Annotated in this window: 57 protein-coding genes, 1 pseudogene and 1 riboswitch (2 of these 59 running past the window's edge); of the genes and pseudogenes, 19 read left to right on the top strand and 39 right to left on the bottom strand. The window is 35.8% G+C overall.

All coding sequences use genetic code 11. The features are described from left to right. From trpB to DVJ99_RS05035, 4 genes are all read left to right on the top strand, one after another. Positions 1-352, top strand: the end of a protein-coding gene (gene trpB / locus DVJ99_RS05050) for a tryptophan synthase subunit beta (RefSeq protein ID WP_114603397.1). Its footprint begins 878 nt before the window's first position; the window shows 352 of its 1,230 coding nt (coding positions 879-1,230); its start codon lies off the left edge, out of view; the stop codon is at positions 350-352. Beyond that, positions 345-1,100, top strand: coding sequence for a tryptophan synthase subunit alpha (trpA, locus tag DVJ99_RS05045; protein WP_114603396.1), 756 nt, complete (start codon positions 345-347; stop codon positions 1,098-1,100). Before trpB ends, trpA begins: the two co-directional genes overlap by 8 nt. 298 nt (positions 1,101-1,398) lie before the next feature. Continuing rightward, positions 1,399-2,655, top strand: a complete 1,257-nt coding sequence (locus DVJ99_RS05040) for an aminoacyltransferase (protein ID WP_114603395.1) — start codon at positions 1,399-1,401, stop codon at positions 2,653-2,655. A gap of 26 nt (positions 2,656-2,681) precedes the next feature. After that, complete coding sequence (locus tag DVJ99_RS05035) at positions 2,682-3,941, top strand: aminoacyltransferase (RefSeq protein WP_105992839.1); 1,260 nt, start codon at positions 2,682-2,684, stop codon at positions 3,939-3,941. Positions 3,942-4,029: 88 nt separating this feature from the next. On the opposite strand, the gene DVJ99_RS05030 is transcribed toward DVJ99_RS05035, so the two are convergent. From DVJ99_RS05030 to DVJ99_RS04980, 11 genes are all read right to left on the bottom strand, one after another. Beyond that, the gene (locus tag DVJ99_RS05030) at positions 4,030-4,551 is read right to left on the bottom strand and encodes an HdeD family acid-resistance protein (RefSeq protein WP_114603394.1); all 522 of its coding nucleotides are present in this window, start codon (positions 4,549-4,551) and stop codon (positions 4,030-4,032) included. 157 nt (positions 4,552-4,708) lie between these two features. After that, positions 4,709-5,194, bottom strand: a complete 486-nt coding sequence (locus tag DVJ99_RS05025; protein WP_114603393.1) for a hypothetical protein — start codon at positions 5,192-5,194, stop codon at positions 4,709-4,711. A gap of 122 nt (positions 5,195-5,316) precedes the next feature. Further along, positions 5,317-5,727, bottom strand: a complete 411-nt coding sequence (locus DVJ99_RS05020; protein WP_114603392.1) for a hypothetical protein — start codon at positions 5,725-5,727, stop codon at positions 5,317-5,319. Between the two features lie 108 nt (positions 5,728-5,835). Then, complete coding sequence (locus DVJ99_RS05015) at positions 5,836-6,297, bottom strand: hypothetical protein (RefSeq protein ID WP_162912137.1); 462 nt, start codon at positions 6,295-6,297, stop codon at positions 5,836-5,838. Between the two features lie 127 nt (positions 6,298-6,424). Beyond that, complete coding sequence (locus DVJ99_RS05010; RefSeq protein WP_114603390.1) at positions 6,425-6,787, bottom strand: helix-turn-helix domain-containing protein; 363 nt, start codon at positions 6,785-6,787, stop codon at positions 6,425-6,427. Positions 6,788-7,996: 1,209 nt separating this feature from the next. Beyond that, positions 7,997-8,692 carry an ABC transporter ATP-binding protein gene (locus DVJ99_RS05005; RefSeq protein WP_114603389.1) on the bottom strand — a complete coding sequence of 232 codons (696 nt, stop codon included), beginning with the start codon at positions 8,690-8,692 and terminating at the stop codon, positions 7,997-7,999. After that, complete coding sequence (locus tag DVJ99_RS05000) at positions 8,679-9,470, bottom strand: ATP-binding cassette domain-containing protein (RefSeq protein WP_114603388.1); 792 nt, start codon at positions 9,468-9,470, stop codon at positions 8,679-8,681. The genes DVJ99_RS05005 and DVJ99_RS05000 overlap by 14 nt, the downstream gene beginning before the upstream one ends. Next, on the bottom strand, positions 9,463-10,278 hold the full coding sequence (nikC, locus tag DVJ99_RS04995; RefSeq protein ID WP_114603387.1) for a nickel transporter permease: 816 nt from the start codon (positions 10,276-10,278) through the stop codon (positions 9,463-9,465). Before nikC ends, DVJ99_RS05000 begins: the two co-directional genes overlap by 8 nt. After that, on the bottom strand, positions 10,275-11,261 hold the full coding sequence (gene nikB, locus DVJ99_RS04990) for a nickel ABC transporter permease (protein WP_481900532.1): 987 nt from the start codon (positions 11,259-11,261) through the stop codon (positions 10,275-10,277). Before nikB ends, nikC begins: the two co-directional genes overlap by 4 nt. Further along, entirely contained in the window at positions 11,261-12,745 is a 1,485-nt protein-coding gene (nikA, locus tag DVJ99_RS04985) for a nickel ABC transporter substrate-binding protein (protein ID WP_114603385.1), read from the bottom strand. The genes nikB and nikA overlap by 1 nt, the downstream gene beginning before the upstream one ends. 206 nt (positions 12,746-12,951) lie before the next feature. Beyond that, positions 12,952-13,299: a hypothetical protein gene (locus DVJ99_RS04980; RefSeq protein ID WP_105992828.1), complete on the bottom strand. Its 348-nt coding sequence runs from the start codon at positions 13,297-13,299 to the stop codon at positions 12,952-12,954. A gap of 181 nt (positions 13,300-13,480) precedes the next feature. On the opposite strand from DVJ99_RS04980, the gene pepF reads away from it, so the two are divergent. Next, the gene (pepF, locus tag DVJ99_RS04975; protein ID WP_114603384.1) at positions 13,481-15,289 is read left to right on the top strand and encodes an oligoendopeptidase F; all 1,809 of its coding nucleotides are present in this window, start codon (positions 13,481-13,483) and stop codon (positions 15,287-15,289) included. Positions 15,290-15,378: 89 nt separating this feature from the next. Here the strand turns inward: pepF and phoU are convergent, their stop codons facing one another. The 6 genes from phoU to DVJ99_RS04945 form a co-directional block, all read right to left on the bottom strand. After that, the gene (phoU, locus tag DVJ99_RS04970; RefSeq protein WP_114603383.1) at positions 15,379-16,026 is read right to left on the bottom strand and encodes a phosphate signaling complex protein PhoU; all 648 of its coding nucleotides are present in this window, start codon (positions 16,024-16,026) and stop codon (positions 15,379-15,381) included. Then, complete coding sequence (gene pstB / locus DVJ99_RS04965; RefSeq protein ID WP_240430810.1) at positions 16,026-16,919, bottom strand: phosphate ABC transporter ATP-binding protein PstB; 894 nt, start codon at positions 16,917-16,919, stop codon at positions 16,026-16,028. The genes phoU and pstB overlap by 1 nt, the downstream gene beginning before the upstream one ends. 50 nt (positions 16,920-16,969) lie before the next feature. Continuing rightward, positions 16,970-17,902 carry a phosphate ABC transporter permease PstA gene (gene pstA, locus DVJ99_RS04960; protein WP_114603382.1) on the bottom strand — a complete coding sequence of 311 codons (933 nt, stop codon included), beginning with the start codon at positions 17,900-17,902 and terminating at the stop codon, positions 16,970-16,972. A 1-nt stretch (position 17,903) separates the two neighbouring features. Then, positions 17,904-18,830 (bottom strand): phosphate ABC transporter permease subunit PstC, encoded by a 927-nt coding sequence (pstC, locus tag DVJ99_RS04955; RefSeq protein WP_105992824.1) that lies wholly within the window; start codon positions 18,828-18,830, stop codon positions 17,904-17,906. A 170-nt stretch (positions 18,831-19,000) separates the two neighbouring features. After that, entirely contained in the window at positions 19,001-19,948 is a 948-nt protein-coding gene (locus DVJ99_RS04950; protein WP_114603381.1) for a phosphate ABC transporter substrate-binding protein PstS family protein, read from the bottom strand. A 419-nt stretch (positions 19,949-20,367) separates the two neighbouring features. After that, on the bottom strand, positions 20,368-21,276 hold the full coding sequence (locus tag DVJ99_RS04945) for a CvfB family protein (RefSeq protein ID WP_105992822.1): 909 nt from the start codon (positions 21,274-21,276) through the stop codon (positions 20,368-20,370). A gap of 182 nt (positions 21,277-21,458) precedes the next feature. On the opposite strand from DVJ99_RS04945, the gene DVJ99_RS04940 reads away from it, so the two are divergent. From DVJ99_RS04940 to lysA, 9 genes are all read left to right on the top strand, one after another. Then, on the top strand, positions 21,459-23,060 hold the full coding sequence (locus DVJ99_RS04940) for an ABC-F family ATP-binding cassette domain-containing protein (RefSeq protein WP_114603380.1): 1,602 nt from the start codon (positions 21,459-21,461) through the stop codon (positions 23,058-23,060). 264 nt (positions 23,061-23,324) lie between these two features. Next, positions 23,325-23,501, top strand: a riboswitch (Lysine riboswitch). Between the two features lie 87 nt (positions 23,502-23,588). Then, the gene (locus tag DVJ99_RS04935; protein WP_105992821.1) at positions 23,589-24,791 is read left to right on the top strand and encodes an aspartate kinase; all 1,203 of its coding nucleotides are present in this window, start codon (positions 23,589-23,591) and stop codon (positions 24,789-24,791) included. A gap of 82 nt (positions 24,792-24,873) precedes the next feature. Further along, positions 24,874-25,863 carry an aspartate-semialdehyde dehydrogenase gene (locus DVJ99_RS04930; RefSeq protein ID WP_114603379.1) on the top strand — a complete coding sequence of 330 codons (990 nt, stop codon included), beginning with the start codon at positions 24,874-24,876 and terminating at the stop codon, positions 25,861-25,863. 1 nt (position 25,864) lies between these two features. Then, complete coding sequence (gene dapA, locus DVJ99_RS04925) at positions 25,865-26,749, top strand: 4-hydroxy-tetrahydrodipicolinate synthase (protein WP_114603378.1); 885 nt, start codon at positions 25,865-25,867, stop codon at positions 26,747-26,749. Then, the gene (dapB, locus tag DVJ99_RS04920; RefSeq protein ID WP_114603377.1) at positions 26,749-27,477 is read left to right on the top strand and encodes a 4-hydroxy-tetrahydrodipicolinate reductase; all 729 of its coding nucleotides are present in this window, start codon (positions 26,749-26,751) and stop codon (positions 27,475-27,477) included. Before dapA ends, dapB begins: the two co-directional genes overlap by 1 nt. Positions 27,478-27,501: 24 nt before the next feature. Beyond that, complete coding sequence (dapD, locus tag DVJ99_RS04915; protein WP_105992817.1) at positions 27,502-28,221, top strand: 2,3,4,5-tetrahydropyridine-2,6-dicarboxylate N-acetyltransferase; 720 nt, start codon at positions 27,502-27,504, stop codon at positions 28,219-28,221. Between the two features lie 117 nt (positions 28,222-28,338). Next, positions 28,339-29,502, top strand: coding sequence for a M20 metallopeptidase family protein (locus tag DVJ99_RS04910; RefSeq protein WP_114603376.1), 1,164 nt, complete (start codon positions 28,339-28,341; stop codon positions 29,500-29,502). Next, positions 29,499-30,575 carry an alanine racemase gene (locus DVJ99_RS04905; protein ID WP_114603375.1) on the top strand — a complete coding sequence of 359 codons (1,077 nt, stop codon included), beginning with the start codon at positions 29,499-29,501 and terminating at the stop codon, positions 30,573-30,575. Before DVJ99_RS04910 ends, DVJ99_RS04905 begins: the two co-directional genes overlap by 4 nt. A gap of 1 nt (position 30,576) precedes the next feature. Beyond that, positions 30,577-31,845 (top strand): diaminopimelate decarboxylase, encoded by a 1,269-nt coding sequence (lysA, locus tag DVJ99_RS04900; RefSeq protein WP_114603374.1) that lies wholly within the window; start codon positions 30,577-30,579, stop codon positions 31,843-31,845. Positions 31,846-31,925: 80 nt separating this feature from the next. Here lysA and DVJ99_RS04895 read toward each other — a convergent pair whose 3' ends face one another. The 3 genes from DVJ99_RS04895 to msaA form a co-directional block, all read right to left on the bottom strand. Further along, positions 31,926-34,622, bottom strand: a complete 2,697-nt coding sequence (locus DVJ99_RS04895; protein WP_114603373.1) for an SdrD B-like domain-containing protein — start codon at positions 34,620-34,622, stop codon at positions 31,926-31,928. 209 nt (positions 34,623-34,831) lie between these two features. Next, a complete protein-coding gene (cspA, locus tag DVJ99_RS04890; protein WP_001831260.1) occupies positions 34,832-35,032 on the bottom strand; it encodes a cold shock protein CspA in 201 nt (66 codons plus the stop codon). 360 nt (positions 35,033-35,392) lie between these two features. Then, positions 35,393-35,701 carry a regulatory protein MsaA gene (gene msaA, locus DVJ99_RS04885; RefSeq protein WP_114603372.1) on the bottom strand — a complete coding sequence of 103 codons (309 nt, stop codon included), beginning with the start codon at positions 35,699-35,701 and terminating at the stop codon, positions 35,393-35,395. Positions 35,702-35,858: 157 nt separating this feature from the next. Between msaA and DVJ99_RS04880 the strand changes: the two genes are divergently transcribed. The 4 genes from DVJ99_RS04880 to DVJ99_RS04865 all read left to right on the top strand — a co-directional run bounded on the left by DVJ99_RS04880 (position 35,859) and on the right by DVJ99_RS04865 (position 38,985). Beyond that, positions 35,859-36,128: an acylphosphatase gene (locus DVJ99_RS04880; protein ID WP_114603371.1), complete on the top strand. Its 270-nt coding sequence runs from the start codon at positions 35,859-35,861 to the stop codon at positions 36,126-36,128. Between the two features lie 15 nt (positions 36,129-36,143). After that, positions 36,144-36,782 carry a 5-bromo-4-chloroindolyl phosphate hydrolysis family protein gene (locus tag DVJ99_RS04875; protein ID WP_114603370.1) on the top strand — a complete coding sequence of 213 codons (639 nt, stop codon included), beginning with the start codon at positions 36,144-36,146 and terminating at the stop codon, positions 36,780-36,782. Continuing rightward, positions 36,782-37,903: a toxic anion resistance protein gene (locus tag DVJ99_RS04870; protein WP_114603369.1), complete on the top strand. Its 1,122-nt coding sequence runs from the start codon at positions 36,782-36,784 to the stop codon at positions 37,901-37,903. The genes DVJ99_RS04875 and DVJ99_RS04870 overlap by 1 nt, the downstream gene beginning before the upstream one ends. A 155-nt stretch (positions 37,904-38,058) precedes the next feature. Further along, complete coding sequence (locus DVJ99_RS04865; RefSeq protein ID WP_114603368.1) at positions 38,059-38,985, top strand: diacylglycerol/lipid kinase family protein; 927 nt, start codon at positions 38,059-38,061, stop codon at positions 38,983-38,985. A 99-nt stretch (positions 38,986-39,084) separates the two neighbouring features. Here the strand turns inward: DVJ99_RS04865 and brnQ3 are convergent, their stop codons facing one another. The 5 genes from brnQ3 to DVJ99_RS04840 all read right to left on the bottom strand — a co-directional run bounded on the left by brnQ3 (position 39,085) and on the right by DVJ99_RS04840 (position 44,474). Continuing rightward, positions 39,085-40,428, bottom strand: coding sequence for a branched-chain amino acid-like transporter carrier protein BrnQ3 (gene brnQ3 / locus DVJ99_RS04860; protein ID WP_105992807.1), 1,344 nt, complete (start codon positions 40,426-40,428; stop codon positions 39,085-39,087). A gap of 216 nt (positions 40,429-40,644) precedes the next feature. Further along, positions 40,645-42,537 (bottom strand): vWA domain-containing protein, encoded by a 1,893-nt coding sequence (locus DVJ99_RS04855; protein ID WP_114603367.1) that lies wholly within the window; start codon positions 42,535-42,537, stop codon positions 40,645-40,647. 12 nt (positions 42,538-42,549) lie between these two features. Continuing rightward, the gene (locus tag DVJ99_RS04850) at positions 42,550-43,341 is read right to left on the bottom strand and encodes an ATP-binding protein (protein WP_105992805.1); all 792 of its coding nucleotides are present in this window, start codon (positions 43,339-43,341) and stop codon (positions 42,550-42,552) included. 89 nt (positions 43,342-43,430) lie between these two features. After that, positions 43,431-43,634 carry a DUF6501 family protein gene (locus tag DVJ99_RS04845; RefSeq protein WP_105992804.1) on the bottom strand — a complete coding sequence of 68 codons (204 nt, stop codon included), beginning with the start codon at positions 43,632-43,634 and terminating at the stop codon, positions 43,431-43,433. A 24-nt stretch (positions 43,635-43,658) separates the two neighbouring features. Further along, the gene (locus tag DVJ99_RS04840; protein WP_105992803.1) at positions 43,659-44,474 is read right to left on the bottom strand and encodes a VOC family protein; all 816 of its coding nucleotides are present in this window, start codon (positions 44,472-44,474) and stop codon (positions 43,659-43,661) included. 174 nt (positions 44,475-44,648) lie between these two features. Between DVJ99_RS04840 and DVJ99_RS04835 the strand changes: the two genes are divergently transcribed. Continuing rightward, positions 44,649-44,828, top strand: a complete 180-nt coding sequence (locus DVJ99_RS04835) for a Mid2-like cell wall stress sensor domain protein (protein ID WP_105992802.1) — start codon at positions 44,649-44,651, stop codon at positions 44,826-44,828. Positions 44,829-45,021: 193 nt separating this feature from the next. Here DVJ99_RS04835 and sucB read toward each other — a convergent pair whose 3' ends face one another. The 14 genes and pseudogenes from sucB to DVJ99_RS04770 all read right to left on the bottom strand — a co-directional run. Next, positions 45,022-46,287, bottom strand: a complete 1,266-nt coding sequence (sucB, locus tag DVJ99_RS04830) for a dihydrolipoyllysine-residue succinyltransferase (protein ID WP_114603366.1) — start codon at positions 46,285-46,287, stop codon at positions 45,022-45,024. A 12-nt stretch (positions 46,288-46,299) separates the two neighbouring features. Beyond that, the gene (locus DVJ99_RS04825) at positions 46,300-49,095 is read right to left on the bottom strand and encodes a 2-oxoglutarate dehydrogenase E1 component (protein WP_114603365.1); all 2,796 of its coding nucleotides are present in this window, start codon (positions 49,093-49,095) and stop codon (positions 46,300-46,302) included. Between the two features lie 183 nt (positions 49,096-49,278). After that, positions 49,279-50,643, bottom strand: a complete 1,365-nt coding sequence (locus DVJ99_RS04820) for a HAMP domain-containing histidine kinase (RefSeq protein WP_114603364.1) — start codon at positions 50,641-50,643, stop codon at positions 49,279-49,281. Continuing rightward, complete coding sequence (locus DVJ99_RS04815; protein WP_114603363.1) at positions 50,640-51,302, bottom strand: response regulator transcription factor; 663 nt, start codon at positions 51,300-51,302, stop codon at positions 50,640-50,642. The genes DVJ99_RS04820 and DVJ99_RS04815 overlap by 4 nt, the downstream gene beginning before the upstream one ends. Positions 51,303-51,415: 113 nt before the next feature. Continuing rightward, positions 51,416-51,536 (bottom strand): annotated as a pseudogene (locus tag DVJ99_RS13280) (hypothetical protein); the annotation flags it as partial. Between the two features lie 171 nt (positions 51,537-51,707). Then, the gene (locus DVJ99_RS04810) at positions 51,708-52,325 is read right to left on the bottom strand and encodes a phosphatase PAP2 family protein (protein WP_114603362.1); all 618 of its coding nucleotides are present in this window, start codon (positions 52,323-52,325) and stop codon (positions 51,708-51,710) included. Position 52,326: 1 nt separating this feature from the next. Further along, entirely contained in the window at positions 52,327-53,415 is a 1,089-nt protein-coding gene (locus tag DVJ99_RS04805) for an undecaprenyldiphospho-muramoylpentapeptide beta-N-acetylglucosaminyltransferase (RefSeq protein ID WP_114603361.1), read from the bottom strand. A gap of 13 nt (positions 53,416-53,428) precedes the next feature. Beyond that, positions 53,429-53,941: a GNAT family N-acetyltransferase gene (locus tag DVJ99_RS04800; protein WP_105992795.1), complete on the bottom strand. Its 513-nt coding sequence runs from the start codon at positions 53,939-53,941 to the stop codon at positions 53,429-53,431. Positions 53,942-53,954: 13 nt separating this feature from the next. Continuing rightward, on the bottom strand, positions 53,955-55,469 hold the full coding sequence (locus DVJ99_RS04795) for a S41 family peptidase (protein ID WP_114603360.1): 1,515 nt from the start codon (positions 55,467-55,469) through the stop codon (positions 53,955-53,957). A 122-nt stretch (positions 55,470-55,591) separates the two neighbouring features. Continuing rightward, the gene (locus DVJ99_RS04790; RefSeq protein WP_105992793.1) at positions 55,592-55,813 is read right to left on the bottom strand and encodes a YozE family protein; all 222 of its coding nucleotides are present in this window, start codon (positions 55,811-55,813) and stop codon (positions 55,592-55,594) included. Next, on the bottom strand, positions 55,813-56,313 hold the full coding sequence (locus DVJ99_RS04785; RefSeq protein WP_114603359.1) for a PTS sugar transporter subunit IIA: 501 nt from the start codon (positions 56,311-56,313) through the stop codon (positions 55,813-55,815). Before DVJ99_RS04785 ends, DVJ99_RS04790 begins: the two co-directional genes overlap by 1 nt. Before the next feature lie 3 nt (positions 56,314-56,316). Next, positions 56,317-56,757 carry a peptide-methionine (R)-S-oxide reductase MsrB gene (msrB, locus tag DVJ99_RS04780; RefSeq protein WP_114603358.1) on the bottom strand — a complete coding sequence of 147 codons (441 nt, stop codon included), beginning with the start codon at positions 56,755-56,757 and terminating at the stop codon, positions 56,317-56,319. A gap of 1 nt (position 56,758) precedes the next feature. Next, positions 56,759-57,277 carry a peptide-methionine (S)-S-oxide reductase MsrA gene (gene msrA / locus DVJ99_RS04775; protein WP_114603357.1) on the bottom strand — a complete coding sequence of 173 codons (519 nt, stop codon included), beginning with the start codon at positions 57,275-57,277 and terminating at the stop codon, positions 56,759-56,761. Positions 57,278-57,380: 103 nt separating this feature from the next. Continuing rightward, on the bottom strand, positions 57,381-57,671 hold the end of the coding sequence (locus tag DVJ99_RS04770; RefSeq protein WP_114603356.1) for a DegV family protein. Its footprint extends 549 nt past the window's final position; only the last 291 of its 840 coding nucleotides appear in the window; its start codon lies beyond the right edge, outside the window; the stop codon is at positions 57,381-57,383.

The following is a 57,671-nucleotide window of genomic DNA, read 5'->3' as shown; positions in this document are numbered from 1 at the left end:
AAAAATGTATCTGCTTCAAGATGAAGAAGGGCAAATCGGCTTAGCACACTCTATTTCTGCAGGTTTGGATTATCCGGGTATCGGACCTGAACATTGCTACTATCATGATATTGGACGTGCAGAATATCCGAATGCTTCTGATGAAGAAGCGATGGAAGCTTTAATCCGCTTTACAAAAGCAGAAGGGATTATCCCAGCGATTGAAAGTGCACATGCCTTGAGTTATGTAGAAAAATTAGCACCTAAAATGGATAAAGACGAGATAATCGTTGTAACAATTTCAGGCCGCGGAGACAAAGATATGGATACAATCCGCACTTATATGCAAGAAAGAGGTGGAGACCATGAGTAAATTATTTATCCCCTATATTATGGGAAACAAAGATTTCATAGCTAACTTAAAAGTTCTGCAAGCAGAAGGTGCGGATATTGTAGAAATCGGTCTGCCATTCTCTGATCCGGTCGCAGATGGTCCGACTATCATGGAAGCTGGGCAACAGGCAATCAAAGAAGGTATGAGTGCGCGTAAAATATTAAAAGCATTAACAGCACATAAAGAGGAATTGACTGATTCTCGTTATGTTTTGATGACATATTATAATGTTATTCTTCATTATGGAGAGGCACAATTTCTTCAAGACTGCGAAGCAGCAGGGGTTTATGGTTTAATCATACCGGATTTGCCTTTTGAATTAGCTGAACAGTTTAAACAACGTTTTGAAAATCGAAAAGTAAAAATCATTTCACTTATAGCGATGACCGCTTCAAACGACCGTATTCAACACATCGCAGAACACGCAGAAGGATTCATTTACACTGTAACGATGAATGCGACAACAGGAGATAATGGCGGTTTCCATCCTGAGTTGAAAAATAAAATCGCATTAATTAAAGAACAAGCGGATGTCCCAGTAGTCGCAGGGTTCGGCATCAGAACCAAAGCACAGGTTGCTGAAGTTGCCGGATTTGCTGATGGTGTGGTCATCGGCAGTGAAATTGTGAAACGATTTGCCGAAGATGATATTGCATCGATTAGACAATATCTTCAAGGAATCAGAGCTGCACTTAATGAAAGTGAAGAGAAAGCCGAATTAAAATAAATGCAAACGTATCAGAGTCAGAAATGACTCTGATTTGCTTTGTGTACAGGGGTTTTGATAACTATCTAAGGGGAGAGCATGTTATGATAGTAAAGCAAGGGGATTTAGGGACGCTATTTTAAACTAACCAGAATAGTTGTAAGAAAGTACTATCTTACTTAACATACATAATAAAGAAACAGATACAGAGGTTTCAATTTTAGTTTTCGTTTTGGGTATTGTATAATAATGAAGATTGAAATTAGAAATTAGAAGCAAAATAAAAGATAGAGAATACAAATTAGGAGTTATTGAAATTATGAAGTTTACCAATCTAACTACAGCTGAATTTGGAGAATTTACAGATAAAATGCCTTATAGCCATTTTACACAAATGGTCGGCAATTATGAGTTAAAAGTTGCAGAAGGTACTGAAACACACTTAGTAGGTGTTAAAGATAATGATGACAATGTTATCGCAGCATGTTTACTCACAGCTGTGCCAGTGATGAAGTTCTTTAAATATTTCTATTCAAACCGCGGCCCGGTCATTGATTATGAAAATAAAGAATTAGTTCATTACTTCTTTAGAGAACTTAAAAAATATGTGAAACAATATAATGCGCTGTATTTGCGTGTCGATCCATATTTACCTTATCAATACCGCAATCATGATGGGGAAATTACAGGGAATGCAGGAAATGATTGGATTTTCGATAAAATGGCGCAACTCGGTTACGAACACCAAGGCTTTACAACAGGATTCGATCCGATCATTCAAATTCGTTTCCACTCAGTATTAGATTTAAAAGACAAAACACCGCAAGACGTATTAAAAGGCATGGACAGCTTGCGTAAGCGTAATACTAAAAAAGTAAAACGCAACGGTGTCAAAGTACGTTTCTTAGGGGAAGATGAAATGCATATTTTTCGTAAGTTTATGGAAGATACTGCAGAAGCGAAAGATTTTGATGATCGTGAAGATGACTTCTATTACCATCGTTTAAAACATTATAAAGACCGTGTGCTTGTACCGCTAGCTTATATTGATTTCGAGGAATATATCAATGAGTTGAATTCTGAAGAGAAGAATTTAGAAAAAGAAATCAATAAAGCGGAGAAAGATTTAAATAAAAATCCTGATAATCAAAAAGCAGCACGTAAAAAAGAAAACTTGGAACAACAGTTGAAAGCACATCACCAAAAAGTTGCTGAAGCGCGCGACTTGCAGCAGAAACATGGTAATGAATTACCGATTTCAGCAGGCTTCTTTATTATCAATCCATTTGAAGTAGTGTATTACGCAGGCGGAACATCTAATGAATACCGTCATTTTGCAGGCAGCTATGCAGTGCAATGGGAAATGATTAATTATGCGATTAAACACAGTATCAACCGCTATAATTTCTACGGTATCAGCGGTCATTTCACAGAAGATGCTGAAGATGCAGGAGTAGTTAAGTTCAAAAAAGGATTTAACGCAGATGTGATTGAGTATGTAGGAGACTTTATTGCACCTATTAATAAGCCAATGTACAAACTCTATACAACATTGAAGAAAATCAAAGATAGATAAACATAAGGTAGAAGGGAAATAAAGAAATGAAATTTACAGAGTTGACAGTTAAAGAATATGACAATTTTGTGCAGAATCCATCACTCGAAAGTCATTATTTCCAAACAAAGGAAAACATCGGAACTAGAGAGGCAGATGGTTTCGAAGTTGTGTTACTTGGAATTAAAGACACTGACAATCGTGTCGTAGCAGCAAGTTTATTTTCTAAAATTCCAACAATGGGCAGTTACGTATATTATTCCAACCGCGGACCTGTGATGGATTACAGTGATTTAGGTTTGGTTGAGTTTTACTTGCGCGAGTTAGAGAAGTACTTGCGCCAGCATCAATGTTTATACGTTAAAATAGACCCTTATTGGATTTATCAAATCTATGATAAAGATGTTAATCCGCTGCCGGATAGTACTAAAAATGATGCAATTGTGAACTTGTTCAAATCACATGGTTATCACCACCATGGCTTTACAACAAAATATGATACATCAAGCCAAGTACGTTGGATGGGTGTTTTAGACTTAAAAGATGAAACACCGGCATCGCTTAAGAAACAATTCGATAGCCAACGTAAACGTAACATTAATAAAGCAATTAATTATGGTGTTAAAGTGAGATTCTTAGGTGAAGACGAATTAGATAAATTCTTTAAACTTTACCGTGAAACAGAAGAGCGTGCAGGCTTTGTTTCTAAAACAGACGAGTACTTTAAAAACTTCATTGAACATTACGGTGATAAAGTACTTATTCCATTAGCTTATATTGATTTAGATGAGTATATTACATCATTACAAGAATCACTCAATGACAAAGAAGGTCGTCGTGATCAAATGATGGCGAAAGAAAATAAATCAGATAAGCAATTGAAGAAAATCTCTGAGTTAGACAAACAAATCGAACATGACCAAAAAGAATTGCTTAAAGCAAGCGAATTACGTCAAACAGACGGCTCTGTATTAGACTTAGCTGCTGGGGTATACTTTGCGAATGCTTATGAAGTGAACTACTTCTCAGGCGGTTCTTCAGAGAAATATAACCAATACATGGGACCTTATATGATGCATTGGTATATGATTAATTACTGCTTCGAACATGGTTATGATCGTTATAACTTCTATGGTTTATCAGGAGACTTCACTGAAGATAGTGAAGACTATGGTGTATATCGCTTCAAACGCGGTTTCAATGTTCAAATTGAAGAATTAATCGGAGATTTCTATAAACCAATCCAAAAAGTAAAATACTGGATTTTCAATACGTTGAATAATATTCGCCAAAAAGTAAAAAAATAGTTATAAGGATTAGAGAACTAACTAAAGTTAATTAAAAAGCGTGCTTTCTTCAAAATTATGAGGAAAGCACGCTTTTATTATGATTAAATTAGTGTGCAAATGCATCGAAGATATAGTTCAGTCCGATTAAGAGGAATGTAATACCCACAAAGAATGCGATTATATAAGCACCTATGAATGGGTTGAACAGCAAGATGATACCTGCGATAATACCAATGATATTAACAAGTACTGAGAAAAAGTGATATACGTTATTCGTACGCTCTGCTGGTGTCACAGTGAAGATACCTAATATAGAAGCAAAGATAAACCAGAATGCAAGCATATACACGATCGCGACTTGGCCGACATTAGTAAAGACAATGAACAAAATACCGAAAATAATATTTAGAATACCAAGTATCATTAACCATCCGCTAGAAACCCCAACAAAGGATTTTGTTAAACGTCTGAAGAATAATTCCGCAATCCCATTAAAAATGAAGAAAATACCAAATAACCAAGTGATGACTGCTAAGTTTTTCATAGGGAAGCTTACGCTTAAAATACCAATTAATGAGAATAATAAGCCGATGATTACACTTGACCATCTAATGTGATTTGTAGACAAATTCTAACACCTCTTTCATGAAATATATACAATAGTATATAACCTTTAGTGAAAAATTGTGTGTTTAACGCTTATAAATAGATATAAAAAGGTGATAATCAACAAAATAAATGAATTGTATAATAGAAGGGTGTCTATAGTAAATATAAGGGGTAGTTTAAACAGGTGTTTCAACTGCAATTTGTGCGACATAGTTTGTTCCTTTTCGGGTGATACGTAACGTTCCTAATTTACTGGCTTTTTCAATTATATTTCTTTCGTAGTCCGAAATGTGAGCTATAATTTCAATTATTTGAGACTTGCCCTTTACAATAAATGGAACGCTTATACTTGTATGATTAATTGTATAGTTTTGGGTATTCCATACAATAATAGGTCTTTTTAAAACAGGTATCTTTTGATATTGCGTTTTCTTAGCTTGTTTAAAAACTGACTTAGCATCTCTAATTGTTTGATTCTTGACACTGTTGTTTAAAGGCACATGAATATGCTTGGCGGTTTTTATTGTTTGTGTCTGTACTTCAACCATTTCAGCAACGAGTGTATTAACGGTATCAATATATAATCGTGATGATTGTTTGATTAATTTTAGTTGTTTTTTGTTAGGATCTAAAATGATTTTAACTATCAATGCTTGGCTCAAAGTTGTCACCTTTTTCTTTAGTTTTATATAAAATGTTTGATTGTTTCGCTAGAAACATTTCCTGCCGTTAATAATGGAAGAGAAAATATGCGACTTTAAATAAGTATATAATGGAGAAAAAATTATATGAAATAAGTCAACACACCGAGAACGACCAAAATCATGCTGAGCATTGTTGTGATAAGCCATTTGAATTGAGTATTCGAATTTTTTTGGAAATCATCAAATTTAGTTTCAAGCTTAGTCATTCTACCGTCTAATGTATTAAATTTATAGTCAAACTTTCTATCAAGTGTGTTAAAACGTTCATCAATCTTAGCATCAAGTGTGTTAAAGCGTTCATCTATTTTAGTATCCAATGATTGATGAATATCATTTACTTTTGCGTCTAATGCATCAATTTTTTCATTTAAATTCATAAATTGACTATCAATACGCTTTTCAAATTGAATAAATTCATTGCGGGTTACAAATATCGCAAATAGTTCTTTATAGTTTTGAGGAAGTGGTAAGAGGGCGTGTTGTGAATTCATGTTGGTTCATCCTTTCAATCCAATAAGAGTGGGATTTGTATATTTTAAAGTATCTTTAATCTACTTATATATCATAGTCTTACGTTTTTTAGTTATATATTCGTTAATTTATTTGATGAATATATTAACAAGACCTATGATGATGGGAATAGTTGGTATTGCTGCTAAAATAGTAGTGATCAACCATCGAAATTGTGTTTGTGTTTCCTTTTGAAAATCATCAAGGGTTGTCTCAATTCTTCCAAATCTTTTTTCGTGATTATTTAAGACTGCTTCAATTTTTTCAAAATGGGTATCAACGACATCGAAACGTGAATCAATAGCATCAAAACATGCATCAATGTAGTCAAAGCGTTTGTCAATAGCATCGAAACGTGAATCAATAGCATCAAATCGAGTATTAATGGAAACAAAGCATGTATCAACAGCATTAAATCGTGGATCAATAGCATTAAATCTGCGATTCATTTCACTACGCAGTGAATCAAACTTGATATTAAACTCTTTATGCAAACTTTCGAATTTATAATCAATGCGCTTTTCAAATTGGATAAATTCTCTTCTTGTCATAAAAATTGAGAAGTAGTCCCAATAATTTGGAGGAACAGGGGGCATGAATGCATTTTGTGAGGTCATAGATGTTCAATCCTTTCAGTTGTTATAAAAGTGTATGAGGAGTAAGACAAAAAGAAATGAGTTAGTTAGCAATATCATTCATAGAATGCTTATTTAGTTTTTTCTCTATTAAGAATTCAGCATATTCAGTCAAATTACGCTTGATTTTTTCTTGAATGTTTTGATTTAAATGATGCCAATCGTCACTATTATCTATATCTAATTGTATGAATGAATTAGAAGCACTGCTGCTGGATCTTCCTATTAGTTCATCTAAACTGACATGGTACCAATCCGCAATTTTAATAAGCGTACGCAAATCAGGCGTTCTATGATTTTGCTCATAACCTGCATAGGTCGTATTAGCAATATGCAAAGCGTTTGCTACGTCTTGTTGCGTTAATTTATGATTCATGCGCAGTTTTTTTAAAGTGTCTGCTAACATAGTATCAGCTCCTTAAATATAATATATACTCATGACGCGTAAATAGCAAGCTGTATTTATGCAGTTTGTAGTGATACAAGCGTATGTATGATGGTTTATGTACGCATATAGCGTAATTAATTGCTATTGATAAAAGCATTATGCATCATAAGTTTAGAAAGTATGAAAAACAGTGCTTAATATGTTTAGTCAGCAAAAGATGTCAATAAGTATATCATTAGTAAGTGAATTTAAATTCCAATAGATATATTATGTAAACTAAAGTGGGTTATAGTTATAGATCTTTGCAGTTAAGGATATTTAGAATTCAATAATTATGATACAATCATGCTGATTTCTCAAATATTCTAGAAATTAGTATGCTGAGAGAGCGTCTGTATTGCATTGAGAAATTATTTTACAGACAATCATACAGTTAACGTTAGTGGAAATTTGCAGGATCTTAGCAGTTTTATAGTATAGTGATGTTCGGGCTTTATAAGGAATGATCACATGGCTTAATGATAATAACTAATGCTGAGAGAGCTGCTGTGATGCAGCGAGCATTACATATAATGGATAATTACCAATGACGTATAGCTGTGATTGGTAAATGAAGCTGATGATACAGACTTAGGATTATGATTTTTAATTACTAGCTCAGATTAAGTATTAGCATGTTTATAACGATTGAGGTTGCTGAGATAATTGTGAATCAGATTTGAGAATTCAAGTGAATATATAAATGAATCGCTAATGGTAACTAAAACATTACAAGTCAGTAATGTATATCAGATGTCGAAAATAGACTTAAAACCGAGGTAGCTATATGTAATTGTTATTTTCGTTCTTTTAGTTTACATAATATATATTATAGGAAGTTATGTATTGAGCAGAAGAAGTGCCTTTTACCTATACTCTCTTATATATGTTTGTACAAATCTTGCTGCGGTTTGTAATTCATATACTGCAGCTTTGTTACGTGACTTAGTTTTAGGAATTAAAGTTCTGACTTCTGAACCAAAATACGTATTTATGTATTTCATTTCGGACATATCGGACATATTTACAATTATGAAGTTTAAAGATACTAATTACAGGCATAATTTGAGTTGAATATTAGAAGCTGTATATAGAGATTAGTATCTGAGATTTTAGTTTACATAATCCAAGATATTAAAATAAAATATCCGGATGGCCTTTTGCCACCGGATATATGTGATCTATGACTTAGTTTTCATCATAAGCTTGGATAAGTTCTTTTGTATATGCATGACGTGTTGACGCAAATAAATCTTGTGTATTGAAATCATCTACGATGTGACCGTTTTGCAATACAATCATGCGATCGGCAATCTGATTCAGCATGGCGATATCATGTGAAATAATCACCATTGTAGTTTGCTGCTGCTGGTGAATGGCTTTTAATTGTGAAATGAGTTTTTGTTCAGCAACTACATCTAAGCTCGATGTAATTTCATCGCAAATCAATACGTCTGGCTGCAACATAACTGTTCTAAGGACGTTAAAACGTTGTAATTGTCCCCCGCTGACTTGATCTGGATAACGCTCTAACAGTCTTTGTTCGAGATTTAATTGTTTCATCAACGGCAATACAATCGCATCAAAGGAGGATTCAGCGTGTGCATAGTATTTTAAAGGTTCTTTCAATGACGCTCCGAGTGTTAACTTTGGGTTAAAGCTTTGTGTAGCTTGCTGGAAAATCGGTAAAACACGGTCAGTATTCACATCAATGACGCCTTGATCAGGCCGCAAATCGCCAAGGATTAAATTCATTAATGTGGATTTTCCTGAACCTGATTCACCGATTACTCCGATCAGTTCGCCCTTTTGAATATTTAAACTGATATTGTGCAAGACATTTTGTTTATCATACGCAAAACTTAGATGCTTAATTTTTATCATGCACATCATCCTTTCTGACTAAGCGGCTTCTCGCATTTAATAGTTGCTGTGTATAAGGATGTGTCTGCCCTTCTTTGAAATGCTTCAAAGCACCGCTTTCAATAATCGTACCATTTCTTATTACATTAATAGTATCCGCATACTGTATGACATGGGTTAGGTTATGTGTAATCAGCAGTAACGTGGTATCGTGTTCCTCTGCCAGATGTTTAATCAACTTCATAATACGTTGTCCATTCAGCACATCTAGTGATGCCACAGGTTCATCAGCGATAATCAAATCTGGTTCTAACATTAAGACACTGGCAATATATAGACGTTCCAGCTGTCCGCCAGATAACATAAAACGGTATTTTGACAGTATTTCTGTATGCTCTAAATTCACCCAGCTCAGCGCTTTTTTGATTTGACTGAGTGCTTCTTGTTTAGAAACTTTATAATGCGTGCGATAAATTGCGACGAGTTGTTTACCGAGTAATGTATGTTGTGTAAAGCTGTGTGCGTAATCTTGTGAGATATAACCGATTTTATGGCCTAATAAATGCTTAAATGCAGTGACAGGTTCGCCTTTAAATAGAAACTGATCATAACTGACATGCAGATTCGGTGGAGTTTGACCGATTAATGTACTTGCGGTCAAACTTTTACCCGAACCGCTTTCTCCAATCAACACATTCACTTGCCCTTCATTGACAGTAAGATTTAAATGATTAATCAATGTGTGTTGTGAATGATCGGTGATATTCAAATTTTTAATTTCCATTAATGGTTCAGCCATGAATATCCCTTCTTTCTGCTATTCTGTCACGTAATGCATCACCTGCCAAATTGAATAATAAGATAGTAATTGAAATCAGTGCAGCAGGTGCTAATAACATAATCGGGTGTTCCGTAAAGAAATCTCTGCCTGCAGCTAACATAGCACCCCATTCTGGTGAAGGCGGTTGTGCACCTAAACCTAAGAATGATAAAGATGAAATATAGAGAATGATTTTACCGATATCTACTATCATTAAGACAATTAATGAAGGCACAACTTGCGGTAACAAGTGTTTGAAAATAATGATATAACCAGGCGTATGGAAATAACGCGCCAATTTGATATAGTTCTTATTCATCTCAGTATTGACAATTGCACGTGTAACACGTGTATAAGTCATCCAATTAATCATAGTGATTGCTATAACCAAATTCCAAATACTTGGTTTAAAGAAACTGGCAAATGCGATCATTAATACAAAGTCAGGTATACCTAATCCAATATCGATGATGCGCATAATAATCGTATCTATCCAGCCTTTGCGATAGCCGGCAATCAAACCTAATGGGACACCGATAAGTACAATCATGCAAATTGTAAGTAACGTAATAGCCAATGTATAGCGCGCACCGATTACAAGACGTGCGAATAAATCTCTGCCATAATCATCTGTACCTAAGAGGTGCTTCAAACTTGGTCCTTCTAACGCTTCATTTAAATGTACAGTCAATGCTTGGGATGTTGAAACAGTAAACTGCAAGATGATAAGCAATATTAAATAGGCGCCAAAAACATAAAAGATGCTGTTCTTTTTCGTTAATTTCATAATTGCTTCACGCGCCCTTCTGCTTTCTTCTTCCATAACGGCTTGTGTTTTAAATGCTGATATCGTTGTGTCGGATCTAAGAATAAAATAATGATGTCTGCTATCGTATTACCGATGACAACAAAAGCACCTATCATCAATACAGCACCTTGTACAACTGGATAGTCTCTAGAACGAATACTTTCTACTAAAAAGTAACCAATGCCGGGAATATCAAAAAGGTTTTCAATAAGAACCGAACTGCCGATCAATCCGCCAATCGACATCCCTATAATAGAAATAACAGGGATTAAAGCAGGTTTGAAAATATCTTTAAATAAAATATAGCTTTCAGACATTCCCCTGGCACGAGAAGCTTTTACTTCTCTGCTTCTATATAAATCAATCAGTGTCGAACGCATCAATCTTATGTGATAAGCACTCATTCCTATGCTTAATGCAATAATTGGCATGATATAACCTGCAGGTGTATCAATACCGGCCGCAGGAAGGATTTCAAGTTTCTGTGCGAATACATAAATGAACAACATCCCTAAGAAAAATGATGGGATACTGACAAACGCTGAAGTTACAACTCGAATCACACGATCAATCCATGAACGGTAATATACTGCAGCGAGTGTCCCTAACGTTAATGACAGTACGAGTGTAATAAATAACGTCCCAAATGCGATTACCAATGTCGGCGGTGTAAAGTAAATCAATTCACTCAGTACAGGTTCTTGTGTCTGTATACTTGTGCCGAAGTCTAGATGCAGGATATGTGAAAACCATGTCCACCATTGCACAAGTAAAGGCTGATTCAATCCGAGTTGTGCTTTAGTTTGTTCGATTTGCTCAGATGAGACATTCGCAACATCTAAATGCAGCAGTTTATTCACGGGATCGCCTGGCGACAATTTCATCAAAATAAACGTAATAGTAGAAAGGACAAACAATACTAAGATCATTTGTCCTATTCTAGATAGAATTTGTTTAATTATCATTCTTGCTTATCCACCTTTTCATCTATTAAATAGATGTCTTCTGGTGAAACTTTCACATGCTCGACATTTTGATTCATAGCGCTGATTTGGTCGTTATAAGTGATATAACTATTCGGAATATCTTGTTTAGAGACTTTCAGGATCTCATTTGTTAAACGGTCGCGTTCACTTTTATCTACAGTATGATTCAACTGTTCGATTAATTGATCTACTTGTGCGTTGTGGTAAGCCCCTTTATTCACAGCACCGTCTTTTTTGTAGGCCATATTAAAGAAGTAGCCGCTGTCTCCTCGAGGGTATGTACCGAAACTATACATCGAAGCATCCCAGTCTTTTTTGTTTTGCAAGAAGCCTTCTATATCATCTACGTTTTGTATCTTGATATTGATATGTGCTTGTTTTGCATCAGATTGAATCACTTGCAGGATTTTTGTTAATTCTGGACGTCCTGAATAGGATGATACACGCAAGGTTAATGGTTTTTTATCAGAGTAGCCTGCTTTTTCCATTAATTTTTTAGCCTTTTCAATATCTTGCGATGGTACAGATTGATCTTGAATGAAGTCTAAGTTGGTATTGAATGGTCCTTTTGCTGGTTTGGCATAATTATGTGCAACCTTTTGAGTGATTTGTTTACGGTCAATCACTGCATCAAGTGCCGCTCGAACGTCTTTCGTCATTTTCTTGCTCGTATGGTTATAAAGTAATAAAGACGTTCTGTAGCCGGACGCGGTTTCAAGTTTCGCTTTATCCGATTTTTTCACAGATTTGATTTTATCTGTAGGCACATCTTTTGTTAAATCTGTTCTGCCAGATAATACATGGTCGGTACGTGCGCTGCCGTCTTCATTGAATGTGACTTTGATTTGTTTAAGTTTCGGCTTGCCATGCCAATAATCTTTATTTTGACTTAAGCTGATTTGCTGCGTACGTTTAAAGTCTTTGATGGCATAAGGTCCTGTACCTACAGGTGTTTGTTTGATGTCTGTATCTGCTTTTGTATCATAGATTGCTGTAAATGGACTTGCAAGTTCTGAAACAAGCTCTGGATAAGCTTCTTTTGTTTGAATTGTAACTTCTTGCCCATTAGCTTGAATAGATTTTATCGGCAATGTCGCTTTCAGCAGCTCACTCTTTTTCAAGCCTTGTTCTAAGCTGCTTTTGACAGCTTCCCCTGTCAGTTTATGTCCATTTTGGAATTTAATATTGTCTTTTAAAGTCAACTTCAATGTATCATCAGAGGGTTGTTCATATGATTTTACTAAAAGCGGTTGGATTTCCCCTTTAGCTGAAGTTTTAAATAAGGTTTCAGCTGCCCCTACTGTAACTGGAACATCAGTATCATAAGGTGCGAGTGTAGTAGTTTTTAATGGAAGTTCTACATTTAATTGATCCGTATTCGAAGCGGAATGTCCCCCGCTGTTGCTGCATCCTGAGAGCAGCAGTGCGCCTACGGCTAGTGAAGAAAATAACTTTTTCATGGCGACATCTCAGATGAAATCATGTTATGTAATAGACTTGCGCTATTGACTGAGATGCTGTTCACTTCCTTTCTCTCTCTATGTTAATTTACTGCTCAATTATAATACTTCATCAATAATTTTGAAAGCAAGTTAGTTGTTGTATCATAAGAATATAAAATAAAACAAGCCTGTTATGAACCAGACTTGTTAAAGGATACAATTAGTTATTTATTTCTGCGGAATCTATGAAATCGCGAATCTCTCTCTTCTTGTTCGCGCAGTTCCTTCTGCATGCGTTTTTCTAATCTGCGGCGTCTGAAATCGCGTGTGAAATACCAAATCAAGAAACTTTCAATCAAACTGATAATGGCCATAAATGCAGCATAGCCTAATAACGGCTGATAAGTAATCTTAGTAAAGTTTGGTATAAAGAATGCAAGTACGCCCAGTACAATAAAGGTAAAGACTGCAGGTGCTACCCATTTGCCTAAAGCTAATCCGCCGAAAGCAGTAATGATGAGTACCAGTGCAATCGTTATCCATAGAAAGTTCGGCATATCAAAAATCGTCATAATCTAACTCCTCTCAATTCAATCGAATGAGAATTCAATCGTCTATCTTATTATTATTGTACAGTAAAGTGTTAAGAACGTGAATTAAAAGACAATGGGCACCAGATGCGTTCATATCTTGCTTGTTGTATACTTTATTATATAAACTTATATCAAATATTATTTGCAGGGGGAATTCTATATGAGCCAAGGATTACCATTAAGAAAAGATGTTCCTAAGCAAGAGAAATGGGATTTATCCGATCTGTTTGAGAATGACGAAGCATTCTATCAAACACTAGACAAAGTCTTACAAGCAACAGCATCATTTAATGAATCTTACGAAAATCAGCTATCTTCAATTGAACAAGTGAAAGCAGCTTTGCCTGAATTTGTGGAGCTTTTAGTTCAAATCGATCGTTTAGGCAATTATGCAGAAATGCGTTTAAGTGTGGATACTACTGATACTGATGGACAAAAGCTCAGTGCGAAACTCAGCACTTCATACGGTAAAATTGCAAGTCAGCTTGCATTTGTGGAATCAGAAATTTTAGCGTTATCTGATGAACAGCTCGATACATTAATCGCAGAAACACCTTATCCGCATTACCTTACAAAATTAAAACATCGCAAACCTTATCAACTCTCTTATGAAGTTGAAAAGACACTTGCTTCATTATCACCGACATTCAGTGCGGCTTATGATATGTATGGTATTACTAAAATGCTGGATATTCATTTTGAACCGTTTGAAGTAGATGGACAAACTTATCCGTTGGACTACCCTACTTTCGAAAATGAATATGAAGATAATCCGAATACAAAATTCAGACGTAAAAGCTTTAAATACTTCATCGATGCATTGCGTAAATATCAAAATACAACAGCAGCAATTTATAATACACATGTACAGCAAGAGAAAATTGAAGCGGACTTAAGAGGTTACGATTCAGTTATTGATTATTTATTAGAAGAACAAGAAGTAACAAGAGAAATGTATGACCGTCAAATTGATGTCATCATGAGTGATTTGGCACCGGTAATGCAGCGCTATGCTAAATTACTTCAAAAAGTACATGGCTTTGACCATATGAAATTTGAAGACTTGAAAGTATCGATTGACCCTGATTTTGAACCTGAAATATCAATCGAAGATTCTAAGCAGTATATTTATAATGCATTAGGTATTTTAGGCGACGATTATCTTAAAATGGTACAAGCAGCTTATGAAGACCGCTGGATTGATTTTGCTCAAAATAAAGGCAAAGAAACAGGCGCATATTGTGCCAGTCCATTTGCTTCTCATAGTTATGTCTTTATTTCATGGACAGGCAAAATGAATGAAACCTTTGTGCTTGCACATGAATTAGGACATGCTGGCCACTTTAATCTCGCGCAGCAACACCAAAACTTCTTAGAGTCAGAAGCTTCTATGTACTTTGTAGAAGCACCTTCTACAACAAATGAAATGCTAATGTCGAATTATCTCTTTAAAAACAGCGATGATCCGAAATTCAAACGCTGGGTAATCGGCTCTATCATATCCAGAACGTATTATCATAATATGGTTACACACTTATTAGAAGCCGCATATCAAAGAGAAGTTTACCGTTTAGTGGATCAAGGCGAATCATTAACAGCACCTGTATTAAATGAAATTACTCGCAAAGTCTATCAAGACTTCTTCGGAGATGCTGTGGAAATTTCTGAAGGTGCAGAATTAACTTGGATGCGTCAACCGCATTACTACATGGGCCTTTATTCTTACACATATTCAGCTGGTTTAACTATCGGTACAGTGATGTCTCAACGTATTAAAAATGAAGGACAGCCGGCAGTTGAAGATTGGTTGAATACACTTAAAGCAGGCGGAAGTTTATCACCGGTTGATTTAGCGAAAACAGCAGGCATCGACATTACTACAGATGCGCCGCTGCGTGAAACAATCAGTTATATCAGCAGTCTAGTAGATGAGTTAGAATCATTAACAAAAGAAATAGAACAAGCATAGAACTTTGTTGAATAGAATATAAGCATAAAAGAACAGGGATACTGCCGGAGTAAGCAGTATCCCTGTTTGTATTTGAAAGTTGTTTATTTTTAGACGTAAGATTCGTAAGTTTCGCCTGTAATATAGTAATAAATATTTTCAGCGATATTTGCGATATGATCTCCCATACGCTCTAAGTGTCTTGCTGCTAAATGTGCTTGACCAGCAACGAATGGGTCATTATCAATCAAATAAGTCGTATTGACGATATCTTTATAAAGGTCGTCAATGTCTTTATCTCTTTCGATGATTTCAAGGATAAGCGTAACGTCTTTATTTTTAAAAGCCGTATCTAAATCCTTTAACATGAGTAAAGCTAAGTCCCCCATTGTTTTCAGACGTGTCAAAATGTAATGGTCGGTAATTTTAACACGTTTGCGGATCTTCGCAATGCTTGCTGCATTATCTCCGATACGCTCGAATTCTGATGCAATTTTAAGTGCTGCAATCATCATTCTTAAATCTGTCGCAATAGGTTGTTGTTTTGTAATCAGCATAATTACTTTTTCGTTAATTTCATCTTCTAATTGGTTAATATCTAAGTCACGTTTAATGATTTGACGTGCGAAGTTGCGATCATCTTTATTTAATGATTGCACTGCACTGTCGATACTGTAGTAGACTTTAACTCCAAGATTGTGCAAATCTTGGATTAAGTCTTTTAACTGCTCTTCGTAATGCTGACGAATAACAGTCATTAACCGAAACGTCCTGAGATATAGTCTTCTGTTTGTTTGTCAGAAGGATTAGAGAAGAGCTTGTCAGTATCATCATATTCATTAACGTAACCATTTAAGAAGAATGCTGTTTTGTCTGAAATACGTGCTGCTTGTTGCATGTTATGCGTTACCATGATGATTGAGTATTGTTCTTTTAATTCTTGAACTAATTCTTCAACTTTTAAAGTTGAGATCGGGTCAAGTGCTGATGTTGGTTCATCCATTAAGATAACATCAGGTTCAATAGCTAAACATCTAGCGATACATACACGTTGTTGCTGACCACCTGATAAACCATATGCGTTTTGGTGTAATCTGTCTTTTAATTCATCCCAAATTGCTGCGCCGCGTAATGATTTTTCTACGATTTCATCTAAGATTTTTTTGTCTTTGATTCCGTGGATTTTCGGTCCGTAAGTGATGTTGTCATAGATTGATTTAGGGAATGGGTTCGGTTGTTGGAACACCATACCTACGTTTGTACGTAATTTTTCAACAGATTGTTTGCTGCTGAAAATGTCGTTGCCGCGGTAAAGGATTTTACCAGCAGTTTTTACAACCGGTACAAGTTCAACCATTCTGTTTAATGTTTTAATGTAAGTTGATTTACCGCAACCTGAAGGTCCGATAATTGCAGTTACATTGTTTTCTAAAATATCTAAGTTGATATTTTTTAATGCGTGGTTGTCGCCATACCATAAATCTAAATTTTGTGTAGAGTACACGATTTCTTTAGATTGCTGAGCAATACCTGAATCGTGCGGCTTAACATTTGCTGAGACACTGATGTGGTTGTCATTTTCATGTCCTTGCAACTCTTTGTTAAGTTCTGTCTTGTCTTGTCCTTGTTTTTTGTCTTGAACTTTATCCATGTTTCAAAACTCCTTTGCTAAAAATATTCGTGAGCTTTTTAAGTGTTGACTTAATATTTCTTACTGAATTTATTTCTTAAGAAGATAGCTAATCCGTTCATTGCTAGAAGCAATACAAGTAATACGATGATACCTGCTGATGCAACGTGCTGGAATGCTTCTTGCGGTAATTTTGCCCAGTTGTAAATTTGGATCGGCATTGCTTGGAATTGGTCGAAAATGCCGCTTGGTAATTTTAATAAGATTGTTGGAATACCGATTAAGATTAATGGTGCTGTTTCACCTAATGCACGTGAAAGAGATAAGATGAATCCTGTTAAGATACCAGGTAAGGCAGCTGGTAATACAATTCTGTAGATTGTTTGCCATTTGTTGCCGCCAAGTCCATAACTTGCTTCACGTACTGATTTAGGTACTGCACGAATCGCCTCTTGGCTTGATACGATAATAACCGGCAAGATCAGTAATGACATTGTCAAAGCTGCTGCTAAAACTGATTTGCCTAATGATAAAGCGTCGATGCCCATACCACGTACGAAGATTGTAAGACCTAATAAACCGAATACGACTGAAGGTACACCTGCTAAGTTTGAAATACTGATTTTCACAAAGCTTGTGAAAGCATTGTCTTTCGCATACTCTTCAAGATAAATTGCTGTACCTACACCTAAAACAATTGAGATAGGAATGATAGTAATCATTAACCATAAAGTTCCGACTAATGCACCTTTAATACCTGCCATTGATGGCATTGAAGATGAGAAGTTCGTAAAGAATGTCGGTGTCAAGTATGGTAAACCTTTATATAAAGTGTTGACTAATAAGGCTGCTAGCACGACTAATCCGATAAGTGTACAAGCAAAGAATGCCCATTTCAGTACTTTGTTTGTAGTTAAACGAGATGATAGTTTCTTTTCAACTTGTTGTTGATTGACAAGCGCTCTGCTATTTCCTGTGCTATTTGTAGTTGTTGTACTCGCCATCTTAATACTCCTCTCTGAAACGTTTTGAAATCCATTGAGAGATTAAATTCATTACTAGTGTGAAGAGGAAGAGTGTGAACCCTACTGCATAAATACTGTAATAAATATCAGAACCGAACGTAGCATCACCTGTTGCTACTTGTACGATATAACCTGTCATTGTTTGGATTGAACCAGTTAATTTAAATGTTGAGTCTGGTGTAGAACCTGCTGCTAAAGATACGATCATTGTTTCACCGATTGCTCTTGAAATCGCTAATACGATTGAAGCAACAATACCAGAGATAGCTGCTGGTAATACGACTTTAGTTGACACTTCAAATTTTGTTGCACCTAAACCTAACGCACCTTCACGGATTTTGTTTGGTACAGAAGCCATTGCATCTTCACTTAAACTTGTGATTAACGGGATAATCATAACCCCTACTACAAGTCCTGGTGAAATTGAGTTGAAGCTTCCGAGTTCTGGGAAAATCGAACGTAACAATGGTGTTACGAAAGTTAATGCGAAGAAACCGAATACGATTGTCGGAATCCCTGCTAAAATTTCAAGAACTGGTTTAATGATTTTACGCATTCTGTCTGTTGCATATTCGCTAAGGTAAATTGCTGCGCCTAATCCGATCGGTACTGCAAATAATGTCGCAATTACTGTAACTTTCAAAGTACCTAAGATTAATGCCCAAATACCATATTTAGGACTGCTTGAGAATGGGTTCCATTCTTTAGTGAATAAGAATTCTGTGATTGAAACACGTGTGAAAAATGTAATTGTTTCTGTTAATAGAGTGAAGAGAATACCAATCGTTGTTAAAATCGATATGACTGCGATAATCGCTAAAATAATAGGAACGAATTTATCACTGAAGCCTTTTTTCTTTCTTTGGTTGTTGGCAATCATCTCTCTCACATTTTGTTGAGATTTCATAATCCTTTCTTCCTTCCCTTGGAAAAATAATAAGTTATTCTAAATTAAATTGTGTATCATTATTTTTAAACAAGTACACCCGAGACACAGCTCGGGTGGACAAGTGCATATTGAGTGTAAGATATAAAATCTTACTGCTTATTGATGTTCAACTTGAGTAGTGCTGTGAATTATTTAGTTGATTCTTCTAATTTTTTAAGTTGCTCATCATAAGTTTTTTCAGGTAATGCTACGTAACCAGCTTTTTCTGCTGATTTACCTTTATCTTCTAATACGAATTTAATGAATGTGCTGAATGCTTTGTTGTCTTTTAATTTTTTATCGCTAGTGTAGATGTATAAGTCACGGCTTAGAGCGTAAGATCCATCTTGGATAGTTTTCTTAGTCGGCTCGATTGATTTACCGTCTTTACCTTTGATTTTAACTTCTTTTAATGAGTCTTTGTTTTGTTCGTAGAAGTTGTAACCGAAGTAACCAACACCGTTTTTATTGTTTTTAACTGATTGTACGATTACGTTAGTATCAGCATTTTTCTCAGCTTTGATATCTTGTTTGTTCATAACTTCTTCACTGAAGAAATCGTAAGTACCATGTGATTGGTTTGGTGAGAATGCTTTGATTTCTTTTGCAGGGAATTTAGGGTTTACATCTTTCCAAGTTTTAGCTTGACCAGAATAGATTTTTTTCAATTCATCTACAGTTAATTCTTTAACGAAGTCGTTGTCTTTGTTAACTGCGATTGTTACGCCGTCTTTAGCAATTTTCCATTCTGTGTACTTGATGCTTTTCTCTTCTAATTTCTTTTTCTCTTCAGGTTTGATTGGTCTAGATGCATTTGAGAAATCAGTTTCGCCAGCGATGAATTTTTCAAAACCGCCGCCAGTACCAGAAGTACTTGATGAAACTGTAACGTTCGGATATTTTTGAGCAAATTTCTCATTTAAAATTTCAATAATTGGTCCTACAGTTGAAGAACCGTCGCCTTTCACTTCGCCTTTTACTTCTTTGTCCTTGCTTCCGCCACCGTCGCTGCTTCCGCCGTTACCACCGTTGCCACATGCGCCTAATAATAATGAAGCTCCAATTACTGTAGTACCTAAAACTTGCCATTTTTTCATGATAAGAAATCCTCCTAAAAATAAACATTTGAGCGTTAAGAGTTATGTGTGCTCAAGCTGTATGTAATTACTTTCAACACCTATATTACATATGGATTGTTAATTACAAATAGAGGAATTGTAAATAAATCATTAATGCGAACGAACTTTAAATTTACAATCTTTACAAAGTTAACAAATGGCTTATAAACCTTGTCACAACAACGTTTTAATATTTCGTTAATATTACTTTCATAAATACTCAACGTGAATTTCACGAAAATTTTTTCGAATAAATTTGAGCTTTCTTTGAAATTATCTTGATAAGATCCATTTATATCGCAGAAGATATGATTTTGAGGGCTTTTTTTACAGGGGTATTACAACAAAAAAGAAAAAACTAGGATACGACTACCCTAGTTTTTAACATCTTACATATTTTATTGTTCTTCTGATTGGGCAATTGCTTCGCCTTTTTTCGTTAAGCTGATTTTGCCTGTTTCAATATCAATGATTTTCTTCTTATATAAATGACCGATAGCACGTTTGAATGCACCTTTGCTCATATTGAAAACTTCTTTGATAGCTTCAGGGCTGGATTTATCCCAAAACGGCAGCTCGCCATCATATTCTACTAATAAGTCAAAGATGACCTGGCCATCGTCATCTAAACGTTCATGCGCAAAAGGCAAGAATGATCCGTTCAATTCGCCTTTTTCATTGTGTCCGATGATTCGAACTTCAACAGCTTCTCCTAATCTCGGTTCTGCTTTTCTTTCGCTTTCGTGCACGAAAATTTTGTATCCGTCTTTAGAAAGTAAGAAACTTCCTATTTTTAATACACGGTACGGTCTTGCTTCTACCATTTGGTTTTGCATTGAGTCATCATGAATCGGTGTATACATTTGGCTGACGATAGTTTCTGATGCAAGTCGAGCAAACATTTGCTTTTCGCTGTCGATTCTTAGTGTTGCTAAAACATAGTCGCCGTTTTGCGGCCATAGTGATTTTACTTTTGGAAGGTCTTCCCAAGGAATTAATACTTCTCTAGGCAATCCTGCGTCTACCTTTGCGCCGTCGCGGTCTGTTTTTAATACTTTGACATAGTCATATTTTGTAGTTGTGATATCCGGCATGTTTTGTGTCGCAAATAAATCGCCGGAACGGTTAGGATAAATGAAGAAACTGTATTCTTCACCTATTTCTAATTCATCTTCTTCATTTACTTCTGATTGATTCAGTTTTACTTCTTCGCCATTCGGGCCTTCTAATTGGTAAGTTGAACCGTTCAAACCTGCTACTTTGAGAAATTCAATTGATCCAATAATATCGTTATCTTTTAAAGCCATAATAACTCCTTCCACTTTCTGTATTAGAAACATTATAACATGCCAGCCTTTTGTATAGACAGAAGTTCTATAGATTCCTTGTATAATAGAAGAAAATGAGTAAATAAACGCCTTATATCGAAAGGAAAGCGTTAATGTGGTATAATTCATGCGTTAGAAATATCTATTAATGGAGGAAATTCATGTTACAAGTTACTGATGTAAGTTTGCGATTTGGCGATCGTAAATTGTTTGAAGATGTAAATATCAAATTTACAGAAGGTAATTGCTATGGTTTGATTGGTGCAAACGGTGCAGGTAAATCTACTTTCTTAAAAATTCTATCTGGTGAATTAGATTCACAAACTGGCCATGTTTCAATGGGTAAAAATGAAAGACTTGCGATCTTAAAACAAGATCACTTCGCTTATGAAGATGAACGCGTATTAGATGTAGTTATTAAAGGTCACGAGCGTTTATTCGAAGTGATGAAAGAAAAAGACGAAATTTATATGAAACCAGACTTCAGTGATGAAGATGGTATTCGCGCAGCAGAACTCGAAGGCGAATTCGCAGAAATGAACGGTTGGAATGCTGAAGCAGATGCAGCTACCCTGCTTTCAGGTTTAGGTATTCCAGCAGACTTGCATGACAAAAAGATGTCTGAGTTAGAAAACAATCAAAAAATTAAAGTTTTGCTTGCACAAAGTTTATTCGGCGACCCGGATGTGTTATTACTCGATGAGCCTACCAACGGTTTAGACATTCCGGCAATCAGCTGGTTAGAAGACTTCTTAATCAACTTTGAAAATACAGTTATCGTTGTTTCTCACGACCGTCACTTCCTAAATAATGTGTGTACACATATTGCTGACTTAGACTTCGGCAAAATCAAAGTTTATGTCGGAAACTACGACTTCTGGTATCAATCAAGTCAGCTTGCTCAAAAAATGGCGCAAGAACAAAACAAGAAAAAAGAAGAAAAAATCAAAGAACTGCAAGACTTCATTGCACGTTTCTCTGCCAACGCTTCTAAATCTAAACAAGCGACAAGCCGTAAGAAACAATTAGAAAAAATCGAGTTAGATGATATTCAACCATCATCACGTCGTTACCCATTCGTTAAGTTCACGCCAGAACGCGAAATCGGTAATGATTTATTATTCGTTGAAAATGTATCAAAAACAATTGATGGTGAAAAAGTATTAGATAATATTTCATTCACTATGAATCCTAATGATAAAGCAGTACTTGTCGGCGACAGCGAAATTGCGAAAACAACATTGCTGAAAATTTTAGCTGGCGAAATGGAACCAGATGAAGGTACAGTTAAATGGGGTGTGACAACATCTCAAACTTACTTCCCTAAAGACAACTCTGAATACTTCGAAGGTGTAAATCTGTCATTAGTAGATTGGCTGCGTCAATATGCACCTGAAGATGAGCAGACTGAAACATTCTTACGCGGTTTCTTAGGCCGCATGTTATTCAGCGGCGAAGAAGTTAAGAAAAAAGCAAATGTGCTTTCAGGTGGAGAGAAAGTACGCTGTATGTTAAGTAAAATGATGCTTTCAAGTGCTAACGTATTGTTAATGGATGAGCCGACAAACCACTTAGACTTAGAAAGTATTACAGCAGTCAATGATGGATTGAAATCATTTAAAGGTTCAATTATCTTCACATCTCATGACTTTGAGTTTATCAACACAATCGCAAATTGTGTAATCGACTTAAATCCAAAAGGCGCTGTTTCTAAAGAAATCAGTTATGAAGAATACTTGAAAGAAACTGGTGTATTAAACTAAATTTCAATTTAAATTTAATTTTGGGAGTTAAAGTATAGCTTTAACTCCCCTTTTTATGTTTAAAGCAGATAGAACTGTCTATTTATACTGTATAACAGTTGATTTGATAACAGACAATGAAAGTATCAAGGTATAAATTACTCTTAATTAGTAAATAAGTTCAGAATTTAGGTTTTTTTCTGTAAATTTCCAAAAATCTTAAATTTCTGGTTTACATCCCTATTGGAACTATGTATAATGTGATACATACTAATTAATTGAATAGTTTTTTGATGAGGCGCATCAATCATCAGTAATTGCTTTAAAGACTGTCTGTCGCAGTTGGCAATGAAAGGGTGAGATGCCGAAATAATCATAAATGCAGAGTTATGATTGTTGGACTTTCAGGTTAAGAGCTAAGGGTCTGTCATTATTATCAAATAATGGAGTGCATCACTTGTATATAAATTATCAAGCAAGTTCGCATTCCGGACTTGCTTTTTTTATATATGTGATTCTCCCCCGATAATTGAGGAGGATAAGTATAGAATGAAGAGAAGTGTTTTAAAATTCGGCGGTTCGTCTGTCAGTGATTTTACGAAAATTAAAAATATTGCTGAAATGCTGAAAGAAAGAATAAATAATGACGAACAATTAATTGTCGTGGTCAGTGCAATGGGAAAAACAACTGACCAATTAATGGAAAATGTAGCTGCGCTTACCAGTGCACCGAAACAACAAGAGCTCGCCCTCTTATTAACTACTGGTGAACAGCAAACGGTTTCCTATTTGTCTATGGTACTCAATGATATTGGGGTGAATGCCAGAGCGATGACAGGTTATCAAGCCGGAATTAAAACAGTTGGACATCATCTGAAAAGTAAGATTGCAGAAATCAATCCAGAGACTTTTGATAAGGCATTTGAAACGAATGATGTTTTAGTTGTAGCAGGATTCCAAGGCATCAATGATGAATTCGAACTGACAACTTTAGGCAGAGGCGGATCTGATACAACAGCTGTTGCGCTTGCTGCAGCGAATGATACACCGTGTGAAATTTATACAGATGTAGACGGTGTGTATGCTACCGACCCTCGAATTTATAAAGATGCTAAGCGGTTAAGCTTTGTTTCTTACGAAGAAATGATGGAAATGAGTGCACTTGGTGCTGGGGTTTTAGAAACACGAAGTGTGGAATTAGCCAATAATTACAACATTCCATTGTATTTAGGAAGAACTTTATCAAATGTGGAAGGAACGTGGATTATGTCACAAACAGAATTATTAGAGAAAAAAGCAGTTACAGGTGTAGCGTTGGATAGAAACATGATGCATGTCACTATCAGCTATCCCCTATCAGACAATCAACTATTAACGGACTTGTTTACAGAATTAGAAGTGGGTCAAGTCAACGTTGATATGATTTCGCAAATTGTAAATGTTGAAGGCTTGCAGCTTTCATTCACAATTAAAGATACAGATTTAACGCAAATCCAAAGTATTTTTGATAAATTGTCAGAAAGTTACCAAGCTTTAGACTTCAAATTAAATGATGCTTACGCTAAAATTTCATTGATTGGGTCAGGAATGAGAGATATATCTGGCGTTGCATCTAAAGCTTTCATCAGTTTGATTAATGCAAAGATTCCATTTTATCAGACGACAACATCTGAAATCAGTATTTCATATGTTATTGATGCTGAAAATGGAGAACGTGCTGTTAAAGAACTTTATGAAACATTTGATATTTAATCAATTCGATCGCATCTAGAATCAGAAGTACGAGAAGGATTAACAGAGCCTTCCTTAAATAATAATATGGAGTGAATTAAATATGACAAAATTAGCAATCGCAGGAGCAACAGGATTAGTTGGTAGTAAAATGTTAGAAACAGTTGACCGTAAAAATATTCCATTTGATGAACTTGTATTATTTTCTTCAGCAAGATCTGCTGGTAAAGAAATCGAGTTCCAAGGCAAAACATATACTGTTCAAGAGTTAACAGAAGAAGCGGCAAAAGAACATTATGATTATGTATTAATGAGTGCCGGCGGCGCAACAAGCGAACACTTCTCCCCTATTTTCGAAGAGGCAGGCGCTATCGTTATCGATAACTCAAGCCAATGGAGAATGCATGATGATGTAGATTTAGTTGTACCTGAAGTGAACGCACCTAAATTCACTAGAGGCATCATCGCTAACCCGAACTGCTCAACAATCCAATCTGTCGTACCTTTAAAACCATTACAAGACAAATTCGGTTTAAAACGTGTTGCTTATACAACATATCAAGCAGTATCAGGTTCAGGTTATGCAGGTAAAGATGACTTGTTGAACGGTGAAAAAGGAGAAGCACCAAAAACTTATCCTCACCCTATTTATAACAACGTATTACCGCATATCGATGTGTTCTTAGAAAATGGTTATACAAAAGAAGAACAAAAAATGATTGATGAAACACGTAAAATTTTAAACTTGCCTGATTTAAAAGTAACAGCAACTTGTGTACGTGTACCTGTATTAGACAGCCACAGTGTTGAAATGGACGTTACTTTAGATAAACCAGCGACAGTAAAAGAAATCCAAGAATTATTCGATAATGATGATCGTGTCGTACTTATCGATAATCCGGAAAACAATGAATATCCTTTAGCAATCAATTCAACTGGTAAAGATGAAGTGTTTGTCGGACGTATCCGTCAAGATGATTCATTAGATAACACATTCCATATTTGGGTTACATCAGATAACTTGCTTAAAGGTGCAGCATTAAACACAGTACAAATTCTAGAACAAGTTTTATCAATGAAAGGAGTTTCTTAATATGAGTCGTTTATTTGAAGGAGTCGGAGTAGCATTAACTACCCCATTCACAGATAACGAAGTGGATTATGAAGCATTAGAACAACATGTACAATATTTATTAGACAACAATATCCAAGCTATCGTGGTAAATGGTACCACTGCAGAGAACCCTACATTAACACAAGATGAAAAAGAACAAGTATTGAAAGCTGTAATCAAACAAGTTGATGGCAAAGCAGCAATTATTGCTGGGACAGGTACAAACTCTACACAAAAATCTTTAGATGCATCATTACGTGCAAAAGAATTAGGTGCAGACGGTATCATGTTAATCACACCTTACTATAATAAAACAAGCCAACGCGGCTTAATTGCACATTTCACTACTATTGCAAATGCAGTAGAACTACCGGTTGTCTTATATAATGTACCATCAAGAACGAATATGACAATTGAAGTCGAAACAATGGTTGAACTTGCGAAAAACCCATACATTGTAGCACTAAAAGATGCGACAAATGATTTCGACTATCACCGTGCATTAAAAGAACGTTTAGATTTATCAGAGTTCACACTTTACAGCGGTAACGATGATAACGTAGTGCGTTATTATGCAGAAGGCGGTCATGGTGTCATTTCTGTAGTTGCGAATGTGATTCCAGGCGATTTCCAAGCTTTATATGAAAAAGCTAAACGCGGCGAAGCAATCGACAAAGACTTTGAACCGATTAGCCGTTTATTAAATGCATTGTCAGTAGATGTCAACCCTATTCCAATCAAAGCATTGACTGCGGTTGAAGGTTTCGGTAAATATGAAGTGCGTTTGCCATTAGTGACGCTTGAAGAATCTGATCGCAAACAACTTGAAACAGCTTATGCCAAATATAAAGCGGGTGAACTTTAATGAAAATTTTATTAATCGGATATGGTGCAATGAACCAACGTGTAGCTAGATTAGCTGAAGAGCAAGGTCATGAAATTACAGGGATTATTGTTCCTGATCCAGACAGCAATTATCCCTACCCTGCTTTCAATCAAATCAGCGAAGCAAAAGACGCTGAAGTCGCAATCGACTTTTCTAATCCGGAATTATTATTACCGTTATTAGATCAAGATTTCAAATTACCGGTTGTTGTTGCGACAACAGGAGAAAAAGAAAAAATCATTGCGAAATTAAAAGAACTTAGTGAAAATATGCCGGTATTCTTCAGTGCGAATATGAGTTACGGCATTCATGTGATGACGAAATTATTAGAATTAGCCGTACCTTTATTACAAGGCTATGATATTGAATTAATTGAAGCACATCATAATAAAAAAGTAGATGCACCAAGCGGTACATTGATTAAATTATTAGATGTTATTAAAGAAGTAAAAGACGACGTCAATCCTGTATATGACCGTTCACAAACGACTGAACGAAGAAAACCGGAAGATATCGGTATCAGTGCAGTCCGCGGCGGTACAATTGTCGGGGAACATGAAGTATTATTTGCAGGTGTCGACGAAACCATCGAATTAACTCACCGTGCGCAATCTAAAGATATCTTTGCGAACGGTGCTATTAAAGCAGCAGAACGATTGGTTACAAAATCAAATGGGTATTATACATTTGACAATTTAAATAATTAATTAAACAGAGGAGATGAACCAGTAATGGCAAAAGATTTAACGGCAGAAGAAATTATTCAATATATTAGTGATGCGAAGAAATCAACACCACTAAAAGTATATATTAACGGTGCTTTAGGACAAGTGAGCTACCCTGAATCATTCAAAGTATTCGGCAGCGAAAATTCAAAAGTGATTTTCTGTGAAGCTGACGATTGGGATAAATTCTATGAAGAAAATAAAAACTACATTGAAGATGTAGAAATTGAAATGGATCGCCGCAATTCAGCAATTCCATTAAAAGATTTACGCAATACAAATGCACGTATCGAACCAGGTGCATTCATCCGTGAACAAGCAATTATCGAAGACGGCGCTGTTGTTATGATGGGTGCAACAATCAATATCGGTGCAGTTGTCGGCGAAGGTACTATGATTGACATGAACGCAACATTAGGCGGCAGAGCTACAACAGGTAAAAATGTACACGTAGGTGCAGGTGCAGTACTTGCTGGTGTAATCGAACCTCCAAGTGCATCCCCTGTTGTTATCGAAGATAATGTATTAATCGGTGCAAATGCCGTAATTTTAGAAGGCGTACGTGTTGGTGAAGGTGCAATTGTTGCGGCTGGCGCAATTGTAACGCAAGATGTACCAGCAGGCGCAGTTGTAGCAGGTACACCTGCCAAAGTCATTAAACAAACATCTGAAGTTGAAGATTCAAAACGCGAAATCGTATCAGCTTTACGTAAATTAAATGACTAATTCGGACAAGCGCAAAATATAAGAGAAAATGAATTTTAAAAGGCGTATTGTGTGCGTTCGTCAAAGCATCACATACGCCTTTTATACATATTATGAGTATTAAAAAGGAATGATATTATGACACAAAGTGAATTAGAATTTGTAACTGAACATCGTCGCCATTTGCATCAAAACCCAGAACTAAGTTTAGAAGAACATGAAACAACTGCACACCTTATTGCTTTTTTAGAGTCTATCGGTGTTCCTTATGAAAGACCATTAGAAACAGGTGTAATTGCTTACCTTCAAGGCAACGGTGATCATACGGTTGCTTTCAGAGCAGATATTGATGCCTTGCCGATCCAAGAGGAAAATGAAGTTGCATTCAAAAGCAGTAATGCAAATGTTATGCATGCGTGCGGCCATGATGGACATACTACTGCCCTAATGTTGTTTGTAAGACGCTGCAAAGCTTTATATGATGAAGGCAAATTACCGCAAAATGTTGTCTTTATTTTCCAACCAGCTGAAGAAACAGGTGCCGGTGCCAATCGATTAATCAAAGCCGGTGCGTTTGATAATTATCCGATTGAAGCGGTATTCGGTATTCATGTGATGCCTTTCAATGATGAAGGTACTGTGACAATTTTGAATGAAGAAATTACAGCAAGTGCAACAGAGTATCGTTTCTTCTTAAAAGGACAATCCAGTCATGTAGCGAATAAAGAACAAGGCAAATCATGCGGAGAAGCTTTAACACATGTATTAAATCAAGTCGGTCAAATTCAGCAATATCATTTAAACGGTTTGCAACGCAATATTGTGCATATGGGAAGATTTAATGCTGGCGAAGCCATTAATACTGTACCAAGCAATGGTTATTTAGAAGGTACAATCCGTACTTATGATACCAATGATTTGCAAGCAGTTAAGGATCAAATGACTAAAATTGCACAAAGTGTCCAATTATTATTCGGTGTTAACTGCGAAGTGAAATTCGAGGAAGGTTATCCCCCTACTTATAATGACCCTAGCTTGCATGATGGTGTAGTTCGTGCACTTAAAGCAGCAGACTTTAATGTGGTTGAAATGGATAAACCTTATTTATTCGGTGAAGACTTCAGCTTCTACAGCCAAATTGCGCCAAGTTATTTTGCATTTGTAGGAATTAGAAATGAAGCCAAAGATTGGGTACATGGTCTTCATACACCAAAACTTAACTTTGATGAAGGACAATTAATCAGAATTGCAGATTACTATGAAAATCTATTATTCCAATATAACAAGGAGGTCACTTCATGACAGCGATTTGGTCAGTCAATCGTCAAAAATTTATAGACAACGCAAAACGTGTCAAAAATAATCATAATTTAATGGCCGTAGTGAAAAATAATGCGTATAACTATGGTTTGGAATTTTCAGTGAATGCTTTTTTAGAAGTCGGAATTAATACTTTCAGTACCACTTCACTTGCGGAAGCTGTACGTATTAGAAAAATAGCACCTGAAGCGACTATATTCTTAATGAATGCAGTCTATGATTTTGATACAGTACGCGACAATAAAATCCATATGACACTTCCCTCTTTATCCTATTATTACGAACATAAGCGCGATTTAACTGGGATTCATGTGCATCTGGAATTTGAAAATCTATTGCATCGATCAGGTCTTAAAACATTAGATGAAATAAAAGAAGTGTTGAAAGATCATGCGGCAAATAACAGCAATGACAAAATGATTATCAGCGGCCTATGGACTCACTTCGGTTATGCGGACGAATTCGATGTGCCGGAATACAACATAGAAAAAGAAGCATGGGTCAATGTAGTAGATGCATTGTTATCTGAAGGTTTTCACTTTGATTTAATCCATGCACAAAACAGCGCTGCTTATTATCGTGAAGGCCAAACCTTATTGGAACATCATACTCATGCGCGTGTCGGTATTGCACTCTATGGTTCAAGACCTTACAGCAGTTTATCTGAATCAGATATTACACAAGCTTTAACGGTTAAAGGCAACGTGATTCAAGTTAGAGATGTCAATAAAGGTGAATATTGCGGCTATAGTTTTGCTTATGAAGTTGAACAAGACCATACTAAACTTGCAGTTGTGGATATGGGTTACGGTGATGGTGTACTAAGAACAAGAGCCAAACATGAAGCAATCATCAATAATAAACGCTACCCTATTAAAGCATTAATGATGAGTCATATGTTTGTTGCGGTTGACGACAACGTTACTGCACAAGATGAAGTGATACTATATAATGAAGATATGCGTATCGATGAATATACGTTTAAAGGTGTAGGCGCGAACTCTGAACAGCTGAGTGCGCTGAACCATGATTCTTTGATAAAGGAGATCAGATAAGATGGTTGTAGAATATAAAAACGGTAAATTAACGATGGGCGGAACAAGCTTGGAAATGATTGCGCAAAGCTTTGGGACACCTACCATTGTTTATGATGAAGACCAAATCCGCAATCAAATGCGCAGATATAAAAATGCATTTGAAGAAAGCGGAATTGATTATAATATCTCTTATGCTTCAAAAGCATTCACTTGCCTTCAAATGGTAAAACTTGTTCAAGAAGAAGGTTTAAGTTTAGACGTCGTATCTGAAGGAGAACTATATACGGCTTTAGAAGCGGGCTATGACCCAGCAAACATCCACTTCCATGGGAACAATAAAACAAAACATGAAATTCAATATGCGTTAGAGAGCAAAATCGGTTATTTCGTGATTGATTCTTTAGATGAAATCGAATTAATTCAAAAATATGCATCTGATTCTGTAGATGTTGTTTTACGTGTTAACCCAGGTGTTGAAGCACATACACATGAATTTATTCAAACAGGTCAAGAAGACAGTAAATTTGGTTTATCAATCAGATACGGTCTTGCGGATCAAGCGATTGAAAAGATTCAAGCAAGTTCAAAATTGAATCTTAAAGGTATCCACTTCCATATCGGATCTCAAATTGAAGGTACGGAAGCAATGATTGAAACAGCTAAAATTGTAATTAACTGGTTAAAAGGTTTGAATTTAGAAGTAGACCTATTAAATATCGGCGGCGGCTTCGGTATACGTTATGTTGAAGGAGATGTCAGCTTCCCTATTGAATCAGGCATTAAATCAATTACAGATGCGCTGAAAGATATTGCGAAAGAAGCGGATTACCCACTGCCAACTATCGGTATTGAGCCGGGACGCTCAATTGTGGGAGAAGCAGGTGTAACACTTTACGAAGTCGGAACAATCAAAGAAATTCCTGGTGTTAATAAATATGTATCAATTGACGGCGGTATGAGTGATCATATTCGTACAGCTCTATATGGTGCTAAATACGAAGCTTTACTTGTGAACCGCGAGGAAGAAGCTAACGATACTGTAACGATTTCAGGTAAATTATGTGAATCTGGCGATATCATTGCACGTGATATCAAACTTCCTGAATCAGTACATCGTGGAGATTATTTGGCGATTTTATCTACAGGTGCTTATCACTACTCAATGTCATCTAATTATAACCAAATGCAGAAACCTTCTGTATTCTTTATTAAAGATGGTAAAGCAAGAGAAGTTATCAAACGTCAATCATTACGTCAATTAATCATTAATGACACAAAAGTTAAATAAACCTCACTAATAATAAATATGTATAAAGCAAAAACGAACTGATTATTGTCAGTTCGTTTTTTTGATGCCGCATTCCCTATTTAATTTTTTGAATTACGACGTTTCAATAATAAAGCACTACCGACTGCTGCTAGAGATAAACCGAATAAAACGATACTTGATGTCAGTGTTGACTCCCCTGTTTTCGGTAATTCTTTTTTCTCTTGTTTCTTTTTAGAAACGTGATTTGTTTGGACTTTATTGTTAGAAGAATCGCTTTTAGCTGCAGTTGTTTGTTTAGTATTGATAGACACATCAGTTTTCTTATCTGTAAGAGATGAGTCAACTTCAGTTTTTGGATTCACTGTTTTTCCAACTTTATTAGAAATACTATCCTTTTTATCAATGTTAGTCTGAATTTGTTTTTGTTTTGTTGGTTCTTTTTGTTTTTTAAGTTCAGTTGTATTGCCTGTTTGTCCTGCTTTTGTCACTGGCGTTGAGACATAACTTGGTTCTAATACTGATGAAACATGATTTACATTATCTTTCGTTTTTGAATCTGCAACATCACAAGAAGTTTTATTTACTGTAGCCGGTGTTGTTACTGAAGTAGAAGGTGTTGGCGTAAATTCTAAAAGTTGTGAAGAGTAATCTGTGTTGTCTTCAATTTCAGTCACTTGATTAGTTTGGTTCAGTAATTCAGTAGAATAATCAGTATTATCTTCAGCCTCAGTTTCAGGTGTACTTACAGGTGCTTTTGAATCAGATACTGGCGTAAATTCTAAAAGTTGTGAAGAGTAATCTGTGTTATCTTCAATTTCAGTTACTTGATTAGTTTGGTTCAGTAATTCAGTAGAATAATCAGTATTATCTTCAACTTCAGTTTTAAGTGTATTTGCAGGTACTTTTGAATCAGATACTGGCGTAAATTCTAAAAGTTGTGAAGAGTAATCTGTGTTATCTTCAATTTCAGTTACTTGATTATTTTGGTTCAATAATTCAGTAGAATAATCAGTATTATCTTCAACTTCAGCTTCAGGTGTACTTACAGGCACTTTTGTATCTGAAGATGGTTGAGTGTTTTGTGTTGTTTCAGTTGGTGTGAACTCTAATAATTGTGAAGAATAATCTGTTTGATCTTCTTCTGATACAGGTTGATTTGTGTTGTTAGGTAATTCTGGTGTTACTGGTTGAACTTCAGGTGTTTTCACCACTGGTTTATAAAAGCCGCTATCTACAAAATCGTTATTCGCATCTGAAATGTTAATTTCAGTGACGCTGCCGTTAGAGTCATTATCTGCTTCGCCCTGACCAGTTTTAGTAGGCACAAAGCCTGCAGGTGTCGTAAAGGCAACTTTATATTTCCCGTTAGGTATTTGAGAAAATTTATAATTACCTTTTGCGTCTGTCACAGTAGTCAAAGTAGAGTTATCTGGGTTTGTAAGTGTCACTTGTACGTCTTTTAAGCCAGGTTCGTCTTTATCTTGAATACCGTTTTCGTTTAAATCATTCCATACAAAATCTCCTAATTCATAGACAGCGACAGGTGTCGGCGCATCTTTTAAATATCCCATATCAATGGTTAGATTATCTGCGTTATCAATTGTGATTTCTACAGGTGTACCATTAGAGTCTTTTGTTTCATCTTCGCCTGCTTGAACTTGTGTCGGTGTATAGCCTTCAGGTACATCGAATTCGACTTGGTAAGTGCCGTTATTAACGTTATCAAACTGATAGTGTCCATTACTATCTGTCGCAGTAGATGCGACTACTTTACCGTCTTTTGTCAAATCGACTTTAACATGAGCGAGACCAAGTTCAGTATCCCCTTGAATGCCATCTTGATCAGCATCTACCCATGCTAAATGACCAATTTTAAACGATGTCGGTAATTGATAAAAACCACTGTCCACAAAGGCGTTATTCGCATCTTGGATCAGAACATCGGCGTTTACACCGTTGGAATCTACATCAATATCGCCTTGTCCTGTTTTAGTAGGTACAAAACCTGCAGGTGTCGCAAAGGCAATTTTATAGTTGCCGTTCGGCAAATCAGTAAATGTATAGTTGCCCTTTTCATTAGTTGTAGTTGTTAAATTCGTGTTATCCGGATTTGTAAGTGTCACTTGTACGTCTTTTAAACCAGGTTCGTCTTTATCTTGAATACCATTTTGGTTTAAATCATTCCAAACGAAATCACCCATGTTATATTTTGCTACGGGTACAGGTTCGTCTTTTAAATAACCGAAATCAATGGAAAGATCATCTGCATTATTAATTGTGACTTCTGCTGGTCCGCCATTGGAATCTTTTGTTTCATCTTCACCTGCTTGTACTTGCGTTGGTGTGTAGCCGTCTGGTGTTTCATAATTTAATTCATAAGTACCATTTGCGACATTTGAAAAAAGATATTTACCATTCGCATCAGTAGTTGTTGAAGCGATAGTTTGGCCATTTTGTGTTAAATCTATTTTGAGATTGGCTAGAGGTTGTTCAGTATCACCTTGGATACCGTCTCCATCTGTATCTACCCAAGCATAATCTCCGATTTTAAAATTCGTTTGTGAAGTTGATGAAGGATTAGTTTGTGTTGACGGAGTTTCTGCACCAACAGTTTGAGGTGCAGTTGGTGCGGCTTGTGTTTGTGAATTTGAGATAGTTGGCGCAGGTGTGTCTCCTTCAGCTGCTTCTGCGTGATGACTGATACCTAAATAAACACCTGTTCCGATTAAAATTGAAGCTGTTCCCATAGTGAATTTGCGAATTGAGTAATAGTGGTTGTTTGTGTTCTTCTTCATAGATGTGCTCCTTCTGTGCTGTATGATGTGTGTGCAGTCTATATTTAGTAAGTAGAATATAGCACAGAAAAGTATGTGGAAATTTTAATTTACTAAAATTTTAAAATAAATTTACATTAGGAGTTTCGTTATTTAGCGAGGATAAAACAAGAAAAAAACACTTTACAGAAGTAAAGTGTTTTAAATAGTCAATAAATGTAATCTATTTATTATAGTTTAACAACGTTTGCAGCTTGAGGACCGCGGTCGCCTTCAACTACTTCAAATTCAACTGATTGACCTTCTTCTAATGATTTGTAACCTTCTTGGTTAATAGCTGAGAAGTGTACGAATACGTCGTTTTCTCCTTCAACTTCGATAAAACCGAATCCTTTTTCAGCGTTGAACCATTTAACTGTACCTTGTTTCATAATTTGTGAAACCTCCAAGACTAAAATTCAATATGCATTATTCGCATATTACAAAAAATACTTACAAATAATTAGAGTACTGTAAAACCACAAAAGTAATTCGGAGCTATCTCAATAATTCTAATCACTTCTCAACAGTCTTATGTATAAGCTGCAGGTGGATAAATAACTGTTTTATTGACTCAACAAATTATAAATTGTACGATACCACCCTTACAGATCTTGCAAAAGTAATGCTATCAGTATGTTTCTATATATATGTTTGAGCTAAATATTCTTTGCAATATGGAATAAAACTATTGCTTAAAACCAATTATAGTGCATTCGCCCTATCATTGCAATACAAATAGTAAAAATTAATTACTCAATAATTGGAAGGTCGTAATAAACTTCGTTATTATTTAATACGATAAAGCTATAAAATATTTGCATATCTTCATCGCAATCTTCGCAAAATCTCATATCGCAATTATTATAAAATGCATAAATATTATATTTACCTTTCGTGAAATTATCAAATTTCGTTTTAGACAAACAAACTAAATCTTTATATTTTTCGAGCATATCCTCATAGTTCTCAAAATGATATTGTTCGCAAATTTTTTCACGCCAGTCATCGAACAACCACCATCCCTCATAGTCAGCTCTGATCATATTGACTGTCCACACGTTAAAATCCCCTTTATTGAATAATTGTTCCTTTTTATTTTCAACTATTTGCATGAAAATTTCAAGGAATGTGTTTCGTTCTATAGAATGCTGTAAATGTAGTAAATATTAGGATTTTACGTTGAAAATTCGTATAATATAACAAAGAGGTGATCTTATGCAACGTAGAAAAATTCAAGTTTTTGGGCAAGTTCAAGGTGTCGGATTCCGTTATTTTACAGAACGCCTAGCTCAAAAATATCAAATATCAGGGACTGTACAAAATGTTGATCAGTATGTAGAGGTCTATGCACAAGGTGAGGAACAAAACCTTGAACAATTTACCCAAGCTGTAATTGAGGGTGCTTCCCCTGCTTCCAAAGTTTCGGATTATAAAATAGAACAACTAGATACAGATTCATCTTTGAAAGGATTTAGAACTATTTAAAAAGGAAGATGTAAATTGAGATATTATATTTCTCGAATTTATGGAACACTCGTAGGCGTTCCAGCTGCAATTGTCGCTTGGCTCACAAGTATCTATGCATTCGATATACTTTTTGTATATGATTTGGGAATCGGTGTCGCAACATTTTTTGCACTCTACTTCCCCACTCAATTTTTAACATCAAAAAAATATTTACAAGAAATAGGATTAACACGCAGAGATTTCAGGTTTGTGCGCCACCAATTGAATAATGCACAAACAAAAGTGAGAAAGCTGTTAAAATCTTTTATCAATGTACGTTCAATTAAAGACTTTAAACAAGTGAATGAAATTCATAGATTAGCAAGAACGATATATTTCACAGTAAGACAGCAGCCTCAAAAATTCTTCATTGTAGATAGCTTTTTTTATTCTCATTTAGATAATGCTTTAAATTTAATCGAAAGCTATACAAGATTAGCTAAAATGCCTGCTAAATCTAAAGAAGAGAAACAAAAGTTGGAACAAACGCGTATTACACTAGATGAAGTAAAGCGTACTTTAGTTGCGGATTTGAAACGTCTTAATGAAGAAGATTACACGCGACTTGATGTTGAAATGGAAATGAATAAGATAGAACAGCAACGCAAACTCGAATGGAAGGAGCATGATTAATGGCTAATGAGATGCCTAAACAGCCTGAATTACAAAGCCAAGTATCGAATGATACTACTTTAATGGAAGCAAATAAAGATTTTACACCAGAACAACAAAAGAAAATACATGAGCTTGCCAACCAGATTGAACCGATGAACTATGATTCTTTAATGAAATTCGGTTCTAATGCACAATCCAGCATGTCATCGTTCTCGCATAAAATGCTGAGCGAAGTGAAATCTAAAGATACCGGCCCTATCGGAGATACTTTAAATCAATTAATGACGAAATTAAAAGAAGTACAGCCGGATGATTTTAAACAAGAAAAAGATTCGTTCTTAAAGAAAATTTTTAAAAGAGCCAAAGCTTCCGCAAATGAAATATTCTCTAGAATGCAATCTGTAGGTTCGCAAGTAGATCGCATTTCTGTAGAATTGAAAAATCATAAAGACAGTTTGAACCGAGATATCCAGTTATTAAATGGATTATACGATCAAAACAAAGACTACTTTGATGAACTTAATTTATATATTGCGGCTGCTCAAGAAAAGAAAAAAGAAATCCTAGATAATGAATTGCCCGCAAAACGCAATCAAGCATATGAATCTGGCAACCAAATGGATATTCAAGAAGTTGCGGATTTAGAACAATTTGCGGATCGTTTAGATAAACGTATTTATGACTTGCAGCTGTCACGACAAATTTCCTTGCAGACTGCACCGCAAATCCGTATGATTCAAAATGTGAACCAAACTTTAGCTGAAAAGATTCAAAGTTCTATTTTGACAAGTATTCCATTATGGAAGAACCAAATGGCTATTGCGTTAACGTTAATGCGTCAACGACAAGCGATGTCAGCACAAAGAGCAGTAACAGATACTACTAATGATTTGCTGACAGCGAACTCTGAACTATTAAAACAAAATGCAATTGATACTGCAGTTGAAAATGAACGCGGTATTGTTGATATTGAAACGTTGAAATCAACGCATGAAAATATTATCGAAACCGTTGAACAAACATTGCAAATTCAAGCTGAAGGTCGTGAAAAACGCCAGCAAGCTGAACAAGAGCTGCAACACTTAGAAGCTGACATGAAAGATAGATTATTAACAATGAAAGATAATAAAGTTCAATAACACCTTTGATAAAACGATTATCTGCCCTGCTTTGCAAAGCAGTAAAGGATAGTCGTTTTTTTACCTGTTTTTAGATTTTATATTTATCAGGCTGTAATTCAGGGTATCAAAGAGTGAAGTCCATTCATGAGATTCAGTCAAAGGAGTAGATTATTATGACTCAACACTTTCATAAAGGTGTTCTTTTTTACCATAAAGCTGCGGGCCAAGGCAATTTATATAAAGAGCTCAGCCAAGTAGTAGAAAATATTACGCAAATGTGTGATGAACTCACAGTTAAATTAAGTAAAGAAGAAGGAGATATTCAAAAGTTTTGCGATGAAATCCGCGAAGAAAATAATGGATCATACGATGTCTTTTTCATTTTAGGCGGAGACGGCACTGTGAACGAATTAGTTAATGGTGTAGTCTTAAATGATTTAGATATTCCTATCGGCATTATTCCAGGCGGTACATTTAATGATTTTGCTAAAACATTAAATTTATCACCTAAACCAGCCCCAGCATCTGCAGAACTATTAGATGCACAAGTAAAATCATTTGATGTGCTTGATATCAATGGGCACATTGCATTAAACTTTGCTGGTATTGGTATGATGGTTCAAAACTCTGAAAACGTTGATTCTAACAAGAAAAAAGTTCTTGGTAAATTGAGCTATGTATTTACCACAATCAAAGTGATTGCTGATCCGGATACATACCATTATACAGTAGAAGCAAACGGTGAATCGTATACGGGCGAAACTTCAATGATACTCATAGCAAACGGCAATTTTGTAGGCGGCAGCCGTATACCATTGGAAGACCTCTCCCCTTGTGATGGTAAGATGAATATCTTCTTATTCAAAAACCACAATATGAGTATGATTAAAGATTTCTTCCAAGTGAAAGATAGTATGAATTGGAATGATATTACTGAAAACATCACATTAGTTTCTGCAGATGAAGCAACACTGAAAACAGAACCTAACACTAAATTAGATATAGATGGAGAAATATTATTTGAAACACCTGCAGAAATTAAAGTGTTAAAAGAAAAAGTGAAGTTATTGTACGTGGATATCGAAAACCAAGAATCATAAAGAGTGATTTGCGGAATATTTCACTAAGTAAATTGAATTAATTGAGTATGTATATAGGAAAAAGGTCTCGAACAAAAATTCGAGACCTTTTTTAAATGCTTATTCTTTTTCGTAAACAATCGGTGATTGTTTTTTGAATCCTAAACTGATTAAATAGCCGATAATGACTGAAACAATCGCGATTGGGAACCATTCTAAGCTGTTTTTAGCTAATGGTAAATTTGACCATGCATCAAATGCAATCCATTTTTTCGCTACAGCAACACTGATTAATGATGTAATCGTAATCACTGTAATTGTAAATTGCTGAACGATTGGTTTCATTGGAACGAATCGTGCCATTAAAATTAATAATACAGTTGTGATACCGATTGGATATAAAATCATTAGTACTGGGATTGAAAGTTGGATAACTTGGTTAAGACCTAAGTTAGCAAGTACTAAACTGATTAATGTAAATCCAATTACGTATGCTTTGTATGAAATTTTAGGAATAATACTATTGAAGTATTGGCTTACTGCTACTACAAGTCCGCAAGCAGTTGTTAAACATGCAAGTGCAACGATAATACCTAATAAGTATTTACCGAACTCTCCATAACCAGTACCAGCAATTGTTGTTAATAAATAAGTACCGATGTTTTGGTTATGATCTGCTAAATCTTTAAGTTTCTCTGGTGAAACGACCATATGGTTTCCGATATAACCTAAAGAGATATAGATGAACATTAAACCAGCAGCCGCAATTACCCCTGCCATTGCTGTTTGTTTGAAAATCGTATTAGCATGTGTGATACCTGTAGCTTTAACTGCATTAACAACAATCATTGAGAATGCAATTGCCGCAATGGCATCCATTGTAAGATAACCTTGGGTAAACCCTTGCGAGAAACCTGATAATGTTGATGTATAGGCCTCTGTACCATTACTTGAAGGGTTTCCGCCGAAGTCCATAAATCCTTTAATAATCATAGCTACAATTGTAATTAATAATGCAGGTGTTAATAATGAACCGATACGATCCACCATTTTACCTGGTGTTAAACAAAGGTATAATACTACCGCAAAATAAATTACTGAGAAAATAAATAATGCAATAGGACTGTTCGTATTGATAATCGGTGTAACTGTCATCTCAAATGAAGTAGATGCAGTACGCGGAATCGCAAATAACGGTCCGATCGTTAAGTAAATAGCAACTAAGAATACCACTGAGAAAACTGGTGATATTTTGTTGAATGCGCCGATGTAACCTTGTTTATCCAAAGCGCCTACAACTACCCCTAATAACGGTAACCCGATTCCCGTTAAGACAAATGCCAGAATAGCCGGCCAGAAATAGTGCCCGCTATCTAAACCTAAATTTGGTGGGAAGATGAGGTTTCCTGCGCCAAAGAAGATGGCAAACAAAGTAAACCCGATAATCCATGTGTTTTTATTCATATTGATGTGCTCCTTCTATTACAATAAATCTTAAACATTGCTTTATTTTAGCATAACGTAAAAGGAAATGCTATATAAACTTTCAGAAAATTTAAAAAGTATCGCGCAAATGATGTCATTTTTTCGAAAAATATGCCGTATGACTTAATTGAAAAACAATAAAACGCATACAATTAACAATTAAAAATACCATTGCTAGTTGTACGCGTATATTTTTTAAACAGATTTCAATAATAGTTTCTTGAGCAGCGGTGAAAGTTGGCTCGGCAAGTTTTCAACACCTTCTACAAATAATGCAAATTGTCCATATATATTATGAATCGTACGTTCAATGTCTTCGGTAATTTCTTCTTGGCTTAAAAAGACATTGAAAACTTCAATGCCGTATTTTCTTGCTTCCTCTACTGCTTCATACGTATCAATGATACCGTCTTGATCATAGTTATAAGCAGAAGGTTCACCATCAGAAAATATAATTAAGAAGCGCTGATGGTGCGGTCTGTTCAATAAGCGTTCGCTTGCAAGCCGAATTGCGACACCATCCCTGTTATCATCTTGCGGTGTTAATTCCATAATTCTAGGGCTGTCTTTGGAACCGGTAGAATAATTATAATCGATAATTTCATCGATGATATTAGGTTGTGTTTTATCATCAGCTTCAAATGCATCTTCATTGAATGCTAAAACTTCATGTTTCACATTCAGCGATTTTAATGTTTCATGGAAAAGTACGACACCTTTAATCGTTTCATCCATTTTATCAATCATGCTTGCTGAAGCATCTACCAGCAATGTAAATGTCGCATCGAACGAACGGCTTAAATCTTGTTTTTTATAGAACATTTTATATTGGTCATCAATAAACCAATTAATCAAGTCACGCTGCAAGCGTCCTTTAGTAAGATTATGGCGTTCATCGATTTGTTCGCGATCGATAGTTTTTTGAATGATTTGTGTTAAATCTTTAATTTCGTATTGTACTTCCTGATGTACTGAATGATAGTTCGCTCTATCTTCATCAGTGATTTTTGGTGTATGCCACTGTACTTCTACATTTTCATTGATACCTTTCAAGACAAATGGCTGTGCTGCTGCGCCGGTTTGTCCGCCCTCTTCGTTATCAATCGTATCATTAGAGCCTTTGCCTTTTTTCGTCATCATATCTGTCATATCATCTGATGCATCACCTTCACGTGCAGTATCATTATCACTGACAGCTTCACTGTTTTCACCTTCATGCAGTTCCATTTCTAAATAGGCGCCGCCTTCTGATTTTGAATCTTGTGCTTTTGTTTCAGCTTCTGCAGTTTCGATGTCATCCTCTTCTTCACTGTTATCTTTACCATCTACATTTGCCGCATCTACACGTTTTAAATCTTCGAATGTTTGTTCCTGCAACGCTTTATAGACGTTACGCGGTATATAGTAGTATTCATTGAGCATATCTTCTTCTAGAAGATCATCAAGCTGATACATAATTCTTTCAGCTAAAAATTTATTATCTTCAGTTGTATAGTTCATAAAGAAGTTCGGAAGATACATATACATACTTTGAATGATAGGATCTAAATCAGGACGGATACTTGGAACTTCATAAAAGTTTTCTGTCAGCAGTGATTGTTCTAAATATAAGAAAATCAAATCGGTATATGTTGTTTTGGTGCGATATACATTGATTTGCGATTCTGTATAGTTTAATCTGACACGCTTACGCATTTCAATTGCACTTTTCATACTAGGACGGATATTTGTAATTGCATTAAGTACACGCATATCCTCTAATAATTTGAATACTTGTCTGAAGAAACTTGGGTGTTTGAAATCATTGTTATCTAGTACTTCATTCACAATAAATTGATCCATTAAACGATAACCGTATGTCGCAAGCAAGACATCAGTTTTTAAACCAGTGATTTCAATTTGGCTTGGACGATGTGTCCAAAAGACACTGGCAATCAGTTCATTTTCAATCGGATCGTAATAAGGGAATTTTTGAATTTTGACATGCGTCTGGTTGTTTTTAAGAAGAAGACGTGCCAAGTCTTGCAGCATCATCACTTTTTTAGCATCTAAAATTTCATCATTAAATTTGATAAAACGATTGCTCATATTTATCCCTCACTAAAAGTTCAATTCTATCGCATTGATAATGGCTTGCTGTTCGCGTTCGTCTTCTAATTTATCAATGATTGCACGTTGGATGGCACGTTCAATCGGCATGACTGTTGCCAAATCGCTCATGTCGATTAATGCACGGATACTTGCTGCTTCTTCAGAGATTTGACCTTGTTTTGTCATCGTACGCAAGTCTTCATTGAAAGCTGCAATTTTAGAAATTAATGCGTCATCATCCAATCGGCTTTGTTCTTTAATGACTGTTTTTAATGTTTCACCGTCAATGTAGTCGACTTGAATGACTACGAAGCGGTTTTTCAATGCCTCGTTCATTGGTAATGTACCAACATAGCCTTCGTTAATAGCTGCGATGACATTAAAGCCGGGTTTTGCTTTGATGACTTCACCAGTAAAAGGATTCGTTAAACTGCGGCGGTAATCGAGTACCCCGTTTAAAATCGGTAATGTTTCTGGCTTAGCCATATTGATTTCGTCAATATATAAGATATGACCTTCTTTCATTGCCTTGATGACAGGGCCATCAATAAAAACGATTTCTTGTGTGCCGTCTTCACTCGTTTGGATTGTTTTGAAACCAAGCAAACTCTCAGCATCTAGATCAACTGAACAATTGACTTGATACATTGGAATATTGATTTCCTCGCTCAACGATTCAGCAAGTTTTGTTTTCCCTGAACCAGTAGGTCCTTTTAATAATATATTTTTATTTAAACGCATCATGGCATATGCATCGCCAAACACTGTTTTATCAGCGTTAATATACTGATGTTGTTCCATTAAAATTCTCCTTTTCATAAACATCAAAAAATAGACCGGGGCACCATAAGTGCCCAAGCCTGTTAATGTCTATTTAATTAAATGTCTTTTTATACTTCTTTGAAGTAATCTTTATAGTAGCCGCCTACTTTACCTGAGTTATCAATGATTTGATAATATTCTTCAGTTTCGTTAACAACGTCATATTGCTTTCCTACTGTAAGCATATCAGATACTGTGAATTTTTTCGCATCAGTATGCAATACCTCTACTTTTTTAATTGGTTCTTTTTCTTTCCATTCTTCATGTAACATAAATTTCAATCCTTTCTATATGTCCTATGCTTTTTCTAAAGTCAAGATGAATGATAGACCGCTGTTTTCAGTAATTCGCACAGACTCAGAATCTTTTTGTTCTAATGTTTGATATGGAATACCGATAATTTCCAGCTGCTGAACAGCATTGCGGTAAGCTTGTTTAGAATCTGTACTGAATTCGATTTGTTCGACAGAACCGTATTCAGCCATATCAATCGGTTCGCCCGCTTGGAAAATATGTAATTCTCCGCCTAAACCGCCTTCTCCGATTCGAAAGACTTGGACTTTAAAGTCAGCATCTGTTGTTGGTGTATATTCAGCAAAATGATCCAGACCGAATACTTTTGATAATATCGATGCAGTCAATAATACTTCATTGACTTGTACGATGACTGGTCCTAACCCTTGAATTTGATGCAAAGGATTAACAGTACTGTCATCTGTAGGCATACCTAATGGTACCCCGCTATTGCGTTCATTCGAATAAATATCAAAAAACTGACCGTTACCGTCTTTGAACTCGAAATGCTTATGATCATTCATTTCTATAACTTCGCCGAATTGAATTTCATTTTGACTTAAAATAGACTGATATTCTTCTAAACCTAAATCAGTCGGTGTTCTCAAACCGATACTTAATACATGGTTGGCATCAGTAGTATAATTTGGTACTTCAATAAAGTGTACTCTCGTACCTGGACTTAAATCCGCATCTCCGAAACGCACCGCATTTTTTGAGCCTTGTCTTTCGTAATTAAGTCCTAAAATATTATGAAATAAATGAATTGTCTGTTCTAGATTTTGAGTACCTACTGTAACACTTCGCAATCCTGCCATTTTACCCACACCTTCTTTTCAGATTTCTCATTCATTATAACTTAAATGGAACGATTTTTGTATGATGAAGTACCTATTGAATAACTTCCTTCAAATTAAGGTATAGTAATAGTATAAACGATTAGAAATTGCATTTTTAATCTGGAAAGATGGAATCAAAGGAGATGATTTAAAATGCTTAATTTCTGGATACTTTTTGCGCTCACAGTATTAATTGCTGCTTATTCAGGCATTAACTACTTTACAGGCACGTTTAAAGAAAATGCGAAGCTTAAGAAGCAGCACTTCGGATTGATATGTATCGTGTTTGTAGTTTTAGCAATTATTGAACTTATCGTAATGAATATGATTTAAATGTGTATAAGAAAGCATCAGCAACGTTATGGTTTTTGCTGATGCTTTCTATTTTTATATAAACAAATAGATTACATAAAGTGAAACTGATCCGTAGAACATTTTGAGTACGATTTAGCGTTATATATGTAAAAAAATACAACGACGTCAAACGCCGTTGTATTAAGGTATATAGTGTGTTTTAAACTTTCAATTATGATTCTAAAAGTAAGTCCTCAGGGCTTTCAATAAGCTCTTTGATTGTTTTTAAGAATCCAACTGCTTCTTTACCATCAATGATTCTGTGGTCATAGCTTAACGCAATGTACATCATTGGACGGTTTTCGATAGTATCTTTATCGATTGCGATTGGACGAGTGATAATTGAGTGCATTCCTAAGATTGCAGCTTGGCTTCCGTTAATGATTGGAGTAGACATCATTGAACCGAAGATACCGCCGTTTGTGATTGTGAATGAACCGTTCATTAAGTCGCCAAGTGATAATTTGTTATCACGTGCTTTCACTGCTAAGTCAGCGATTGAGCTTTCGATTTCCGCAAAGTTTTTCTTATCGCAGTCGCGAACGAATGGCACGATTAAACCGTTATCTGTAGATACCGCAATACCGATATCGTAGAATTGTTTAGTAATCATATCTTGACCATCGATTTCAGCGTTAACTGCTGGATATTTTTTCAATGCTGCTACAGCTGCTTTTGTGAAGAATGACATGAAGCCTAATTTAGTACCGTCATGGTCTTTAATGAATTGTTCTTTTTTACGTTTACGCAAGTTCATTACGTTTGTCATGTCTACTTCGTTGAATGTTGTAAGCATTGCTGTGTTATTAGATACTTCTAATAATTTTTTCGCAGCAGTTTGCTTACGGCGTGACATTTTTTCACGAATCACTGGTTTTGAAGGTGTGCTGTTTTGTTGTTTAGCAGGTGCTTCAGATTTTGTTTCAGATTTTTGGCTTGATTGACCGCCTTGTTGTTTGCAATCTACATCGTCTTTACGTACAACGTCATTGCCTTTAGAAGCAACTTCAGCTAAGTCGATACCTTTTTCACGTGCATATTTGCGCGCTGATGGTGTTGCGTTGACACGTTGGTCGCTTGAGCTGCTGTCTTTGTCAGATTTTGCTGGTGCATCTTTTTCTTCAGACTTGCTTTCTGATTTTTCTTCAGATTTAGGTGCTTCTTCTTGTTTGTCGTCAGATGAACTTGATGATGGACTTCCGCTGCCTTCCCCTACAGTTGCGATTGCTTGTCCTACTTCAACAGTGTCGCCAGGTTCAGCTAAATGTTCTTGAAGAACACCTGCTTCTTCTGATACAACTTCAACGTTGACTTTATCAGTTTCTAATTCAACAACAGCTTCACCTTTATCTACTGAATCACCAGGATTTTTCAACCATTCAGCTATTGTACCTTCCGTAATAGATTCTGCTAACTCTGGAACTACGATCTCAGACATACTATTTTCCCCCTAATTTTTGTTAAGACTCTCTTCGATAATAGATTTTTGAACAAGTTTATGATTTTCTCCGTCACCTTCAGCTGGCGCAGAACGTTTGATTCGACCGCTGTATTGTAATTCGTATTTATCGCTTGCTAAATCGCTTAAGTAAGGATATACGAATGACCAAGCACCTTGGTTTTGCGGTTCTTCTTGAACCCATGCAATTGTTTCTAAGTTTGTTAATTGATCGATGACCGCTTGTACTTCTTCAACAGGGAAAGGATATAATCTTTCAACTGCGATAAGAAGAATTGAATCATCAGGTTCTTTTTGCAAACGCTCTTTCAAATCAATAAACATTTTACCTGAAGCTAAAATTACTTTTTTAACTTTGTCTGCTTCATATTCTTCTGGCAAGATAGGTTCGAAATGACCATCTGTAAACTTATCGATTGTATCAGAAACTGTTTTGTTTCTTAATAAGCTTTTCGGTGACATTACTACTAACGGACGCATAGCGTCAGTGTCCAGACTTGCGGCTTGTGCACGAAGCAAGTGGAAGTAGTTGCTTGAGCTTGATAAGTTTACTACTGTCGCGTTGTTTTCAGCAGATAGCTGCAAGAAGCGCTCTAATCTTGCTGAAGAGTGTTCTGGTCCTTGACCTTCATAAGAGTGCGGCAAGAACAATGTTAAACCAGAACGCTCGCCCCATTTTGCGTTACTGCTGAATAAGAAGTTATCGAAAATCATTTGGGCCATATTTGCGAAGTCGCCGTATTGGGCCTCCCAAATATTCATAGTACCCTTGTTTTCAACATTATAACCGTATTCAAAGCCGACTACTGCTGCTTCAGATAGTGGTGAGTTATGCACATCGAAAGATGCTCTTTGGTTAGGAACATGTTGTAATGGAATATATTCATCGCCATTATCAGGATTATGCAATACAGCATGTCTGTGACTGAATGTACCGCGTTCGCTGTCTTGACCTGTTAAGCGGATTGGTGTGCCGTCTTGCATGATTGTCGCAAATGCAAGTTGTTCCGCTTGTGCCCAGTCAACTAAACCATCCTCTTTTTCAAATGGTTCTCTGCGTTTCTCTAAAACTTTGTTAAGTTTTTTCAAGACTTCAAAACCAGTTGGATAGCTTAATAATGCATCGTTAATTGATTTTAATTCATCAACATCAAATTCACGATCATCCGGTTGCAATGGTAAATCTAAACTATCAGGTTTAGACATGTCTTTTGTAGTTGTTTTATCATTTTTATCGATTTTATCATGTGCTGCACGTAATTCTTTTTGTACATCATCTAAGACAGCGTTCATTTCATCTTTAGAAATGATACCTTCATCAACAAGCTGTTCACCGTAAATATGATCGACAGTTGGATGCTTGCGGATGTTATGATATGGCATCGGGTTAGTGATAGATGGTTCATCCATTTCGTTATGACCATAACGACGATAGCCGACTAAATCGATAACAACATCTTTATGGAATTCTTTTCTGAAGTCCATAGCGATATCAATTGCTTCGATAGTTGCTTCTACATTATCCGCATTGACGTGCATAATCGGCACATCGTACCCTTTTGCGACATCTGTAGAATAAGTTGTAGAACGGCCGTCTGTCGGTTCAGTAGTGAAACCGATACGGTTGTTTGTGATTAAGTGCAATGAACCGCCAGTTGAGTAACCATCAAGGTTGCCAAGGTTCATTGTTTCAAAGTTAATACCTTGTCCAGGGTAAGCTGCGTCACCATGGATTAAAATCGGCATTGATTTTTTGAAATCAGTTTCTACTTTTCCGCCTTGATGACGGTCATCTTGTACAGAACGTGTTTTACCTAATACAACAGGTGAAACAATTTCTAAGTGACTCGGGTTGTTCGCAAGTGAAATGCGTTGTTTTGTACCGTAAGAGTCAGTTGTTTTTGTTCCGCCTAAGTGATATTTAACATCACTTGTCCATGCTGAACCAGATGTTAATTCTAAGCTTCCATCTTCTGGCAAGAATTTCATCGGATCTGTATGCATGAATTCAGAAATCATCATTTCATACGGTTTTTCAAGCACATGCGTCAACACGTTTAAACGTCCGCGGTGTGCCATACCGATTTGAATATTTTGAATTTCTTCTTTAGCTGCACGTTTCAATGTTTGCTGCAACATAGGAACAAGTGTATCGACACCTTCAATAGAAAATCGCTTTGCCCCTACAAAGTTTTTATGAAGATATTTCTCGAATCCTTCTACGTGTGCTAAAGTTTTAAACAGTTCAAGTTTTTGGCTTTTATTAATATTTGCTTTATATGGCGTTTCAATACGTCGTTTGAGCCAAGAGCGCTCAGTATTGTTATTGATGTGTGTATATTCAAATGCAATTGGTCCTTTGTAACGTTTCTCCATGCGTTTGATTGCTTCGTACGCATTGTCATAAATATCAGAAAAATGGTCTGATACGATGCCTGGAGAAATGTTTTCTAAATCTTCTTTTGTCAAGTTGAAATCCTCAATCGTAAGTCTAGGAACGTGTTTGCGTTCTGGACGATTGACGGGATAAATATCAGCCTGCAGATGTCCGTATTGTCTGATATTGTCAATTAAACGCATAACTTGTTTAATTGTCATATCATCTGAACTTGATGAAGGTGCTGCAGCCACCTCTCTGTTGTCATTATTAATTGTGCTGAATAGAACTTGTAAATCTTCAGAGACAGAAGTTGGATCTTGTAGATATTGATCATATAAATCTATGATTACCCCTAAATTAGCTCCGAAATTTACAGGTGCTTCACTAACCTGTGTATATTTCGTCATATTACTCCCTCCACAATATATTGAAACGCTTACAAATAAATAATATCATTAAATGTTCACAAATTAAAGGGAGAAAGCCGAATTGATAACATGAAAAAGAGCCGATATGACGGCTCTTTGTACACATATATAACCATAAATAGAAGATGGAACGAATAAAGTAGAATTCCTTTTTAAATGTAATTATACGTTGAAAGTGATTCTGAACGTTGTATAAGCATCTACTTCACTCTCAACTTGAATCGTTCCGCCGTATAAATTAACTATATTTCGTGCAATAGAAAGACCTAATCCATTACCGCCGCGTTGGCGTGATCTTGATTTGTCTACTCTATAAAATCTGTCGAAAATGTAATCTAAATCCTGTTTTGGAATACCAGAACCATGATCTGTAATTTCAATTGTCGCTTGTCTGTTTTTCAATTCAGTACAAATGTTAATTGATTTTTCACGCGTATCATATTTAATCGCGTTATCTAAGAAAATCAACAGTACTTGTTCCAGCTGGTAACGATTCATTTCTAAAACAATCGGTTTGCTGGAAGGCTTGAAGGTAAAGTTATATTCAGGATGCAAATGTCTGAGAGATTTTAATCTCGAAGTGATTTCATCATTAACATCGACTGGTTCGACATCTAAAGCATCTTTATACGTTGATTCTTTTGTTAAAAGTAATAACTCTTCTACTAATTTCGTAATACGATTCATTTCTTCGATGGTAATGTTCAATGATTCCTCTAAAACAGCCGGATCCTTTTTCCCCCATCGCTTGATAAGGTTAAGGTGGCCCTGAATGATTTGAAGCGGTGTTCTCAATTCATGCGAAGCATCTTCTACGAATTGGCGTTGTTGATCGAACAGCTCTTCAATTTGAATCATCATATCATTGAAGGTATCAATTAAGTCTGTAGTTTCATCGTATTCTGTCGGCAATTCCAATTTCTCTTGGAAACCATCTCTACGTATTTTTCTCATTTTATTTGCCATAATCGTGATAGGTTTTGCGATTTGAGCTGAGAAAATGTAACTGATGGTTGCGGTAATGATAATTGCGATGATACCGAATAAGACAGAAAGTATAATCAATGAATGCATGACACTATTATAGCTTGATAATGAATGAATAATAATTGAGTAGCCCTGAAACTTTTCAGTGTCTATAGGATGCGAAACTACTAAGAAATCATCATTTTTGATGCGTTTGACATAAACGCTGTGATAACTGGAAGGTTCCACAGACTTAGTATCGTTGATATATTCACTCATAGTCGAAGTTTCAGTCAATACTTCTTTATCATTATCATAAAGAATGACTTTTTGGAAGTTGCCTAATGATGCATTCAAATCTAAAGGTTTAATGTTATCCAGCGATTTGGTCGCTAGTAAAGCCGCAATATTATCTGCACTTTTTTCAGCATCATTAATTTCGCTGTCTCTTAACGTAATACTTAAAAAATAAATGATAACTAAGCTGAAGATGAAGACAATTAAGAAGGTAATACTTGTAGTGACCAGCATCCATTGTGTTTTTAATTTCCGCTGCTTCATTGTCTAATCACATATCCTACACCGCGAACGGTTTCGATTACCTTTTCTTTACCGAAAGGTTTTAATTTATTTCTTAAATAGCGGATATAGACATCAACAACATTTGTTTCTACTTCACTATCATAACCCCAGACATGATCAAGAATTTGTTCACGCTGCATCACATGATTCAAATTCTCAGACAACAGCTGCAGCAAATCATACTCAGTTTTTGTTAACTCCAGTTCTTGACCATCAATAGTGACGCGAAATGCCTCTTTATTGATTTCAATACCTTTAATTGTAATGATATCTTTTTCAGGTTGACGTCTGAGTGTTGCACGAATACGTGCCAATAATTCTTCTATATCAAAAGGCTTTACAATATAATCATCAGCACCGTAATCTAATCCGGCAACTTTATCATATGTATCGCCTTTAGCAGTAATGATAATAATAGGTGTAGATTTGACGGCTCTTATTCTTTTGCAGATTTCTAATCCATCCATATGCGGCAGCATCAAATCCAGCAAATACAGATCATAATCTTTATTCAAAGCGGTTTCTAATCCAGCCGCCCCATCATTTTCAATATCCACTTCATAATTCTCATGTACTAATTCTAATTCAATAAAACGAGCTAAATTCTGCTCATCTTCTACGATTAATATTTTTGTCATAGTTAGCACCTCAGTTTTGATTTTATCACATACAGACAGAGAAAGAACTGTTTAAAGATACAATTCACAGAATCAGAATTTGTGACAATTTTGTGCGCTGTTTAAAGAGAATGAAAAAAAACTACATTTTCTAATTGACAACCATTCTCACTCATGTATAATAGTAATTGAAAATGATTATCAATACCAAATGAGACATCCCCCCACACATTTCGTTCTTATTGTATTGGTCATTTTCGTATTATCCCCTTTTATATATGCCCGTAAATACTACGTTATCAGATACGATAGCGTGACATACTTACCGATTCTGCTAGAGATGCAGAATCGGTTATTTTTTATTTCTTTATTATTTCTCACTGCAAAAAAAGAGACCAGGCTGCCCTGATCTCATCTTTATTAATATTAAACTGATTTGAATTTGCCTTTGAAAAATAATGATACACCTAAAATGCAAATCACACCTGCTGTGACACCTGCAATGACATCTGTCGGATAATGTACACCTAAATAAATTCTAGACATACAAATCATCGCAATCATGAAAATGCAGAAGGATGTCATGACAATGCGCGGTTTGCCATCAAGATAGTGACTTGATAAAGCAATCAAGCTGCCGAAGAATGAAGTTGAACCCATTGCATGGCCGCTTGGGAAACTGTAACCGCCGATTTCCACTAGACGTAATTTAGTTGGACGTTCTCTATCAAATGTGTTTTTCATAATCGGATTAGAGATACTTGATACAGCCATGACAATTGCGAAGAATAATGCTTCAATTTGCATTATGCGCAGCAGCAAAATTGCTACGACGCATAATGAAAGGCAAATCATTGACCATACTTCGCCAATCCATGTTGCACCCATGAATATACTTGTTGTAATTACGCTGTGTGATGCATAGATAAAATCATAAACTTCTGTATCAATCCAATTCCCGATTCTATTTTGATGAAAAGCAGCAATCACGCTGAATATCAATGTAAATACTAGAATCAGTGAAATTCTCTTTGCTCGGCTCAAATCAGCTTTCCCTCGTTTCCTTTTGGTTTGTATCTTTAAGAATCTTATCTAATAAATCCTCTTTAGTAAATAATTGGTGGTAGTTAGACATTTGCTTTTCAATGTCTGAACGGTTGGATTCGATTTCATGCAAGGCATCCATAAATTTTTGTTGTGTTGCCTCATCTTCAGGTAATGTCTGTGCATAACCTTTTTCTTGGAAGTATTTAGCGTTATCAATTTGATCGCCGCGTGATTGGTCTAAGCCTAAAGGAATCAGCAACATTGGGATATTCAATGTTAAAAATTCATAAATGGCATTTGCACCTGCACGACTGACAACTATGTCTGTTATCGCAAGCAAATCAGTTAATTCGCTGGTAACGAATTCAAATTGACGATAGCCTTCTTTATCGATTGTTGAATCTAATAAGCCTTTACCAGTTAAATGAATGATTTGATATTCTTTCAATAATTCATCTAAGTTGCGTCGGATTAAATCATTAATCGTTTTACTTCCTAAACTGCCGCCCATTACCAAGAGTACTTTTTTATCATTATTAAATCCTGTAAGTTGGTAACCTTGTTCTTTATTACCCGATTTTAAGTCATCTCTAACAGTTGCGCCTACAAAATCTGCTTTGGATTTCGGAAGATATTTCAGTGTATCTTCGAATGTAGTATAGATTCTATCCGCAAATTTCAGAGAAATTTTATTCGCTAAACCAGGCGTAATATCTGATTCATGAATAATGACAGGGATATTTAAAGAACGTGCCGCTAATACTACAGGCACAGATACGAAACCGCCTTTAGAAAAGAGTAAATCCGGTTTTTCTTTTTTCAACACTTTACGTGCATCAAGTATGCCTTTAAGGACTTTGAACACATCTTTCAAGTTTTCAAAAGAAAGATATCTGCGCAGTTTACCGCTTGAGATTGGAAAATAGGATGTGTGCGGTAATTGCGATGCAATCATATCTTTTTCAATTCCGTTTTTAGAGCCGACATAAAAAGTTTGGTAGCCTCTATCATCAGCGATAGGAATCAAACTTAAATTAACTGAAACATGTCCTACTGTTCCGCCGCCGGTAAATGCAATTTTCGTCATGGTTAATACCTCTCTATTCTTCTTCTAAAATTCTGTAATAAGCATAGAATGCATCCTCTTTATCATAAGGATGGTAATCTAAAGTAGCTTCTCCTACTTTGTGGAATCCGAATTTTTTAAATAAGTTTTGAGCACGATGATTGATAGCGTAAGTGTCAGTTAATAATACGTGAACATCATGATCGAGCGCTCGTTCAACAGCAAAGTTGAACAATGCTGTTGCGGCACCTTTATAGTCTTTGGAACCGGCGAGTCTGTGAATGACATAACCGCCGGTTCTATCTATCGGCCATTCTAGTTCATCATACCATTTTGACTGGTTTTGGTCGATAACAATATAACCATAAATCTTGTCGTTTTCTTCAAGAACAAACAAAGAATTGTTTTGGATATCTTCTTCAAAATGTTCAATGAGCGGGTAGTGTTCATCCCATTGCGGGTTGTTGTCTTTCTTCATAATTTCTTTTGCATCTTCTGTTAAAGCAGAAATCGCATTTAAATCATTATGTGTTGCAGTTCGAATCATAATTTGAACCCCTTTATTTTAGTTTTTTGAGTAACGTATCTAACATTTCATCTTCTTTGTTTGATTTATCCACTAGTTTTTCAGTGAATTTTTGGTTAGTTGCTTTATCAAACGTACCGTTGACTGATAAATCATTTTCATTTTGGAATTCCTCTACAGCTGATTTCAACTGAGCATCAAAATCTTTGTTTTCATCGCCGGCTTTATAGCCTAAAGCATTCAAGCCGATTTTGATAGATTTAACATTTTTATCATTGTCGCCTTCTTTAAACACTTTATCATCTGGAATGACACTCAGTGATTGATACTTAGGAGATGCAATTTTAACATCAGGCTGGATACCTTTTCCATGAATATATGTGCCATGCGGCGTTAACCATTTCATTTCAGTGTATTTCAATAAAGAGCCATCTGAATATTCTTTGGTTGTTTGCACAATACCTTTACCAAATGTTTTCTCTCCGTAAACTTTGGCTTTGTTGTAATCTTTCATTGCACCTGTAAAGACTTCTGATGCACTTGCGGAACCTCCATTTACTAAGATTGAGACTTCCATGTCTTTGGCTTCTTTTAAAGCATCTGTCGGTGTATCTACAGACTCGATTGTTTTGCCTTTTTGAAGTTTTACGACAGGTTTGTTTTTATCGATAAAGATATTTGCCATCTTCACAGCTTCATTCAATAAACCGCCAGGGTTGTTACGCAAGTCTATTACAATCTTTTTAACACCTTGTTTATGTGCTTTCATAATATTTGTTTTTAATTCTGCAGCGGTATTTTCTTGGAATTTATTGATGGTAAATACGCCGACATCGCCTTCTTTTTTATACTCGACACTTTTAACATGAATTTTTTCACGTTTGATTGTAATATCGCGTTCTTGATGTGCACGTTCAACGGTCAATGTTACTTTTGTACCTTCTTTACCTCTGACCATTTTCACAACTTCAGTTAAAGACTTGCCTTTAATCGATTTGCCGTCGACTTTAGTGACCACGTCTTTTGGTTGAAGACCAGCACGTTCAGCCGGTGAACCTTTCATCGGGCTGGTTACGCTGATTTCTTTGTTGCGCTGCTGCATTTCTGCGCCGATACCGACAAAGTCGCCTGAAACATCTTCGTTAAAGGATTTTGTTTCTTCTGTCGTCATATATTGCGAATAAGGGTCTTTAAGCTCTTTCACCATTCCGTTGATTGCGGCTTCAGAAAGCTTCTCAGGATCTTGTTTTTTATAATAGTCATTCGCTAAAGTTTGGTATGTACTTTCGACCTTGCTGAATGATTGTCTTTGTTCTTTGTCTAAACCTGAAAATTTATGGGAGATTGCAATGGTCGCAAAAACCGTCAATAGAATCGTCAAAACAAATGCTAAGATGCTGAATGTAATCAGTTTCCATCTTTTAATTGTAAAGAACTTGGGTGTTTTCTTGGTTTGATGCTCATCCGAAGATAGAGGTGTTTCATCATTATGGTCTGTCACGCTGATACGCTCCTTCCTTACTATACATAGCTGTATAGAATGTATCATTCTGCTGATTAGAAGAATGAAACGATAATTTATTTTATCAAATTCAGGCGTTTCATCAACTAATATAGATTTATAATCGCAAAAAAGGTTGGTGCACTTCACACCAACCTTGAGTCAAATATTTAAAATTTTAACCATTCCTGGTATTCTTCAAATAAATCATCAAAGACATACATCGGCAAACTGATAGAAGCTTCAGTTTCAATATAGTCAGACAATGTATGAAAATCTGATTCATGTTTTGGAAAAGCTAAATCATCAAAAATCTGTTCAGCCAGCCGACCTTTATCATCTGGTCTGCCGCGCACTGTCAGTGCAAATTGATAGAATGAATAATCTTTCATTAAGCCATAGTCACATCAATTACTTTAGTTTCATTTTTAACTAATTGATCTTGTGCATGAATATCAATGTTTTCAGTTTGATCAGTGTTAGTGATAATAATCGGTGAGATAACAGATTTCGCATTTTGTGAAATATAATCTAAATCAAATTCAACTAACGGATCTCCGACACTTACAGTATCTCCGCTTTCAACTAGTACTTTGAAACCTTCGCCGTTTAATTGAACTGTATCTAAACCGATATGAATTAATAATTCCAAACCGTTATCTGCTTTTAAACCTAATGCATGGCTTGTTGGAAAGACATTATCGACTTTACCGTTAATCGGTGATACAACAACGCCTTCGCTTGGATTGATGCCGAAGCCTTCACCCATCATTTTTTGAGCAAACACTGGGTCTGGAATGTCTTCGATATTTACATACTCGCCTGAAATCGGCGCATAAATTTCAATGTCTTTTTCTACTGGATTATCTTTACCAAAAAGTTTTTTAAACATAATTTATTTCTCTCCTTGATCCTTGAAATGTGGAATCAAATCACCATATCCAAGTTCTTCTAATTTATCATATGGAATAAATTGAACTGCTGCTGAATTAATACAGTATCTTAAACCGCCTGTTTCTTTCGGACCATCATTAAAGACATGGCCTAAGTGGCTGTCGCTGCCTTCAGAACGCACTTCAGTTCGAACCATACCGAAAGATTTATCGACAAGTTCAATGACATCATCATCAGACAATGCTTTTGAAAAGCTTGGCCAGCCGCAATCAGATTCGAATTTCTCTTCTGAAGTGAAAAGCGGTTTGCCAGACAGCTTGTCTACATATATACCCTTTTCGAAATGATTCCAATACTCGTTTTGGAAAGGAGGTTCAGTTCCGTTTTCTTGTGTAACAAGATATTCTAAATCGTTTAATTCATCTTTGCTTTTCTTTAGCAATTTAATCCCCCCAATGTCTTTCTATAAAGTCCTTGCGTCCAGAGCCTTTTTGATATTGCTCATAATGCATTGGATTTTTCTTATAGTAGTCTTGGTGATACTCTTCAGCCGGATAAAAGTTTTTATGAGGCTTAACCGGTGTAATGACGGGTTTATCAAAAATCATTTGTTCATTCAATTCTTGAATTTTAGATAATGCTGCTTTTTTCTGTTCTTCATCATGGTAGAAAATGACCGGTTGGTAACTTTCGCCGCGATCGAAGAATTGACCGCCATTATCCGTTGGGTCAAATGTTTTGAAATAAACATCTAATATATTTTCAAAAGAAGTCACGTTTTCGTCATATTCGATTTGAACAGCTTCAACATGACCTGTTTGATTCGTACATACTTGTTCATAAGTTGGGTTTTCTATGTGGCCGCCGCTGTATCCTGACACAATATTTTTGATTCCAGGATATGATGTGAAAGGTTTTACCATACACCAGAAACAGCCGCCGGCTAATGTTGCATATGCCAAAATATTACCTCCATTCGGCGTCTTGTCAATTTTAAAATTATCATGATTGCATAGGATTTTCTATTAATCTGCTTTGACAAAAGGATGTTTCAAGCTGTATTGTTTACGATTCTCTTAATACAACAAATCCAATGGCACCTTGTCCTGTATGTGTTGAAATCACAGGTGTTGTGATATTGATTTCAAATTCAGGATTATTTTCATCAATTGTAAACTGTTGTTTGATTTTTTCTACAAAATCTAACGCATTTGCATGAGATATGCCGATCTTTTTAATGGAGTGCTGATCGATAAATGATGCTAATTCCTTTTTAATCATTTGAATACATGACTTTTGTGTTCGTGCATTATGCAGGATTTTAATACGTCCATCGTCTAAAATACCGACAGGTTT

The organism is Staphylococcus sp. EZ-P03 (assembly GCF_003344575.1).
Lineage (GTDB): Bacteria > Bacillota > Bacilli > Staphylococcales > Staphylococcaceae > Staphylococcus > Staphylococcus simulans_B.
This window is presented reverse-complemented; position numbering and strand designations above follow the sequence as displayed.

What these genes read in the sequence shown, in the direction of transcription:
- pstB (WP_240430810.1), bottom strand. Translation starts at nt 16,919, where the DNA reads ATGGATAAAGTTCAAGACAAAAAACAAGGACAAGACAAGACAGAACTT.
- DVJ99_RS04870 (WP_114603369.1), top strand. Translation starts at nt 36,782, where the DNA reads ATGGCTAATGAGATGCCTAAACAGCCTGAATTACAAAGCCAAGTATCG.
- dapD (WP_105992817.1), top strand. Translation starts at nt 27,502, where the DNA reads ATGGCAAAAGATTTAACGGCAGAAGAAATTATTCAATATATTAGTGAT.
- sucB (WP_114603366.1), bottom strand. Translation starts at nt 46,287, where the DNA reads ATGTCTGAGATCGTAGTTCCAGAGTTAGCAGAATCTATTACGGAAGGT.
- DVJ99_RS04850 (WP_105992805.1), bottom strand. Translation starts at nt 43,341, where the DNA reads ATGGAACAACATCAGTATATTAACGCTGATAAAACAGTGTTTGGCGAT.
- nikA (WP_114603385.1), bottom strand. Translation starts at nt 12,745, where the DNA reads ATGAAAAAGTTATTTTCTTCACTAGCCGTAGGCGCACTGCTGCTCTCA.
- DVJ99_RS04910 (WP_114603376.1), top strand. Translation starts at nt 28,339, where the DNA reads ATGACACAAAGTGAATTAGAATTTGTAACTGAACATCGTCGCCATTTG.
- dapA (WP_114603378.1), top strand. Translation starts at nt 25,865, where the DNA reads ATGAGTCGTTTATTTGAAGGAGTCGGAGTAGCATTAACTACCCCATTC.
- nikC (WP_114603387.1), bottom strand. Translation starts at nt 10,278, where the DNA reads ATGAAATTAACGAAAAAGAACAGCATCTTTTATGTTTTTGGCGCCTAT.
- DVJ99_RS04800 (WP_105992795.1), bottom strand. Translation starts at nt 53,941, where the DNA reads ATGATTCGAACTGCAACACATAATGATTTAAATGCGATTTCTGCTTTA.
- DVJ99_RS05010 (WP_114603390.1), bottom strand. Translation starts at nt 6,787, where the DNA reads ATGTTAGCAGACACTTTAAAAAAACTGCGCATGAATCATAAATTAACG.
- DVJ99_RS04795 (WP_114603360.1), bottom strand. Translation starts at nt 55,469, where the DNA reads ATGATACATTCTATACAGCTATGTATAGTAAGGAAGGAGCGTATCAGC.
- lysA (WP_114603374.1), top strand. Translation starts at nt 30,577, where the DNA reads ATGGTTGTAGAATATAAAAACGGTAAATTAACGATGGGCGGAACAAGC.
- pstC (WP_105992824.1), bottom strand. Translation starts at nt 18,830, where the DNA reads ATGAAATCTCAACAAAATGTGAGAGAGATGATTGCCAACAACCAAAGA.
- DVJ99_RS04855 (WP_114603367.1), bottom strand. Translation starts at nt 42,537, where the DNA reads ATGAGCAATCGTTTTATCAAATTTAATGATGAAATTTTAGATGCTAAA.
- DVJ99_RS04880 (WP_114603371.1), top strand. Translation starts at nt 35,859, where the DNA reads ATGCAACGTAGAAAAATTCAAGTTTTTGGGCAAGTTCAAGGTGTCGGA.
- DVJ99_RS04825 (WP_114603365.1), bottom strand. Translation starts at nt 49,095, where the DNA reads ATGACGAAATATACACAGGTTAGTGAAGCACCTGTAAATTTCGGAGCT.
- DVJ99_RS04840 (WP_105992803.1), bottom strand. Translation starts at nt 44,474, where the DNA reads ATGGCAGGATTGCGAAGTGTTACAGTAGGTACTCAAAATCTAGAACAG.
- DVJ99_RS04945 (WP_105992822.1), bottom strand. Translation starts at nt 21,276, where the DNA reads ATGGCTTTAAAAGATAACGATATTATTGGATCAATTGAATTTCTCAAA.
- DVJ99_RS04950 (WP_114603381.1), bottom strand. Translation starts at nt 19,948, where the DNA reads ATGAAAAAATGGCAAGTTTTAGGTACTACAGTAATTGGAGCTTCATTA.
- DVJ99_RS05005 (WP_114603389.1), bottom strand. Translation starts at nt 8,692, where the DNA reads ATGATAAAAATTAAGCATCTAAGTTTTGCGTATGATAAACAAAATGTC.
- DVJ99_RS04905 (WP_114603375.1), top strand. Translation starts at nt 29,499, where the DNA reads ATGACAGCGATTTGGTCAGTCAATCGTCAAAAATTTATAGACAACGCA.
- brnQ3 (WP_105992807.1), bottom strand. Translation starts at nt 40,428, where the DNA reads ATGAATAAAAACACATGGATTATCGGGTTTACTTTGTTTGCCATCTTC.
- DVJ99_RS04935 (WP_105992821.1), top strand. Translation starts at nt 23,589, where the DNA reads ATGAAGAGAAGTGTTTTAAAATTCGGCGGTTCGTCTGTCAGTGATTTT.
- DVJ99_RS04940 (WP_114603380.1), top strand. Translation starts at nt 21,459, where the DNA reads ATGTTACAAGTTACTGATGTAAGTTTGCGATTTGGCGATCGTAAATTG.
- phoU (WP_114603383.1), bottom strand. Translation starts at nt 16,026, where the DNA reads ATGACTGTTATTCGTCAGCATTACGAAGAGCAGTTAAAAGACTTAATC.
- DVJ99_RS04815 (WP_114603363.1), bottom strand. Translation starts at nt 51,302, where the DNA reads ATGACAAAAATATTAATCGTAGAAGATGAGCAGAATTTAGCTCGTTTT.
- DVJ99_RS04805 (WP_114603361.1), bottom strand. Translation starts at nt 53,415, where the DNA reads ATGACGAAAATTGCATTTACCGGCGGCGGAACAGTAGGACATGTTTCA.
- DVJ99_RS04835 (WP_105992802.1), top strand. Translation starts at nt 44,649, where the DNA reads ATGCTTAATTTCTGGATACTTTTTGCGCTCACAGTATTAATTGCTGCT.
- DVJ99_RS05040 (WP_114603395.1), top strand. Translation starts at nt 1,399, where the DNA reads ATGAAGTTTACCAATCTAACTACAGCTGAATTTGGAGAATTTACAGAT.
- dapB (WP_114603377.1), top strand. Translation starts at nt 26,749, where the DNA reads ATGAAAATTTTATTAATCGGATATGGTGCAATGAACCAACGTGTAGCT.
- DVJ99_RS05000 (WP_114603388.1), bottom strand. Translation starts at nt 9,470, where the DNA reads ATGGCTGAACCATTAATGGAAATTAAAAATTTGAATATCACCGATCAT.
- DVJ99_RS05015 (WP_162912137.1), bottom strand. Translation starts at nt 6,297, where the DNA reads ATGACAAGAAGAGAATTTATCCAATTTGAAAAGCGCATTGATTATAAA.
- cspA (WP_001831260.1), bottom strand. Translation starts at nt 35,032, where the DNA reads ATGAAACAAGGTACAGTTAAATGGTTCAACGCTGAAAAAGGATTCGGT.
- pepF (WP_114603384.1), top strand. Translation starts at nt 13,481, where the DNA reads ATGAGCCAAGGATTACCATTAAGAAAAGATGTTCCTAAGCAAGAGAAA.
- DVJ99_RS04790 (WP_105992793.1), bottom strand. Translation starts at nt 55,813, where the DNA reads ATGAAAGATTATTCATTCTATCAATTTGCACTGACAGTGCGCGGCAGA.
- DVJ99_RS04820 (WP_114603364.1), bottom strand. Translation starts at nt 50,643, where the DNA reads ATGAAGCAGCGGAAATTAAAAACACAATGGATGCTGGTCACTACAAGT.
- DVJ99_RS04865 (WP_114603368.1), top strand. Translation starts at nt 38,059, where the DNA reads ATGACTCAACACTTTCATAAAGGTGTTCTTTTTTACCATAAAGCTGCG.
- DVJ99_RS05020 (WP_114603392.1), bottom strand. Translation starts at nt 5,727, where the DNA reads ATGAATTCACAACACGCCCTCTTACCACTTCCTCAAAACTATAAAGAA.
- DVJ99_RS04980 (WP_105992828.1), bottom strand. Translation starts at nt 13,299, where the DNA reads ATGACGATTTTTGATATGCCGAACTTTCTATGGATAACGATTGCACTG.
- pstA (WP_114603382.1), bottom strand. Translation starts at nt 17,902, where the DNA reads ATGGCGAGTACAACAACTACAAATAGCACAGGAAATAGCAGAGCGCTT.
- DVJ99_RS04895 (WP_114603373.1), bottom strand. Translation starts at nt 34,622, where the DNA reads ATGAAGAAGAACACAAACAACCACTATTACTCAATTCGCAAATTCACT.
- DVJ99_RS04930 (WP_114603379.1), top strand. Translation starts at nt 24,874, where the DNA reads ATGACAAAATTAGCAATCGCAGGAGCAACAGGATTAGTTGGTAGTAAA.
- DVJ99_RS04785 (WP_114603359.1), bottom strand. Translation starts at nt 56,313, where the DNA reads ATGTTTAAAAAACTTTTTGGTAAAGATAATCCAGTAGAAAAAGACATT.
- DVJ99_RS05035 (WP_105992839.1), top strand. Translation starts at nt 2,682, where the DNA reads ATGAAATTTACAGAGTTGACAGTTAAAGAATATGACAATTTTGTGCAG.
- trpA (WP_114603396.1), top strand. Translation starts at nt 345, where the DNA reads ATGAGTAAATTATTTATCCCCTATATTATGGGAAACAAAGATTTCATA.
- DVJ99_RS04845 (WP_105992804.1), bottom strand. Translation starts at nt 43,634, where the DNA reads ATGTTACATGAAGAATGGAAAGAAAAAGAACCAATTAAAAAAGTAGAG.